This is a genomic window from Syntrophorhabdaceae bacterium (assembly GCA_028698615.1).
Taxonomy (GTDB): Bacteria; Desulfobacterota; Syntrophorhabdia; order Syntrophorhabdales; family Syntrophorhabdaceae; genus Delta-02.
In genome coordinates, this window is record JAQVWF010000019.1 from 1 (window position 1) to 46188 (window position 46188).

Consider the following 46188-nt stretch of genomic DNA (forward strand, 5'->3'; position numbering starts at 1 on the left):
ATTGGCGCGCCCGCCGCGATTCGAACGCGGGGCCTTTGGCTCCGGAGGCCAACGCTCTATCCAACTGAGCTACGGGCGCGTATGAAGGGTTACATTATACCATATAACGGTTTAGAGCAAAGAGTTTTTCGCGGGCGTCCGGCAGGCGGTGCCTTCCTTTTTTGCCTGCCCCGTGATATGCTTCTTTCCACGACCATCCATGAGAGCGAATAGAAAGCATATCACTTACCTCATTGGCATCGGCATAACCATCGTATTCGTCATCCTCGCCGTCGTCCGATTCCTCCCTTTTGAACGTCTCGAAATGCTCCTTTACGACCTGAGGTACCAGCTGCGGGGAAAGGCCGCCGCCCCGGCGCAGATAGTTGTTGTCGGTATCGACGACCAGAGCCTGGATGCCATCGGGAGGTGGCCCTGGAACCGGGACAAGGTGGCCGACCTCGTTGAACGCCTGAGCCTCATGGGCGCGCGGGTGATCATGCTGGACTTCATTTTCAGCGAATCCTCACCCCATGACGACAAGCTGGCTGCGGCCATGAAGCGGGCAAAGAACGTGGTGCTGCCCTTTGTCTTCGATTTCGAGGGACATTCGAAGCAAAAGGTCGACGACGCCTTTCTCGACAGTGCTTTCATGGTCATCAGGAAGGAGAACCTCTACAGGATACACAGGCCCATAACCGCGAAAGGCGTCCTGCTGCCCGTGCCCAAATTCTCAGAGCATTCAGCGGCGATGGGCCACATCAATATGCTCCCGGACCAGGACGGGAAGCTCCGCTGGGAGGCACTGGTGGTCTCCTACATGGACCAGCTTTACCCGTCCATAGACCTCCAGGTTGTGCGGCTCTACAAGGGTCTTTCCCTGGCGGACATGAGCGTGGAAGCAACCAATTCCGTCACACTCGGCAACACGGTCATCTCCACCGATCCTTTCGGAAAGATGCTCATCCCATACTACGGCCCCCACAAAACCTTTCCCATCGTCTCGGCCCTCGATGTGCTGGACGGAAGGGCAAATCCCTCGTCGATCCGCGGCAGGATCGTCCTCGTAGGCCCCACGGCCGTGGGGATCCACGACAAGATCGTGACCCCGGCATCGGCAATCATGTTCGGGGTGGAGAAACATGCAAACATGATCGGCGCAATCCTGGAGAACCAAAACATCCGTTTTGTCGGCCGGGTCAGCAACATCCTCGTCATCATCCTCACGGGATTTGTCTTCACCCTGCTTATCGTACGGATGAGGGCAACAGCGGGCGCCTTTCTTGCCGCCGTCTTCATCGGCATCCTCTTCGCGGCCGGTTATGCGCTTTTCTTCAAGTGGAGACTGTGGATCGATATCAGCTATGCCGGCAACACGATAATCCTCATCTACTTCTTCACCACCGCTTTCCGCTACGCGACAGAGGAACGATACGCAAAACAGATCAGAAGCATGTTCTCAAGCTACGTTACGGAAAAGATCGTCAATGAGCTCATAAAGAACCCTGAACTTGCCCGGCTGGGCGGAGAACGCCGTGAGATCACCGTCCTTTTTTCAGACGTAAGGGGCTTCACCACCTTTTCCGAACACCACTCGCCGGAGCAGGTCGTGGCCATTCTCAACGAATACCTGACGGAGATGACGAACATCATCATCCGTTGGGATGGCACCCTGGACAAGTTCGTGGGCGACATGATCGTCGCCTTCTGGGGCGCCCCTCTCAACCAGCCCAACCACGCGGAACTGGCAATCAAGTGCACCCTCCACATGAAGCAGCGTCTGGCCGAATTGAAGCAGAATTGGCTGAAGGAAGGGAGAATCCCCCTTGAAGCCGGTTTCGGTCTCAATACAGGTGAGGTGATCGTGGGCAACATCGGAGCTGAGGGAAAGAAGATGGACTATACCGTCATCGGCGACAACGTGAACCTGGGCTCTCGCGTCGAGGGACTGACGCGCAAGTACGGCGCCGAGATCATCATCACGGAAGCGACGCTCGACAAGGTACGAAACCTCGTCAGCGCCGGCAAGTTCGGCCACCTGTTGATACGGGGACTCGACATCGTCGCCGTTAAGGGCAAGGCCGAACCGGTCCGCATCTACGAAGTGGCCTCTCTGGACGAGGGCTCGGTATGTCAGGTCGTTGAATGCGAAGAAAAGGAAGCCACCGTCTTCAAGGAAAAATGACCGACGCCGTCAACTTAAGGGGCCGACGCCGTCCTCCATACCCTGGTCTCCCGAAAGATACTCCGGTCTAGTGCACTTTCCCGGACGCAGCTCCATTCAGAGTGGTGCTCGTGTTAGTTCCATTGGCACTTCCCGAAAACGTCACGGCACCGGTGTAGCCGCCAACACCGCCCGGGGCGCTGCCACTGTTCACAGATGCCTTCCAGTTTGACCCGTCAGCGCTGTAAACGGTAAAAACCGCACTATTGGCGCCACTCTGAAGAGGAATGTCCACATTGACAAATGCCGGAAGACCCCCGGGTGAGCTGGTTCCGCTCACAGATCCGGCCTGCCAGATCTGTGGCTTTGCGGTTGCACTGCTGCCATAGAATTTCACATTGTTGAGCTGGACCTCCATCCAGGTAGTGGTCCCGGCAAAACCGGAGAGGGACGCTATGGACCCCACCACGGTGTTCGGTGCCGCAACCGGATCCTGGGTAAGGACACTGGGAGCTTCACCTGAGGCGGTTCCGCTTATCGTCCCCACGTGGGTATCGTTCACAAGCTGTCCGCTCCATGTCCCCGCCGCGGTGCCGCTGAAAGTAAACGCCGTCTTACATGTACCCACGCCTTCGGGAGCTTTGCCGCTCGCAATATTTGCCGTCCAGTTTCCCGCGTCCGAACTGGTTTCGATATCGCTCGTGAGGATGAAGTTGGCGGTCACACCGCCGCCTGACAGGGCCATTCCCTGAAAAGTATTTCCCTCTCCCACCGACGTGTAGGTACCCGTCACGGAATCGGCCTCCCAGGATTGGGGTATGCCCGTCGCGGTGGGACCGTAAAACTTGACCTTGTTGAGCGATATGTTGACCGTCTCCAGGGGATCGTGATATGTGCCGCTCAAGGATTCCACGCTTCCCACAAAAACATTGGGGATAACAGGGGGCGGCGTGAAAGTATAGCCCGTATTGACCACGGATGTCACATTGGCCGCCTCTATGTTGAGACCGCTTCCCGATGTGTTCCCTCCCCCGCCTGAGCCGCCCGTACCGGGGGGTGCCTCACCCGTTCCGCCTACATAGGAGACATTGCCCCGAACAGGACGAGAGGGAGCACCTCCCGTTCCCACGACGAAGGAGACGAACCCTGCGGCGACATTGACAACCCTTCCTGGTGCGCGGGGATTATAGAAATAACCCTTGCCGGTCGAGAAGAAGAGACCCGTCACCATCTGCGCAAATCCCACGGTCATCCCGGAACCGCGGATGCCGGCGACTGCATTCGGGGTCTGGACCTCGAACCTGTTGCCCTCCGCAAACGAAGAAACCTTTTTGACGAACTCCTCGCTCGATACCGCCTGAACCTTGCCGCGCTCGAGCTTCATTATCTGGTTGCTCTTAGTGCCGTCATCAGAATACTGGCTGACCTGCATCCGCGTCGCCGGAGCTATTCTAATGATATTCTTGTTGAAAAAAGTGATTTCGGCCCTGCTGTTGGTCTTGGCACGGTAGATGTCGCCGACATCCACGCTGTCCCCGAGGGACACATTCCTCACGACCCTCTGACCCTCCTTAAGGACGTCAACCCTGCCTTCTATCCGGGTTATCTTGCCGACGGGCGCTGCATAGGCCCCAATAACGGCAATGAATAACACGACAAAAGCGACAAGAAAGCCCGCCAAAGATGTTTTCTTCATGATGTCACCTCGTTCTTCCTGTGACCGCAGATCACTATTTAATGTCTGTTTTTCACCAATGCCTAGAACCTGTATTCCACACCCAGACCGTAGACATCTCTCGTGTAATCGTAGAGTGCGATATTGGATTGGTTCCTGTAGTAATTATACTGGAGGACAATGTCCGTATTCTTTATTATGCCATAGAGCAATGCAACGGACACATTGTATATATCATCTCTTCTGTTCTGTTCGAAGTAGGTATTCTCGTAGGTGTATTTCACAAAGTTTGCTTCAGCGGACACCTGGCCCCTCACTGTCCCCACGATGGGATAGAGCAGGTCGGCCCCGAAACGGTTCTCGGTGTTCACCCAGTTGCGCCCTATTGCGTTGTCCTGCGCGTAGCTATACCGCAGCGTAAAGAACGCCTTGTTCTCCTTGAAGGTGTAGGTCCAACCCAGGCCTCCCGTCATCCTTTCGCCGCTCCTCTCCTCTTCCTGGGGGACTTCGGGATGCAGTTCGGTATCGAAATACTTCTTGCGCATGTAGCTGAAGAAGATCTCGCCGAAACTGCTGGCCGTCGTGAGGAAGCGAAGGGTCGGGGTCACCGCTTTCGTCTCCAGATAGCGTGTCTGGTTCCACCAGTTAAGCTCGTTGAAGAAACTGTTCCCCTTCACACCCTGGAGGCTGACATATGAATAGGTAAGCGGCAGGCTCACGCCGAAACGGCCGAAAGCATAGCCCGGGACCACGCTTACCGTGTTCGTCATATTGTTGTATTCCGTCAGATTCCCCTCGGTACCGTCGGAGCGCGTATAGGTCTTTCCCAAATACCTGTCGCTGTATATCGAATAATACGCGGAAAGGCTGAAGGGTGTTCGAAAAGAAAATGGCGCCGTATAACCGATGCGGGCGCCGAAATTAATCGCGCTGTCCTCCTGCCCCGAGATGGATTCCACCATGGGGCCGTCCCCCTTGGTGACCACGTTGGTGTCATACTTGTAACCCATGCCGAGGCTGAAGCGCCAGGGTCTTTCCCGTTCGGCCTTGTCGGCGACTATCTTTTCATAATCCCTGGCGTAAAGGGCCAGGTCGCTGGCGGGGTCGAGAGTGATCGTCGTCCTCAAGCGTGCCTGGGCGTCCTTGTATTTCCCCTGCTGCGTGTATATGCCCGCGATCTGGAGTTCGGCCTGCTGCGTCACCCTGGGATCGAGCTTCTTTGCGCTCTCAAAGGCCAGGATGGCTTCGTCGAACCTTCCCCTCTTCGACAGGACCATGCCACTGAGAAAATACAGTCGGGCCGTGTTTATCCCCTCTTTCTCCGCAAAGGCGATCCATTTCTCCGCCTCCACGATGTCGTTGGTATGGTAGAGCACATCGACAAGTTCCACGACCCCCTCGTCGACTCTCGGCGTCAAGGTGGCTGCATCCTTGAAGTACGGAATGGCCTCCTTGTATTTTTCCATAACCTTATATGTAAGGCCGATGTAATATGCTATCCGGGCCGATCCCTTGTCCGCCGACCGTGCCTCGAGAAGGAATGGCAGGGCCTCCTCGTAGTTCTCCTGCCCGAACTCCCTTACTCCCTGATCGAACAGCGTCTGGCCCTGAACGGAAGAAACCATCCAAAGCAAGAAACACATGGTCAAAAGGCAAAATGTGCTCAATCGCTCCATTGGCTTAACCCCCGATACGCCATCTCGATAATGCATTGTTAAGACTTATTAACCCATAAATATCATCTTGACAAGTGGAAATTGGCAATAGCAACGTGCGGGTGGAGAAATTACAGGGTCAATATGTCCGATTGTCTGAGAAAACGGATATTCTCCCTCCCCGAACGCTTGAACTCTGCGGCTATCTCACGCGCAAAAATGGGCTTCATGTGGGAAACATAGAACAACCTCTCGCCAAGCCTATGAGTGTCAATGCTCTCCATGAGCATCGACGGGGTCATGTGACCGGACAATGTGGCAATTTCCGCGAGGCGGTCCGGGAACGACACATCGGCTATGATGACGCGGATATCCTTCTCGCCCTCTGCCACCTCCCAAAATCTTTTCGTGGGTCCCGTGTCTGCGGTGAACATGAAACCCCGTCCGTTATCCTCCTTGATCACGAAGCCCACCGTGTAAACCGTGTGGGTCATAAGGACAGGCATAACGCTGATCCCGTCAAGAATGGTCGGCCTTTCAAGGGATATTTCATTGAGTCGGATGACCGCATTCGAGACAGATGGGATCACTGTGAAGTCCGGCCAGACAAGGTTGTTGAGAAGATTCCCGGAGATAATATCGAGCACTTGAGCGGCACTGACCAGTTCTATCTTATAGTCGCCCATCATGACCAGTTCGTCCACCAGGGGGAAGAGGCCCTTTACGTGATCCATATGCGTGTGGGATATCAGGATATGCCTGATCTTCTTAAGACCCCCGTGGTTTATCGCTTCCGTCGTCGTCCCCGCGTCGATAAGGAGTGAGTCGTTGAGCAGAAAGGACGTCGTCCTGTGCCTGCCGATAAGGTTGCCGGAGCAGCCGAGGATCTTTATGTACATTATTTGATTGTAAGTGATGATTCTCCGGCCTGTCAAGGGGTCCTGTCCGATGAGGAAAGAACTGGCCGATGGCGCAGTGGAAATGAGCGCCGCATTCGCAATAATAACTTGACGGGGCAAGCCTAAAGCATTATATTACTGACACTTAGACACATTTTTTGAGCTGGAGGAGCATTATCATGCCTATATACGAATACCAATGTACAGAATGCGGGAAGAGCTTCGAGATATTTCAGAAGATGAGTGACGAGCCGCTCACGCAGTGCAAGGTATGCAAGGGAAGACTCACCAAGCTCATCTCCAATTGCGCATTCCACCTGAAAGGCACCGGGTGGTACGTCACGGATTACAAGAAACCGATCGACTCAGGCGGCAGCGGGAAGAATGGCAGCAGGCACGTCGAAAAGACAGAAAGCGCCCCAGAACCTGTGACCGAAACAAAAACAGAGACGAAATCGGAAACTGCAAGCACGTCATCGACAGGAGGCGCGGTATGACAAAGGGCGACAAGGTAACATTCTCTTTCGCGAAAAAGACCATGGAAGGCACCGTGGAAGCGGTCTTCACAAAGACCGTCTACATAAAGGCCGATTTCCCGAAAGACAAGGGAAAGATCATCAAGAGAAAGATAAACGACCTCAAGTAAACGCAGTTTCAAGTCTCAGGTTTCATATTCCAAGCAAGGAGCGTCTTTCCCCGAAACCTGAGACTTGAAACCTGGAACAGTCTTCTCAGTAGTAATCCTGCAGCGCCCTCACCCGCAGCGTCCCCTTCTTCATTACCTCTATGGCGTTGACCACGGCCTGGGCACCGGATAGTGTCGTCGTGTAGGGGATCTTGTACTGGACGGCGCCGGAGCGGATAGCTATCTCGTCCACCTTGGGGTTTCTTCCGCTGGGGGTGTTTATGATGAGTTGTATGTCCCCGTTCTTTATCATGTCGACAATGTGGGGCCTGCCCTCGGAAACCTTGTTGACGAACCTGACATCGATACCGTTGTTCACGAGCACCTTACCCGTCCCCTTCGTGGCGTATATGCTGAAGCCAAGGTCGGAAAGCTTCTTGGCGACAAAGACGACGTTTCGTTTATCCCTGTTCTTGACACTCACGAAGACACTCCCCCGGTAAGGAAGGTCCTGACCGGCTGAGAGCTGAGATTTCCAGAATGCCGACCCGAAAGTGGAATCGATGCCCATGACCTCTCCCGTGGATTTCATCTCCGGCCCGAGGATGGTATCGACACCGGCAAACTTATTGAAGGGAAAGACAGACTCCTTCACTGCGACATGCTTCGGGACGACCTCCTTCTCGATCCCCAATTCCTTCAACGTCTTGCCTGCCATGAGCCTGGCCGCCACCTTGGCCCACTGCACCCCCGTCGCCTTGCTGACAAAGGGCACCGTTCGGCTCGCCCGCGGGTTGACCTCAAGAACGTATATTATGTCGTCCTTGACGGCATACTGAATGTTCATGAGACCCACCACGTCGAGGCCCCGGGCCAGCCGATAGGTGCAGGTGCGTATCCGTTCTATGACATCGTCATTGAGAGAGTAAGGCGGCAGCGCCGACGCGCTGTCCCCGGAATGGATGCCCGCCTCCTCGATGTGTTCCATGATACCGGCCACCACACACTGCGTTCCGTCGGCAACGGCGTCGACATCGATCTCGATGGCATCCTCGAGGAATTTGTCTATGAGGATCGGCTTTTCAGGAGAGGCCTCGGCCGCCTTGACCATGAAGGATGCCAGGTCCTCATCATTATAGACGATCTCCATGGCCCTCCCCCCGAGCACGTAGGAAGGTCTCACCACAACGGGAAAACCGATCGACGACGCTATCTCCCGGGCCTCCTCAAAAGATGTCGCGATACCATTGTCGGGCTGCGTCAGCCCCAGGTCCTTGAGGAGTCCTTTAAACCTGTCCCTGTCCTCGGCCATATCAATGCTTTCGGGCGTGGTCCCGATGATCCTGACGCCCGCCTTCTTGAGGGCCGCCGCCAGGTTGAGCGGCGTCTGACCCCCGAACTGCACGATAACCCCGTCGGGCCGCTCCTTGTCCGCTATGTCGAGGACGTTCTCGAAGGTAAGAGGTTCAAAGTAGAGCTTGTCCGAGGTATCGTAGTCGGTACTTACCGTTTCGGGGTTCGAGTTGACCATGATCGTCTCATAGCCCATCTCCCCGAGGGCAAAGGCGGCATGGACGCAGCAGTAGTCGAATTCTATCCCCTGCCCGATCCGGTTGGGCCCGCCTCCCAGGATCATGATCTTCTTCCTGTCTGAGATGCGCGACTCGTCCTCCTCTTCGTAGGTGGAGTAGAAGTAGGGCGTATACGCCTCGAATTCGGCGGCACAGGTATCGACGAGCTTAAAAACGCTCTTCAGCCCGTTCTTCTCCCTGAGCGATCTTATCTCATGTTCCTCGACACCGACGATCTCCCCGATCTGCCTGTCCGAGAAACCCAGCCTCTTTGCCCGCTTCAAAAGCTCCGCCGCTATGGCGGCAGGGCCGTCACCGCGACAGGCTTCCAGTTCCTTTTCGAAGAGAACCAACTCCTCGATGTTCTTCAGGAACCAGCGATCGATCCTCGAGATGGCATGGATCTCTTCGATGCCAATGCCGAGGCGAAGGGCGTGCCTTATGTAAAAGACCCTCTCGCAGTTAGGCGTGAAGAGCTTCTGTCTGACGTATTCCAGGTCATCCTTGCCGGCTGACCGCTCGTCAACAAGACCCGACCTGCCCACTTCCAGGGACCTCAGCCCCTTTTGGAACGCTTCCTTGAAGGTCCTGCCGATGGACATGGCCTCGCCGACTGACTTCATCGATACCGTGAGGGTCTCGTCTGCGCCCTTGAACTTTTCAAAGGTGAACCGGGGTATCTTGACGACGCAGTAGTCTATGGTGGGCTCGAAGGACGCCGGGGTCTGTTTGGTGATGTCGTTGGGTATCTCGTCGAGGGTGTACCCGATGGCGAGTTTCGCCGCTATCTTGGCAATGGGAAAACCCGTAGCCTTCGAGGCCAGGGCGGAGCTTCTCGATACCCTGGGATTCATCTCGATGACAACCATCCTGCCGTCATCAGGGTTCAATGCGAACTGGATGTTGGAGCCGCCCGTCTCTACACCGATCTCCCGGATGATCTTGATGGATGCATCCCGCATTAACTGGTATTCCTTGTCAGTCAGGGTCTGTGCGGGAGCCACGGTGATGCTGTCCCCCGTATGGATGCCCATGGGGTCAAGGTTTTCAATGGAGCATATGATGACCACGTTGTCGCTCTTGTCGCGCATCACCTCGAGTTCGAACTCCTTCCAGCCAATAACGGACTCCTCGATGAGTATCTCGGTGGTCAGCGAGCTTTCAAGGCCCCTCATGGCGAGAACCTCGAACTCTTCAACGTTATAGGCGATGGACGCACCCGTGCCGCCAAGCGTGTAACTGGGACGGATGATAAGGGGAAAACCGATCTGCGACGCCACAGCGCGTGCCTCGTCCATAGTGTGGGCGAGACCGCTTTTCGGTACCTCGAGGCCTATCTTCTCTATTGCCGCCTTGAACTCCTCCCTGTCCTCCGCTTTTTTGATGGCACCGTAGTCCGCTCCAATGAGCTCGACGCCATACTTCTCGAGGATGCCGCGCTCCGCGAGGATGGTTGCCAGATTGAGGCCCGTCTGTCCGCCAAGGGTGGGAAGGATAACGTCGGGCTTTTCCGTCCTGATGATCTCTTCGATGACCTCGGGTATCAGGGGCTCAACATAGACCCTGTCTGCCATATCAGGATCCGTCATGATCGTGGCCGGGTTGGAGTTGACGAGGATGACCCTCAATCCCTCTTCCCGGAGGGCTTTGCACGCCTGGCTCCCGGAATAGTCGAATTCACAGGCCTGGCCGATGACGATGGGCCCCGACCCGATGATAAGAACGCTCTTTATGTCCGTCCTCTTAGGCATCGCTTTCCTTCTTGAAGCTCTCCATCATGACCCGAAACTTTTCGAAAAGACCATAGGCATCATGGGGACCGGGCGATGCCTCGGGATGGTACTGGACCGAAAAAATGGGGTAGGTCTCATGTTCGATGCCTTCCGCAGTGCCGTCGTTGAGGTTGACATGGGTCACCCGGACCGCCTCTCCCTTGAGGGATTCCATATCAACGGCAAAACCGTGGTTCTCGGAGGTTATGTAGACCTTGCCCGTCGCTGTCTCCCTGATAGGCTGGTTGGCACCGCGGTGGCCGAATTTCAGCTTGTACGTCCTGCCTCCCAGCGCAAGCCCCAGCAGTTGCTGACCGAGACAGATGCCGAAGATCGGCATCCGGCCGAAAAGCTTTTGTATCTCAGCGATTGCATAGGGAACCGCCTCGGGGTCTCCCGGACCGTTGGACAGGAGGACTCCGTCGGGTCTCATGGCAATAATATCCTCTGCCCTGGTGCTCGAGGGCACAACGGTGACCCGGCAGCCCTTTTGCCTGAGGATCCTCAGGATGTTCCTCTTGACGCCGAAATCCATGACCACGCAGTTCAGTACGGGTTCGCCGGAGTTGCTCTCCGCTTCACCCTGAAACTCATAGGGGGCCCGGCAGGTCACGTCCCGGACGAGGTCGACGCCCACTATCCCCCGGGAGCCCTTTGCCTTTCTTACGAGGCTGTCGCGGTCGTGATCCGTTGTGGAAATGACGCCTCTCATGACCCCGCGCACCCTGAGGTGACGGGTGAGCGCCCGCGTGTCTATCTCTTCCACGGCGATGATGTTATGCGTGCGGAAATAATCCCCGAGGTCACCGGTGGCCCTCCAGTTGCTGGTTATCCTGGAAAACTCCCGTGCGATAAAACCTTCGACCTTGGGTCCGTCGGATTCCACGTCATCGTCGTTCACACCGTAATTTCCAATGAGCGGATAGGTCATGGTGACGATCTGTCCTTTATAAGAGGGATCGGTCATGATCTCCTGGTAGCCGGTCATGCTCGTATTGAAGACGATCTCGCCCTCTTTCTCCCCTTCAAGGCCGAAGGCCCTTCCTTCGAAGACCGTTCCATCCTCGAGCGCCACGAAGGCCTTCATTGTCTTCCCCCGCAAACCTTCACGCAGACACCGCATATGTGATGACCGATGTTGCGCTCTTTTCTGAACCTGCTTAACATCTCGTAACACCCATGGTGGTCGAAATCGGATCTCTCCGTCTTTATGGCGCCCGCAGGGCATGCCGCAACACAGGCTTCGCAATCGGCGCAGTCCCGGTCCAATTCCTTCTCACAGTGGAGGGGCATGTCCGTGAGGACCGTATTGTACCTGACCCGCGATCCGAAAAGGGGATGAACAAGAAGGTTGTTGCGCCCGATCCAGCCCTGGCCCGCCATGACCCCGATCTTCTTGTGATTTATGTGGCCTCTCTGGCGCTGCCAGTCCACCACCTGGGATGCGGCGAACGGAACCGCCCTGAACCCTTCCCTTTCAATCGATCTGCCGAGAAAATATCCAATCATGTCAAGCCTGTAGTTCAGCTGGCGGTAGTGGTGGAGGTACAACTGGGTCGGACCGTCCTTTAAGGTCTCCAGGACTCCTGCCGACAATACAATACCAAAAGACAGGGCAAATGGTAACTCCCTTGCCGTGAGGTCGCCGATACCGGTTATCTCATCACCATAGCGGGACATGTCTGCGATCCCGAAAGTGTCGACGTCGAGATCACGAAGCCATTTTTCGATCCTGTCGTTATGGTGTGCCTTTCCCTCGTCTGTGCTCATAATATTCCCTTCTTCTTGAAATGGACCAGCAATGCTGTGATGGAGGCCGGGGTCACCCCGGGGATGCGCAGCGCCTGACCGAGCGTAGACGGCTTCACCCCGACAAAACGTTCGACAACCTCCCGCGTAAGCCCGGACACCTCGCCGTAATCCAGGTCCCGGGGTATCCTTCTGTCGTCAAGCTTCTTCGTCTTCGCAACGAGATCGAGCTGGCGGTCGGTGTAGCCGCGATACTTCACGTCAACCTCCACCTGGTACGCGACGCCGGCATCGACATCCCGCAATCCTTCGTGTATGCGCCTGAGGTCATCGAAGGCCACGCCCGACCTCCTCAGAAGGTCCTCAAGTGTCACCGGGTTCGTTATGGCATCGATGCCGTTTTCCCCGAGCATCCTTTGTGTCTGCCTTGTGGGCCTCAATCGCACACCCCGAAGAAGAGCGAATGCCTCTTCCATCTTTTGTCGCTTCTCGAGCACTTTTCTGTGGCGCGCCTCGCCTGTAACACCGATCTCGTACCCCTTTTCCGTCAGTCTCAGATCCGCGTTGTCTTCCCTGAGCAAGAGCCGGTGCTCGGCACGGGACGTGAACATCCGGTAGGGTTCGTCAACGCCTTTCGTTACGAGGTCATCTATGAGGACACCGATATACGCCTCATGGCGACCGAGCACAAGATCTTCCGCCCCCCGCAGCCTGAGCGCGGCATTGATGCCCGCCATGAGCCCCTGTGCGGCAGCCTCTTCGTACCCCGTGGTCCCGTTGATCTGGCCCGCGAAGTACAGATTCGTCACGAGTTTCGTCTCCAGGGTCGGGTAAAGCTGGGTCGGATAGACGAAGTCATACTCGATCCCGTAGCCCGGCCGGGTTATCTGCGCCTCCTCCAGGCCCTCGACGGTCCTGAGCATCGCCATCTGGATATCCAGCGGCAGGCTTGTCGAAAGACCGTTGGGATAATACTCCACCGTGTCAAGCCCCTCGGGCTCGATGAAAATGCGGTGTCTGGGTCTGTCGCTGAACCGCACTATCTTGTCCTCTATGGATGGACAATACCGCACCCCCGTCCCCTTGATGACTCCCGTGAACAGGGGGGAACGGTCGAAACCTTTGCGGATAGCATCGTGAGTAAGCTCATTCGTATAGGCAAGGTAGCAGGGCACCAGCCTGTTCTTCACCTCTTCCGTCATGAAAGAGAAGGGAACGGGCGGGTCATCGCTCGGCTGGGGTATCATCTTCGAGAAATCGATGGTCCTGCCGTCGAGCCTCGGGCAGGTACCCGTCTTTAATCTGCCCAGTTGGAAACCAAGCTCGCGAAGGTTGTCCGAAAGACCGACGGAAGACATATCTCCGAGCCTGCCCCCCGCAAAATGCTCAAGACCCACGTGGATGAGTCCCTTGAGAAAAGTCCCCGTGGTCACGATGACCGCCGGCGCCCACAGGCGCTCTCCCAGCATCGTCTCCACCCCGGCGGCCGAGCCTCCTTCAATGAGCACTCTCTGGACCACACCCTGACGTATCGAGAGGTTCTCTGTTTCTTCGAGTCTTCTCTTCATCCTCCTGGCGTAGCGCGCCATGTCCGTCTGTATCCTCGTCGCGCGGACGGCGGGTCCTTTCTTCATGTTCAGGACCTTGAACTGAATGCCCGTCGCGTCGCTATTGACACCCATTTCGCCACCCAAAGCATCGATCTCCCTGACGAGATGGCCCTTGCCCAGGCCGCCGACGGCCGGGTTGCATGACATGAAGGCAATGTGATCGAGATTGATGGTGAGGAGAAGGGTTCTCGCGCCCATGCGGGCTGCGGCAAGAGCCGCCTCGCATCCGGCATGACCCGCCCCTACGATGATAATGTCATAGATATCCATAAGTGATGTCCAAAGCCGTATATTGTAGCAGGAATCGCGCCACTTTTCCACCCGCCTTGAGGACAAGACTTTATCACTATTCAATTATTCCAATACACATGATAGTATTCTAGAGGATGAAGACAATAACCAGACAATCACTGAACGCTTCGCTTCCCCGCTTTGGTTATTGAGATCTGTCATCGGCCATTGTCTTCTTTCCTGGTTATTGAGATTTGGTCATTGGTTATTTTTTCAACTCGAAGGAGGGAATTATGGAAGAAAAAGCCATCGGTGTGGTTGTCACGTATTTTGCGAAGATCGGGGTTGCGGCCATCAGGATCACCGACGGGGAGCTGAAGGTGGGTGACCGCATAAGGATAAAAGGTCATTCCACGAACCTCGAGGAAGACATCGAGTCTATGCAGGTGGAGCACGAGAATGTCCAAAAGGTCGCCTCCGGAACCGATGTGGGCATCAAGGTGAAGGAGCGGGTCCGTGAGCACGACATCATCTATCTCCTGACATAAACGGGCGAAACCAGTCCGAGATCCTGACGAGAGGCACCGGACCCGTTCGTCGGTGGAGGCGTATTTTTTGCTGTTCAGGGCTGACAGACAGGTCCTTCTATGCTATAAAATACGTTAAAGATTCTACGGAAGACGGAGGAGCGATGGAAGATAAAGAATTGATGCAGCGATTCCTGGATGTGTTCGAAACGGCCACCCCTATTCTCGATGACCTTAAGAAAGGATTTTTCGCCCAGCAGGTGGGACTCATACAGGAATGCGAGAAGAACTTCGGCGACCTGCTCATCTCGCGGGTTCCCTACGTCGAAAAGATCATCGGGGAAAAAGAGAAAAGCGAGGCAGACAAGAAATACGTCAGGCTTCTCCCCGCGCTGCAGACAATAGCTCTCGCCATCGAAAACCTCATGTACAAGATGGAATCGAAGGTCGCATCGAATATCCTTTTCAGCGAGAAAGCGCTTTCAGAGATCCGTGACCTGTATAACCTCATGCAGGAACAGTTCCGTGACACGAAGGACTATATCATCACGAGAAACCCCGGCCTTAGAGATGCGATCAGACAGCATATGGAAAAAATGTTCAAGATGATAGAAGAACTGGCCATAGTTCACCAGAACAGGCTCATAACAGGAATATGCATGCCCCAGGCGTCCTATCTCTACCTTGACATCACCGATTCATTGAAGAGGATCACCCGGGGGCTCGTCGATTTTGCCGACAAGGTTTAGTGGTTGGCGATCTCACATCAGGAACTTGCCCGTTTAATCAGCAGCGGTAGCATCGTAAGCACACTGGCTGCGTGTCCCTTCAAAAGAGAGGTTTTTCTCGTGGGAGGGGCGATACGGGAGATCGCCCTCGGCAGGGAACCGCGGGACTACGACTTCGCCCTTTTGGATGCCGCCGATCTGACCCGCATCGAGGAGGCTTTCGGCAAACGCTCCTTCCTTCTCGGCAAGAAACCCATCCAGACGCACCGGATAGTCGCGGGCGAGACGGTCCTCGACATTACCATCCTCGAGGAGACCATCGGGAAAGACCTCGAACGCAGGGATTTCACGATGAACGCTGTCGCCTTCGATATACGACAGGACTCGATCATCGATCCTCTGGGCGGTCTTCACGATATCGAAAGACGGCTCATCCGCTATCCCAGCCGCGATACCATCGCCAGCGACCCGCTGAGAATGCTCAAGGCCGTCAGGCACTTCGCCGCCCTCGAAGACTTCACGCTTGATCCCGAGCTCATTGAGGCAATGACATCTTCGCGGCAGCTCATTGAAAAGACGGCGCCCGAGAGGATCAAGTACGAACTGGACCTTATCATGGTCTCCGATGGCGTCCATCGCGGGATGGACACGCTCACGAAAACGGGTCTCATCTTTCAGGTCTTCCCCGAGCTTGAAGCCCTTCGCATCATGGATGTGGAAAAAGGTTTTTCCCTCGAGACATACGGCCACACCCTTCTGGGTTTTTCCTTCCTCCATTCCCGCGGCGGCCTCTATCTGGCCGATCGGTTGGCCGCAAAAGATGTGGGATACGCCCTCCTATTTCACGATCTGGGGAAGGCCCATACCTATTCCTATGACGACGCCAAGGATCTCGTCCACTTCTTCAACCACGAGCGGATATCGAAGGATATGGCCGCCGCCATAATGGAAAGGCTCCGGTTCAGCACCCATGAGGCGAAAAGGATAACCGCCCTTATCGAAAGCCACATGCGCATCTTTCTCATCAGTTCCTCGGAGGCGACGGAAAAGGCGATACGACGGCTCATCTACAAAATGGGAGACCTGACGCCTCAGCTCATAGCCCTCACGCTCTGCGACATGTACGGAAGCTCCGGGGGGGAAGAGAATGCCTCAACGCGGCAGGTCATTCAGAACTGCGATTCCATCCTGGCGGCATGGCATGAATCAAAAAAGGAACCTTTACCGAGGCTGGTGTCCGGCAACGACCTTCTGGCCGAAGGCTTTGCGGAGGGTCCCCTCCTGGGCAGATGCCTCGACGCCATCCGCGACAAACAGATAGCCGGCGAGATCAGAGACCGCCGCGAGGCCCTCGACATCGCCAAAACGTTCCTTCGCGATCACAACAATGGATAAGTTCGGCACATCGTTTTAAGTGTATCCCTTCCTTGCCCTCCCCCCAATTCCAGGAGGTCCCGTCCGCCGTCCTCACGAAACACATCAAGGGCCGCACGGGCAGACTCGCTCGGTTCCGTCCCGAACATGTCGGGTACGGAGGAAAGATAACCCTCCCAATGCCGCATCTGCCCGTCAAACTTCTCTCTGCCCCCGTCATCGCCCATGACATGTCTCCTCAATACTCCGGCTCCCCCGGCTTCGTTATCCTCCTGTAGTCCTTGAGGTCGAGGGCATGGTCCGTACCGGGCTCTATGGTGGCATCTTTAGAATAGCCGTATTTCGACCAGTATCCCGTACCGCCCTTCTCGATAAATTCGAGCCTGACGATCGTTTTCACACTCTTGTAGCCGTACTTCGAGGGCATGAGGAGGCGAAGCGGCCCTCCATGCTCGGGTGGAAGGGGAGCGTCATTCATTTCGTAGGCGAAAAGCACCCGGGGTTTGAGGAGTTCCTCGAGGGAGATATACTCGTAGTAGTCGTCCGCCGAGTAGAAATAGAGATGTTTGGCCCTGGAGGTGGGTTTCACAAGATCGAAAAAGGTCTTCGGTCGGAACCCCGCCCATTTCGCCTTGCTAGACCATGACTCAACGCATTTCATGCGCGAAACCTGCGTCACTTTCGGCAGTTTCCTGATGACCGCAAGGCTAAGGTTCTGCGGGTTCTCGCAGAGGCCGCCGACAGCGAGGGACCACTTGTTGGGGTCTGGCGGCCTTACCGGTTTAATAAAGCGGATGTAGAAGCCCTCCCGGTCCTCATTGTCAAGGAGCTTTTCTATCTCCTTCGGCTCGGCCGAGTGGGGCATGAGAAAGGACACGCCCAGGACACAGATGAAACGCATCACGTCCCGTCTGTCCATTTCTTTAAATATATCCATACCATGAAGTATAGCCTTGACCCCTGACAAACAAAAGTGAATAATTAAATTCAATAACATTCTAGAGCCTTTAAAAAGGAGTCGGCAATGTTGACAATCGAAGATCTCCAGGTGGAACTGGCAGGCAGGATCCTTCTCAAAGACATCGATCTCGAGATCAGACCGGGGGAAACCCATATTCTTTTCGGTCCCAACGGGTCCGGCAAAACGTCCCTTCTCATGACCATCATGGGCTATCCCCAGTATATCGTCAAGAAGGGGAAGATAACCTTCAAGGGAACGGACATAACACACGCCCCGCTCAACGAGCGGGCAGCCCTGGGGATCGGCATGTCCTACCAGCGGCCGCCCACAATAAACGGTCTCAAGACGAGACAGATGATCGACATCTGTGCGAAAAAAAAGGTCGATGTCGAAGAGATGGCGCGGTCCCTCAATTTTGAGGATTTCCTCGACAGGGATGTCAATGCCGGCTTCTCCGGAGGGGAGATCAAGCGTTCCGAACTCCTCCAGCTCAAGGCCCAGAACCCGGACCTCATGCTCTTCGACGAGCCTGAGTCCGGCGTCGACATCGAGAACATGGCCCTCATCGGGACCACGATAGCCCAGATCCTGGAAAAGGAATCGCCGAAAGCGGGGAACGCAAAGCCTGTTGCCCGGCAATGGAAGGACAGGACCAAGATGGGGCTCATTATCACCCACACGGGATATATCCTCGATTATGTCCCCGCCGACAAGGGCCAGGTGCTCTTCAACGGGGTTCTCGCCTGTGCGGGCAATCCGCGAGAGATATTCCGGTGTATCGGTCAATTGGGTTACGAGGAGTGTGTGAAATGTACAATGTAGAAGAGCTCGCAGAAAAGGCCCGCCGGGCCCTCGACAAAAAAGCGACCTTTGGCGACGATGTCGACCTTGATTCCTTCGACAGGTCCCTTGTTCCCCACAAGTACCTCGCCGAGGAAGAGATCTGCGCCATCCCCCAGGAGGAACAGGACCGTCTCATCATGTCGGGGCTTGATGTGACCGATACAGGGAGGGGCGGAACGTATTTCCAGAAGGACACCACCGTCGTTCATTGCCACAGCAACGAGGAAGGCATCGAGGTGATGCCCGTGACAGAGGCGTTGAAAAAACACGAGTGGGTCAAAGAGTACTTCTGGAAGCTCGTTCCCGTGGACCAGGACAAGTACACCGCGTCGGCGTTCCTCGAACTCCACGACGGGTACGTTATCAGGGCCCTGCCGGGAAGCAAGAGCATCTATCCCATCCAGGCCTGCCTCTATCTCGACAAGGAAAACCTCCAGCAGAACGTCCACAACCTCATCATCGCCGAGGAGGGTTCGGAACTCCACATCATCACCGGCTGCGCAACATCACCCCACATGAGGCGCGGCGTACATGTCGGCATATCGGAGTTCTTCGTCAAGAAGGGTGCCAGGCTGAGCTTCACCATGATCCACAACTGGGCCGAGGAGATGAGCGTTCGCCCCCGCTCCGTCGCCCGCGTCGAGGAAGGCGGCCTCTTCATCAACAACTATATCTGCATGAAGCCCGTGCAGTCGATCCAGATGTATCCCACGACGCATCTCGTCGGTGACGATGCCACGGCGATGTTCTACAGCATCATCGTCGGTACCCCGGGCTCCCACCTCGACATCGGCGGAAGGATATACCTGAGGAACAGGGGCTGCCGTGCGGAGATAGTGCAGAGGTCCATCAGCAATGGCGCGCATATCATCAACCGCGGCCACCTCATCGGAGAGGCCCCCGAGATCAAGGCCCACCTGGAATGCAAAGGACTTCTCCTGAAAGGCGGCATCATCGACTCCATACCTCAACTGGAAGGCCATGTCGAAGGCGTCGACATGTCCCACGAGGCCGCAGTCGGAAAGATCGCCCAGGAAGAGATAAACTACCTCATGTCGCGGGGTATATCTGAAGAGGAGGCAACCTCGACCATCGTTCGCGGCTTCCTCAGCGTAGATATCAAGGGTCTTCCCACACCGCTTAAGGAAGAGATAGACCGCGCCATTGACAGGAGCAACAAGGATGCGATCTAGGGAGAAGCGCCTGTGAAACGCAGAGATCTACTAAAGCTGGGACTCCTGTCGCTTGTGGCGACCCGGATTCCCGGCACCCTCTTTGCACAGACCCCGCCACCGACCGTAGTGGTCGCTGAAGGGACCGACTATGCCGCCATCACCCGGAAGGTTATAGCCGCACTGGGTGGCATGAGGGTCTTCGTTAAGCCGGGGAACACCGTTGTGGTCAAACCGAACATGGGCTGGGACCGGAAGCCCGAATATGCCGCAAACACGCATCCCCTGGTCGTCAGGACCATCGTCGAGGAATGCCTCGCCTCGGGCGCGAGGAAGGTCAAAGTCTTTGACAACACCTGTAACGACGCGCGCCGCTGCTACGAGAACTGCGGCATCCCGGCTGCCCTGAAGAACATGAAAAACGTCGATGTCAGGCTCGTTGAGAACGACCGTTTCAAGAAAACCGCCCTTAACGGACGTTTCCTGAAGGAATGGCCCCTCTACGACGATGCCGTCAAGGCCGATGTGCTCATCAACGTTCCCATCGCAAAAAATCACGGCCTGACGGGACTCACCCTGGGCCTCAAGAATATGATGGGCATAATGGGTGACAACCGGGGATATATTCACCGCAGCATTGAAGACGCCCTCTCTGACGTCAACAGCGTCGTGAAAAGCCATCTCGTGATCATCGACGCCACGCGGATACTCATGAACCACGGCCCTCAGGGGGGAAGCCTGAAGGATGTGAAGGTTCTCAACAGGGTGATCGCGTCGCGGGACATCGTCGCCGCAGACGCTTACGCCACCACCCTATTCGGCATGAAACCCCAGGACATCTCCACAACGGTCACAGCATACAAGCGTGGTCTGGGGGAGATGAACCTGAATAAGATAAAAGTGATTAAAGCGTGAGGACGGTCCCATGGCGCGGAAGGTCCTTTAACTTGAAACATGAAACATGAAACCTGGAACCGTATTTTATGATTGCCCGCATTTCCCAACTTTTCTTTCTCGCCCTTTTCCTCTTCCTTTTCATCGTCACCGACTACCGGGGGAAGGATGAGATCACCGTTGCCGTCAACAGCTTCTTCAGGGCTAACCCCCTGGTCCTGGCCAGCTATGTTTTCGCCGTAAAGGGTTTTACGCTGCTTCTCCTGCCGGCCCTGCTGATGACGATCTTAACACTGGTCCTGGGGAGGTTCTTCTGCGGCTGGATCTGCCCCCTTGGAACCTTGATCGATCTCGTAACAAAGAGGATCCCCAAATCCGCTCCCATCCGGTTTCTGAAAGGGGCCTTCAAGCACTACCTGCTCTTTACGCTCCTCGCAATGGCCGTCTTTTCCGTGAATGTATCGGGAATCCTCGATCCCATCGCTATCCTCATCAGGGCGCTGACCCTCTTCTTCTACCCCCTTCTGGGCCATACCAGTCGGGCAGGCTGGTCGGGGCTGTACAAGATCGCCGGAGAGGGGCGGGACCATGCCGCTTTTCTCTACGATGTCCTCCGGGACTATATCCTGCCTTTTCGCGAAACATTCTATCCCCTGGCTTTTCTCTCCCTCGCCGTCCTCCTATTTATCTTCATCCTTGAAAGGTTCGAAAGAAGAAACTGGTGCCGGAATATCTGCCCCCTCGGTACGCTTCTCGGTCTTCTCGGCCGTTTCTCTCTGTTTCGGAGGGTCCCGGGAAGGATCTGCAAGGACTGCGGCGATTGCCGCAGCCACTGCCCGACCGCATTTGACGAGGAGATACTGCAGCAGGAGAATTGCATCCGCTGTCTGCAGTGCAGGGTAAACTGCCGCTTCGGCCGGGTCGGATTTCCCTTCCGGGGGAAAAGTGTCTTTTCGGCGCAGAGGGAGCGACATGAGCAGCCTGTCATGTCGAAAAGGATATTACTGGGAAGCCTTGTCTCCGGTTTTGCTCTTTCCAGGACCTTCACCTTTCGTCATCCCGAAAAGAATCACCGACTCTTGCGGCCCCCCGGCGTCACGAGCGAGGCTGATTTCCTGAAGAAATGCGTCCGCTGCGGAGAATGCATGAAGGTTTGCCTGCGCAGCGCCCTCTACCCCGACCTGGCACGGGCGGGTGTGACCGGCATCTTCATGCCTGTCATCATCCCCCGATTGGGATACTGTGAGTACAATTGCACGCTCTGCGGCCAGGTCTGCCCCACGGGCGCCATACCCCGGCTCCCTCTCAACGAGAAGCGCAAGAGCGTCATAGGCATCGCCGCCATTGACAAGAACATCTGTCTCCCCTACGCCAAAAAGCTCAACTGCATCGTTTGCGAAGAACACTGCCCCATTCCGGAGAAGGCCATCCGCTTCGAGACCGTCAACGACATCGACTATCAGGGCAAAAGGGTCACCCTGAAACGACCCTACATCGCCGATGACCTCTGCAACGGCTGCGGCATCTGCGAGAACAAATGCCCCCTCGAAGGCCGCTCGGCGATCGAGGTGTTTGCCAGGAAGAAGTTATAGAGGAGAGGCTTGCGCGATAACGGGCGTGAAATGGTCGCTTTAGCCTTCCTGCAGCACCCGTCGTATGACCTCGTCCAGTTCTTCCATGAGGCACGGTTTGGCTATGACGCCCTTGAAACCGTATCTCAGGTGACTTGCCATGACGGGGTCGTTGGAATATCCACTGGAGACTATGGCCTTGACGGCGGGGTCAAAAGCGAGAAGTTCCTTCATTGTGTCCTTTCCCCCCAGCCCGCCTGGGACGGTGATGTCGAGGAGGACCACGTCGAAGGGATTCCCCGCGTCAGAGGCATCACGATACTTCCTGATCGCCTCCTTGCCATCCGCGGCGCATGTCACGTCGTATCCGAAACTCTCCAGCATTTCCTTCGTGGCGCGAAGGATCATCGCCTCATCGTCCATGTGAAGGACCCTTGCCCTGACCACGGTGTTCCTGTCGTCTCGGATATCCCTGACGATGGTGGGTGCATGGTGTTGTGACGCTTTCAGGTAGATATGAAAGGTCGTTCCCGAACCCGGTTTGGACTCAAGGGCAATATGGCCGTCATGGTTCTTTATGATCGAATAGGATGTCGCAAGCCCAAGGCCGCTTCCCTTTTGCTTGGTGGTAAAGTAAGGGTCGAACACCTTGTCCACGTGCTCCGGCGCAATCCCGATGCCTCGGTCCTTCACCGATATCCGGGCATATCTGCCGGGCTGGAGAAAGACACCGTGCTGTACCATTCCATGCGACACGGTGAGGTTCATCGCCTCGATGGTGATCATACCGCCGTCGGGCATGGCCTGCTGGGAATTGATGACAAGATTGTTCACCACCTGGCTCACCTGTCCCTCATCGATGTCCACCGGAAAAAGGTCTGCGGCAAAGATAAAATCACACTTGACCCGCGAACCCGTCAGGGCAAAATTGGCCGTCTCCCTGACCACGTTTTCGATGGAGGTCGTCTTCATGATTGGAGAGCCGCCCCTGGAAAAGGTGAGAAGCTGGTGGGTCAGGTCTTTGGCTCTCAATATCGCCTGTTCGGCATCCACGAGACGTTTCAATACTCTCTCGTCTGCGGGTTTGGCATACATCTTCGCGAGAGAGACGTTCCCCAGGACGGCCGCGAGGATGTTATTGAAATCATGAGCTATTCCTCCGGCCAGGATACCCACCGATTCGAGCTTGCTCATCTTCTGGAGTTCCTCGTCCATTTTTTTCTTTTCCGTTACGTCACGAAAGACGAGCACCACACCCGCAACACTCCCGTCCTTGTCCCATATGGGAGCACCACTGTCGGCGATTACAAGTTCACGGCCATCCTTCGAAATGAGGGCCGTATGGTTCGCGAGACCGACAACAGTCCCCATCCGCAACACCTTCTCGACGGGGCTCTCGCACCTCCGACGGGTCCTTTCGTTGATGATGTAAAAAACCTCGGTGAGATTCCTGCCTGTGGCTTCGTCCTGTTTCCAGCCCGTCAGCTCCTCCGCGACGGCATTGATAAGGACTATCCTTCCCTCCGGATCGGTGGCGATCACACCATCACCGATAGAACGCAACGTGACTGCCAGGCGCTCCTTTTCGTTGGCAAGGGCCTCCTCGGCAAGACGACGCTCCGTTATATCCTCGTACGAAACGATGTAGTCGCCGTTCTCAAGACGTACGGTAATGAAATTGATGAGCTTTGTCGCCCCGTCCTTGCACACTACCGGAAAGGTCCTGGGCATTTTTTCGCCGGCGGCCTTCGTGCTGTCATCGTCATGCCAGGCGTCGACAACCGTCCCGCGTATGGTCTCGTCAGGATAGGCCCGCCCGAACCACGAGGCGCGGTCCGGTATCTCGGCGATGGTATATCCGAAGATGTCGGTAAACTTGGGGTTCAGATAGAGATACCTGCCGTCCCTGTCGAACATGGCCATACCGAAAGGGGCATGCTCGATAAGGACCTCAAACTTCTGCCGCTCTACGTTCAGTTTTTCCTCGGCCGCTTCCCTGTCGGAGATGTCTCGCGCAAAGCAAAAAATAAAATCCTCTCCGTTACATGTAACATGGTTCGCAAGGACCTCCACCGGGAAGACCCGACCGCTCTTGGTCTCGTGATGGGATCTGAAAGTGACGGCGCCGTCCTGTGCCATGCATCTGCCTATGGCGGAGAGTTCCCGCAAGGTGTGGTCAGGGTCCACATCCACGACGGAGAGCGCGACAAGTTCGTCTTTTGTGTATCCAAGCTTCTTGCACGCAGCCTCGTTCACGTACACAAAGCGGCCGTTCGGCCTGATCCAGAACACCGATTCGGAGGCGTGTTCGATGGAGAACCGTGTCAGCCAGAGTTCTTCCTCCCTCATTCGCCGGGCCGTCACATCCCGCATGTACACAAGCGCCACGGGTTCACCCTTATAGGTGGTTCCCGTCGCGGAAACCTCGATGTAGACAATATCGCCGTCGCGTTTTACTCCCTTGAACTCATACCGTTCCGGTATCGCCTCGCCTCGCTGCCTGCGCTGCGTGAAATCGGCCACCCTCTCGTGGTCGTCGGGGTGGACGGTAAGGGACTGGGGTCTCCCGATGATGTCGGAAGGGCTTTCATATCCGAAGATCTCAACGAACTTGCCATTTACATAAAGATGGATGTTGCCCTTCAACATGGCCACGCCGTCGTTGGAATTCTCGATGGCGGTTCGGTAGCGTTCCTCCGATTCCCTGAGGGCCTCCTCGGCGCGGCGAATCTCGGTGATGTCCCGGCTGTACACGGCAATCCTCGCCACGGACCCTCCCCCGTCAAGAACGGGATAATAGCAGTTCTCAAGCCAGACGCCGTCGCGAAAATCGGTGCAGGAGACCGGCCTCCTTCCGGCAATAATGCTCTCCATCAGAACCTTCCTGCTGCGGGCCACCTCGGGTGCGAAATAGTCGAAAATATTGCTCCCCACCATGTCATCCACATCGTGGTTGAAGCGCCGGGCAAGGTTTTCATTGAGGGTAATGATCGTTCCTTCCTTGTCCACGATGAAAGCCGCATCAGGCGGGGTATCGAAAAAGACGTGCATCGCACCTTCACTCTCAAGCGACATTTTCTCTCCTTTCTCCAAATTCGTTCCTGTTCATAGCAACCCCTCAACAAGGGTACCGTGCCCCAACTCCGCGGCGTGCAGGGTGCATCCGGTTTGTTCTTCTCCCCTTAGTTTGTCGTGCAGGTCTCTTTTTTCGAAGAAGCTTAAACCTGGCCAGATCCTGGTCATTATTTTACGAACCTTTTGGGGCAAAAGGCAAGAATTTCGGAGGGACTCCCGGCTTGATAAAAGACATAAAATGTTTATACTGTATAGGATAATTTATCATCGGAGGTTGGATGAACAGATTTAAGACCTTTTTCTTGATGACCATCCTCACCATTATCCTGGTTGGTCTTGGCAGCATTATAGGGGGCAGGTCCGGAGGAATGATCGCCTTCGCCATCGCCCTTATCATGAATTTCGTGAGCTACTGGTTCTGCGACAAGATCGTTCTGAAAATGTATGGCGCAAAAGAGGTCTCCCAGGGGGAGGCGCCGCAGCTCTATGGCTCGGTGGCATCTCTCGCCCAGCGCGCGGGCATCCCGATGCCGAAGGTCTACATCATCGAGAACGACAGCCCGAATGCCTTTGCCACCGGTCGAAATCCCGAGCATGGCGTCGTTGCTGTCACAACGGGCATCATGCGCATCCTGACGAGAGAAGAACTCGACGGCGTTCTTGCCCACGAACTCTCCCACATCAAACACCGTGATATCCTCATACAGAGCGTGGCCGCAACGCTGGCTGGCGCCATAACCATGATTGCCAACTGGGCCCGTTTTGCCGCCTTTTTTGGAGGCAGTTCGAGCGATGACGAAGGGGGCGGCAATATATTCACCGTCATAATCTTTTCCGTAATAGCGGCCTTTGCCGCAATGCTGATCCAGCTCGCCATCTCCCGTTCCCGGGAATACCTGGCCGATGACGGCGGAGCAGGCCTGTCGGGAAATCCCCTTTATCTCGCCGGGGCGCTGCGCAAGCTCAACGCCGGCGTGGCACGTAACCCCATGAATGACGCGAACCCGTCAACTGCACCCCTGTTCATAGTTAATCCCTTCAACGCCGGCGGCATTCGATCCCTTTTCAGCACCCATCCCCCCATTGAAGAGAGGATCAGGAGACTGGAGGATATGGCCTATCGGCGATAACTTCGGACATCTCCTCAGGGCCATTTCAATCCGCATCATTCGCGATGTTGAAACAGGCAGGTTTCTCGATGAGACCATTGACGCGATCTTTTCTCGTTCACGCCTGAACGAGGGTCAACGGGCACTCATATACCAGATAACCTCGGGGGTGGTGCGTCATCGGGGATATCTTGAGTTTGTCCTTTCCCGGTACACCACGAAGCCGATAGACAGGGACGTCCGGTACCTTCTGTGGATAACCATCTACCAGGCGGGCTTCATGAAGAAAGCCCACTATCACGTAATCAACGAGGCCGTCGACTACGCTAAGAACGAAAAGGGGAAATTCGTCGCCGGTTTCGTCAACGCGGTCCTGAGGCGGTTCATCAATGACGGGGAGCTTCAGGGCCTGCCACCCGGCGAGGCCGCGCGCTACGCCTTCCCCCGGTGGCTCATAGACCGCTGGACGGATAGGTACGGTAAGGAAGACACCGAAAAGCTCCTTATAACCCTCAACGATGAGCCCCTGTTCACTCTCAGGGTCAACACGCTGAAAACCACTGTCAATAAGGCCATGCAAGACCTCGCGGCGGGAGGGATCGAGGCGCGTACCGGGAGCGTTTCGCCCTGTGCCCTCATTGTCCGTCGCCTTTCACCGGTCATTGCAAGCACCCTCTTTCAGGACGGGCTTTTGAGCGTTCAGGGAGAGGCGTCCCAACTTGCGGGCATGGCCGTTGCGGCGGCGGGAGGGACGAGCATTCTGGACGCCTGTTCCGGTTCGGGGACCAAAACGAAACAAATCGCCGAACTGTGCCGCGAAAGACGGGTCATTTCCATGGACAACGACATGAAACGCCTCAAGCTGTCATCTCTGACGGGCAGGATCGTATGCGCAGACGCCCTTATGGCGCCTTTCAGGCCCGGAACCTTCGATACGATCCTCGTGGATCCACCCTGCTCGTCGCTTGGCATCATCCGCAAGCACCCCGAGATCAAGTGGCGGAGGAAGGAGGAGGATATTCCCCGGTTCGGGGCATTGCAGCTCTCATTCCTTCGGACACTGTGGGACCTCTTGCGCCAGGGCGGACGGATGGTCTACAGCGTCTGTTCCTTCGAGCCCGAAGAGACCATGGATGTCATTGATAACCTGGCAAAAGACAAGAAGTTTGTACTTGAAAATCCACTCCCGTTCCGGTTTAATAAGGATTGTTTTATCTCGTTACCGCATGAAACGGCTATGGACGGTTTCTTTATAGCACGAATAAGAAAGCTATGAAGCTCATAAAAATAGTATTTTATATTGTGGCACCCATCTTCGTCTTCGGCCTGTCGACATACCTGACGATAAGTCTCGTCCTCAAGTTCCAACAAACCACCATCTGTCCGGATGTACGGGGAAAGACCGTCGAGAATGCCCGGGAACTCCTGAGGAAACAGGGGCTCGCCCTTGTCGTCCTGAGATATGAACGGCGAAATGACGTGCCCTACAACCATATAACGGTCCAGAAACCCGATGCCAACATCTCCACCAAGAAAGGCAGGGTGGTCTACGTTATCGTCTCCGAAGGACCGGAGCTCATGAAAACGCCGGGGTTTCTGGGGCTCACCCTCGAGGAGGCCCAGCCGGTCTTCAGCGAAAAACATCTCGCCCTTGAAAAGACGGTCATGGTCCCCCACCCTAAAACGGGTAAGATCATTGCGCAACTGCCGCCTCAGGGAACGGACATCCTCGAATACGGCAAGGTCACCCTTTTCGTCGGCACTGCCCCGAGGTCCTACTATCTCATGGCCGACACCCGCAACATCAATTACAACGAACTTGCCGACGAATTGGAATCCAAGGGAATCAGATACAGGATCAATTACGCCAGAGCCGACCGGGCATCGTCCCGCAACGGCATAGAGTATTCCATACTTCCCAGAACGATATTCAATTCTACCGAGGAGATAGTCATCAATATCTACTGATCATGGAGGCTTTATGAAAGATATCCTCATCGCGCCGTCCATTCTCTCCTGCGATTTCCTGCGCCTCGGCCAGGAGATCGAGGACGTTGAGCGGGCAGGCGCTGACCTTATCCACGTAGATGTTATGGACGGTCATTTCGTCCCCAATATCACCATCGGCCCAATGTTTGTCGAGGCACTGCGCAGGATCAACAAGAAACCCCTCGATGTCCACCTGATGATAGAGAACCCCGCGCAATACGTGCAGGAGTTCGCGCGGGCCGGATCCGATATTATTACAATACACGCCGAGACGGACAACCATCTATTCAGGACCCTTGATGTCATCAAGGAGTCGGGAGCACGGGCGGGCATATCCTTCAATCCTGCGACGCCGTTAAACCAGCTCGAGCACGTCATCCACATCGTCGACCTCGTCCTTGTCATGACCGTCAATCCCGGCTTCGGGGGTCAGAAATATATCCCCGCGATGGCGGGAAAGATAAGCCAGGCGCGCAGGATGATCGATGAGGCCGGCAGGTACATAGACCTCGAGGTCGACGGCGGCATCAAGGCAAGCAACGCCGCCGAGGTCGTCAAGGCGGGGGGCAACATGCTCGTTATGGGAACGGAGATATTCCACAGCGAAGATTACCGGAAAAAGATTGAAGAGGTCAGAGACAAGATCGGCCGGTGACCATGGAACTCAAACGACAAAAAACATACAAGGGTGTCTTCGACAGCGCTCGCGACGAACTCATGAAAAGCGCCATGGAAGAGAAGTTCTTCCTCGCAGGTTTACGCCATGAGCGAAACGGCGGCGCTCTGCGGGTTCATGTCCCCTTTTTCGACGAAACCATCGTCCTTGGCATTCCCGGATTCACCTTCTCCAGCTCGAGAGACGCCAATGTCACTCTCGTCTCGAAGATCATTATCCTCCACTACATAAACACCGCTTCAGGAATCCCCTTGACGGGCGAAAAGGTCGCCTATGGGGACATTCCGGCATGCATGCATTATGATCCCGTCTTTGAGAAAAGGGTGCTCAGGCCTCTTGTCAGGGCATTCGGCTATGACAGGCATGCTTTTCTTGACGCAGGCCTCGGCCTTGGGGCAAGAGAAGAACAATTCGGCGACGCCTCTCTCACGCTTTTCGCCTTTCCGAAGGTGCCCGTCACCTTTGTTCTCTGGGAAGGGGACGGTGAATTTCCTCCATCCGCCAAGGCGCTTTTCGATCCTTCTATCACGGGTTATCTGCCGCTTGAGGATATAGTCGTCATCTCGAAACTTGCTGCCGGCAGGATTCTGAAGACGGCCATGAAGAACCTGGCCGAGGAGGTGTGACATGATATTCAAGCAGTTCAATTTCGATGGATGTCTCGCATATGTCATCGCCTGCGACAGCGAGAAGAAAGGGGCGATCATCGACCCTTCTCATGAACTGGCTCCTTTCCTGGATTTCGCCGGATCCCATGAGCTCACCATAACCCACGTGATCGATACCCATACGCATGTCGATCATGTCTCCCTCGCACAGGAGCTTGCAGACAGGCTTGGAGCAAAGACGGTCATGAACAGGAACACCCCGGCGCAGAGGGAAATAGGAGCGAAGGTCACTGACCTCTTCGGGATAGAGAAGGTCCTCGCCGACAACGCCCGCAAGAGGATAGATATCCATCTCGGCGACGATGATACGCTATCCATCGGCAACATCACATTGCGGGTGATCGAAACGAAGGGGCACACACAGGACCACATGTGCCTCCTCGCCGGCGACCGGCTCTTTACGGGGGACGTCCTCATGATAGGCCAGTGCGGAAGGACCGACCTTCCAGGCGGGAGCTCCGGCGATATGTATGGAAGCCTCTTCGACAGGATCATGCCGCTTTCCGATGATCTCATCGTTTATCCCGCCCACGACTACAGGGGGAACATCAATTCCTCCCTGGGCTACGAAAAGGTCAACAATGTCTGTCTCAAGACGCACCGCACCGCTCACGAATTCGAGGAATTCCTGAAAGGCCTCTTCCCGCCGCTTGACGCGAAAACGGGAAAACTCCAATGCGGCCTCAGCAACACGGAACCGGCCCAGTCCGGTGAACTGGGCCCGCTTATGAAAAGCTTCTGCGTCTCCATGGAAAGCATCCTTGCAACACCCCATGGGGAAACGGTCATTCAGACAGAAGATCTCCTGCACAGGATCGAGAAGAAGGAGAGGCTCTTCCTCGTCGATGTCCGCGAGCCCAAAGAGCTCAACGAGACCGGCTTCATCGAGGGCGCCGTCAATATCCCCGTCCGGGAAGTCGCCCTGAGAATAGGTGAATTCCCAAAAGACCTCGACAGCCCTATCGTGGTTTACTGCGCAAGCGGCTCCCGCTCCTCCCACGCCGCGGTCTACCTCAGGGCCTACGGATACCGCAACGCCAGAAACCTCGAATATGGCATCCACGGGTGGACGGACCGGAATTATCCTCTCGTAAAGAGCTAGAGACTTATCTCAGCAGAATCTTTCCCTTCGGTTCAGCCAGGAAGGTACCTATGACGTGGCAGTCCACGTCAAGGCGGGTGGCAGTTTCCTCGAATTTCACCCTGTCATGGGGGTCGAGGGCCATGAGGAGACCGCCCGATGTTTGGGGATCGAATATGATGTCATAGAAGAAATCCGAACGCGTGGCGACCACGTGTTCCGTGTAAAAGTCCCTGTTCCGGTAGAGGCCTCCGGGGACCAGACCCGACGCGGCAAATTCAACGGCCTGAGCGAAATAGGGAAGTCTTTCGGCGTAGAGTTCGACGCCGAGGGATTCCCGTATCATCTCCTTGAGGTGTCCCGCAAGGCCGAAACCCGTCACATCCGTGCAGGCGTGGACATCCACGGAGAGCATTGCCTCGGCTGCGGCCCTGTTCAAAGCGGCCATCACCCTCGCCAGACCCATGGCAGTATCATCGTCGAGAAGTTTGCCCTTGATGGCGGTGTTCATGATACCCGTCCCGAGGGGCTTTGTGAGGACAAGAATATCTGACGGCCTCGCTCCCACATTGAGAAGCACCTTGTCGGGATGGACAATTCCCGTCACCGACAGCCCGTATTTGATTTCCTCATCGTCAACGCTGTGGCCGCCGAGAAGACTCGCTCCAGCCTCGCGTATCTTGTCCGCCCCACCGCGAATGATCTCCTTCAGGATCCCTATGTCGAACTTCTTAGGTGAAAAGCAGACGAGATTGAGGGCAGTCTTTGGCGTGGCACCCATAGCATAGATGTCGCTCAAGGCGTTCGCCGCGGCTATCTGGCCAAACCAGTAAGGATCATCTACGACGGGGGTGAAGAAATCCACCGTCTGGACAAGGGCAATCTCGTCCGTCACCTTGTAGACACCCGCGTCCTCAAAGCCTTCAATTCCTACGATAACATGTTCATCCACAGGGATCTCTATCCCGCAAAGGATGTTCGCCAGGTCACCCGGACCTATCTTCGACGCTCACCCGCCGCCGCGGACAAATTTTGTCAGTTCGCTGTCCACTCGTCCTCCGTTCGTTCCAACGCGACCTCTCCCTCAGGGAGGGAGCATCTTCTTGGATTTCTTCCTGCTTCGCGGAGCCTCTTCCAGAGAAACCTGTCTCTCGTGTATCTTTTCAATGCCCGCGTAGTAACAGCAGTTCACGCTTTTATAGTTGTTGTCGAAAACGCGTACCTTTCCATCCTGAAAGTCTATACGGACGTAGCAAAACCCACCGGGCAATTCGGACCGTCGCTCCTCGACAACGATCCCCATGCCCCATCGTGCGTACCGCCTGTGATACACATGATCGCCAACCTGCAGATACAAGGAATAATCGGCTATCATCGGGTAAGCTTATCATAAATGAGGGGGAGGGACAAGGAAAGGGATGCAAGAGGTGATGCGTCGCTGCGGTGCCTGATTACCCGCACAAAAAAACGGGGACCGAAGTCCCCGTTGTTTTGTGCCTAACCTATCTTACTGATGATCGGCCCATTTGCCGTAACGTTCGCGGAGTATCCTGTGGAGGATCTTGCCGGCGCCTGATCTCGGCATCTCTTCATCCTTGATGAAGACGATGTTCTTCGGAACCTTGAAACCGGCTATCTTGCCCTTACACCACGCTGTAACATCTTGCGCTTCCATGCTCTTTCCTTCATGAAGGACAACGATCGCAGTCACCTGTTCGCCCCATTTTTCATGAGGGACGCCTATGACGGCTACGTCCTTGATGTCCGGATGACCGCCTACGCAGTTCTCGACTTCCGACGGGAAGATGTTCTCGCCGCCGGAGATGATCATGTTGGCCTTTCTGTCGACGAGGGTGTAGTAGCCTTCCTCATCCCGCATCGCCATATCACCGGCGCTGAAGTACTCGCCCTTCATGGCCGCCTTGGTCTTTTCGGGGTCCTTCCAGTACTGCTCGAAGATCTGTGGGCTCCTGGAATAAAGCTCCCCGACTACATTCGGCTTGTCAACAAGGTTTCCGTCTTCATCGTAGAGCCTCAGGACATCGCTGCCCATAACCTCCCGTCCGCAGGAACCAAGCTTCGTCATCTGCTCGTGCGGTTTCAGAACAGTAACAATACCCGCCTCCGTGGAACCGTATGCTTCATAAAGCTCGGAGTTGGGGAACATCTTGAGGACGCCCTGTTTCGTGTCGCGCCGGGCGGGAGCTGAAGAAATGAGCAGTTTCTTGATGCAGGTAAGGTCATATTTCGCCCTTACTTCGTCGGGAAGGGCCAGCATCATGATATAGTGTGTCGGCACGAGGGACGTGAATGTAACTCCGAAGTCCGCAAAGCACTTGATGAGCCCTTCGGGGTTGAAGGAGACCATGTTGTAGGCCATGACGGTGCCGCCCACCCAGGTCACGACGAATGAATAGAAAAGGGAGTTGACGTGGCAACAGGGCATGACGAGCAGATTGCAGTCATCGAAGTTGAAATTGTGATCGTAAATCATAATGTAATACTGGGAGAAGAGGTTGGCGTGGCTCTTCATAACGCCCTTGGGAAGGCCCGTAGTCCCGCCGGTGTACATGATGACCCAGATATCGTCAGGATCGACAACGACATCGGGCTCTGCGGGGCTGGCCTTGGCGAGCATCTGCTCGTAGTTGATAAAGCCATCATAGCTGGGGCTGTCAACGGCAAAGTTGATGTAATGCTGAACCGTCGACAGGTTCTTCTTCATGCCGTTAACCTGATCGATCCAGGGAAATTCCTTGCCGTCCGCCTTGTCGATGCCGCTCTGAACGATGAAGACCTTCGCTTCGCAGTGATTGATGATGTATTCCATTTCCGGGGCCGAAAGCCTGAACATGAGGGGCACGCACAGGAATCCGCCCTTGGCCGCAGCCGCGTAGAAATCCATCCACTCGACACAGTTGTATCCGAGAACTGCGAAACGGTCGCCTTTCTTCATCCCCAGGTCGGCGAGAGCGTTTGCAAGCCTGCAGGCCCTTTCATTCCACTGCTTGAATGTAAAGGCCTTGTAAAGATCCTTGATGCCCACCTTATCAGGCCACTTAAAGGCATTCACTCTCAGCACATCCTTAGCTGTCAACCAATGACCGTTCTTCATAACAAAACCCTCCTTAGTGTGATTGATGAAAATCCCGTTATGTCGCCCCGTGAAAGGATCAACAGGGCGTCTTGCTCAGAAACAAGCAATGCTCACGATACCACAATATTATGCTATCCGGAGATGAATGTGAAACAGTGCCGTCAGAATAAAGACCAGCGATTGAAGTAGTGCCCTTACAGCTTCTCACGTAACCCCTTAACCCAAAAAAACGTATATTTGTTTTACCCCACACCGGTTTTTTTTTCAACACTAAAATGCCCTCTCCCGACGCAATGATGCAACAAATGATCTTCCATCATCCTGCGATCATGATAGGGAAACCAAAAAAATGCACGCCCTGCGTCTGTCGCCTTTTCTATGTTCAGCATGCATTCCCGGAAGAGCGCTTCTTGCAGGCTCCACGATTCATGCAAGAGCCATGAGACCATAAAAAAACGGGGACCGAAGTCCCCGTTCCTTGCTTACCTGAAAATTCTACTGCTGGTCTCCCCACTTGCCGTAACGCTCGCGGAGAATCCTGTGGAGGATCTTGCCGGCGCCCGATCTCGGCATCTCTTCATCGGGGATGATGTATATGTTCTTGGGAACCTTGAAACCGGCAATCTTGCCCTTGCACCATTCGGTAATTTCCTTGGGCTCCATCTTCTTGCCTTCGTGGAGGACGACGACTGCCGTTACCTGTTCGCCCCATTTTTCATGAGGCACGCCGATGACGGCAACATCCTTAACATCCGCGTGTCCGCCCACGCAGTTCTCGACTTCTGACGGGAAGATATTCTCGCCGCCGGAGATGATCATGTTCGCCTTTCTATCGACCAGATAGTAGTAGCCTTCCTCATCGCGGTAACCCATGTCACCAGCGCTGAAGTACTGGCCCTTCATTGCGTTCTTCGTTCTTTCCGGGTCTTTCCAGTAGCTCTCGAAGATCATCGGGCTGCGGGAATAGAGTTCGCCGATCTTGTTGGGCTCGGTTATGAGACTGCCGTCTTCGTCGTAGATCTGGATTATGTCCGTTCCGATCGCCTCGCGGCCGATGGAACCAAGCTTTTTCATCTGTTCTTCCGGTTTCAGGACCGTTACGCATCCTGCCTCGGTTGATCCGTATGCCTCATAGAGCCTTGAATTGGGGAACATGGCAAGGATACCCTGTTTCGTGTCGCGCCGTGCGGGAGCGGAAGAGCAGAGAAGCTTCTTGATGGCGTTCAGGTTGTATTTGGCCTTCACTTCGTCCGGGAGTGCCAGCATCATGATGTAGTGTGTCGGAACAAGGGATGTGAAGGTAACCCCGTGATCAGAGAAGGTTTTGATGAGACTTTCGGGGTTGAAGGAGACCATGTTGTAGCACATGACCGTGCCGCCGACCCATGTCACGACAAATGAGTAGAACAGGGAGTTGACGTGGCAGCAAGGCATGACCAACAGAATGGTGTCGTCGAAATTGAACTCATGGTCGTAGATCATGATGAAATACTGGGAGAAGAGGTTTGCATGGCTCTTCATGACGCCCTTGGGCAAGCCTGTCGTTCCGCCGGTGTACATAATGACCCAGGTATCGTCGGGGGTCACTTCGACTGCGGGTTCTTCAAGGCTTGCCTTCGCGAGCATCTGCTCGTAGTTGATATAGCCGTCATAGCTGGGGCTGTCGACGGCAAAGTTGATGTAGTGTTCAACGGTCTTCAGGTTCTTCTTCATACCGTTGATCAGGTCGATCCACGGAAATTCCTTGCCGTCTGCGGGGTCTTTGCCGCTCTGGACAATAAAGGCCTTCGCTTCGCAGTGATTGACGATATATTCCATTTCCGGTCCCGCGAGCCTGAACATAAGCGGTACGCACAGAAATCCGCCCTTCGCGGCTGCGCCGTAGAAATCCATCCACTCAACGCAGTTGTAGGCGAGAACCGCAAAACGGTCGCCTTTCTTGAGGCCGAGATCGGCAAGGGCATTCGCGAGCCGGCAGGTCCTCTCATTCCACTGCTTGAAGGTAAACTGCTTGTAAAGATCTTTAGCGCCGATCTTGTCCGGGTACTTAAATGCTTGAATCCTTAGAACATCCTTCGCTGTCATCCAGTGGCCGTTCTTCATGAGTATACTCCTCCTGTGAGTTTGAGATGTAGATGTACGGTTGTCCTAGGGATATCGATCTGCTACTCTACCAGCTCCAGGAAATGATGCACCTTCTGCGGCATTTTGTTTAGCAAAACGTTATCAATAAGGTTGATCATGCATCCTGGGCAAGCGGTCACGACGATATCCGCACCGGTCGCTTTGATGCCATCCATTTTCTTGCCCGCTATCTTCTTCGTCAGATCGTAATGGTAGACGCTGAATGAGCCACCCATTCCACAACACATATCGGCGTTAGGCATTTCCACATATTTAATACCCTTGAGGGCCTTGAGGATCGCCCTCGGCTGATCTTTGATGTTCTGGTACCTGACAAGATGGCAGGGGTCATGCCATGTGACTACTTTCCCTTCGAACTCCTTTTTCAATTTGAAGTCTTGCGGAGGGATCTTGAGGATATCTATGACAAATTCCGTACTATCCTTGATCTTCTTCTCGAATTCCTCGTAGCGCTGTTTCTGCTCCTCGGTCTCCGGGAGATATTTCTGATAATCCTTGAGCGTGGAACTGCACGTCCCGCAGGCGGTGACGATATAATCCACGTTGAGGTCCTTGAACGCCTTGATGTTAAGGTCTGCCAGCATCCGGCCCGTCTCAAGGTCGCCGCTGAAATAGATGGCGGCGCCGCAGCAATTCTGGTCCTCGGGCACAACCACTTCCACTCCATGCCGGGTCAGAAAGTCGATAAGCTTGAGACCCAGTTCGGGGTAGACAAAGTCGGTCGCGCATCCCATGAAAAAACCGACTCTCATCTTGGGTTTCTCGCCGTTCTGGGGTTTATAGACCGGCTTGACCTGGTCTCTCAGGAATGTCTTTGACAGGCTGGGGAAATTCCTTCTTCCAAGGCCCTTCACGAAATCGGGAAGGTGCTTGATCTTCCCTTCCGTGGTGGGCATCATCCACTGGAACTTCTGCATGAGCCTTGCATACTTCCCGAAGGCCTTTCTGTCCGCCATTACCTTGCGGAATGCGAAATTCTTGATGGCTCCGAGCCCTTTCTCCTTTACCAGCTGGGCGCGGGCCGCCACTACGACGCGGTCTATCTGCGTCTTTGCGGGACAGTTCGCCGCACAACGCTTGCACAGAAGGCACTTTCCTATAATATCCGCCATCTCGTGCGTGAATTCCTGCTTTCCTGCGAGTATCTGTTTCACGAGGTAGTTCTTCCCGCGTGCCACAGATGTCTCCATCTTCTCTTCCTGGTAGACCGGGCAGAAGAAACTGCAAAAGCCGCACTTCATGCACTGGTTGGAGAATTCTTCTATTTTCTTAAGTTCTTTAAGGTCTTTCACTCGCAACCCCCTTTATGGACTACTCCCAGATCTTGCCCGGGTTCATGATGTTGTTCGGGTCGATGAGGGCCTTGATGTTCTTCATCATATCTATTACGGCCGGCTCTGTGACCTTCTTCATGAATTTCTGTTTCTCAAGACCGATCCCGTGTTCGCCGGAGAGTACGCCACCGAACTCCACCGCGCCTTCAATGATAGCGTCCATGGCCTTCAGGGCACGTTCATAATGTTCTTTATTGTTAATGTCGGTAAGGATCGCCGGATGAAGGTTCCCGTCTCCTGCATGACCGAGAACAACGATCTCGAGATTATACTGTTTGGCAAGTTCCTTGCATCTGTTGATGAGTTTGGGAATATTCCCACGGGGCACCGTGACATCCTCGGCGAAAACTGTCTTCGCTTTTCCAAAAACGGCCGCGAAACCTGCACGACGGGCCATCCAGTACTTATTGGCGTCATCGGCATCCTTTGCCACGCGAACCTCTTTGGCGCCATATTTCTTGGTGATCTCGGCGATCTTCTCCGCTTCTTTCTCAACGGCTTCGGGAATACCATCAACCTCGAAGAGCAGACAGGCATCAGCGTCTTTCGGCAAACCGATGGGCATCATTTCTTCGATCCTGTTGATGACCCAGTTGTCAATAAGCTCGATCTTGTCGGGGATCACACCATTCTCGAGAACATGGTAGACGCTTTCGCCGGCGACGGCCACATCGTCATAGACCACGCAGAGTGTTTTCCTTGCAAGAGGCACGGGATTCAGTTTCAGTTCCGCACTGGTGATAACTCCGAGAGTCCCTTCAGCGCTGATGAAAATATGAAGAAGATCATAACCAACAACATTCTTCAGTGTCCTGCCGCCGAGATGCACAACCTCGCCTGTGGGGAGGACAACTTCGATACCCAGAATATACTGCTTTGTCACACCATACTTTACACAGGCAGGACCCCCGGCGTTCTCGGATATGATGCCACCCATGGTCGCGCCTAAAAAGCTCTGGGGATCGGGCGGGAAAAAGAGGCCGTCTTTCATGAGCCGAAGAGTCAGATCCTGGAGCACAACACCAGGTTCGACGGTGGCGGTGAGATTTTCTTTATCGATCTTGATGATCTTGTTCATTCTGGTCATAGCCAGGACAACGCCGCCATGCCAGGGAACCGACCCGCCGCTGACGTTTGTGCCGCCGCCCCTCGGGGTGACGGGTACTTTCTCGGCATTGGCGAGTTTCATTATCCGCGATACTTCGTCCGTAGTGGTGGGAAAAACAACGAGATCCGGTTCTTTCACCCAACTTGTGGTTCCGTCGTACGAATAGGCTTTGAGCGCTTCAGGTGCGGTGAGTACATTGTCTTTACCGACAATCTTTTGAAATTCGCTTATCAACGACTCTTTTAACATCCCTGTACCCCCTGATTTTGATATTGTTACTAATTTCACTTTCTTATATCTTTTTCTCCTTTCCTTTGTCAATAAAAATCACAAAGGCAAAACCCCCCTGATATCAAGTAATTGGCCACAGTTAAGGCCTTGCAGGGGAATGACAAATAATGGTATGGAATCGCATGTTTTCCATAGTGAACAAATGTGCCGGGAACGGCCCCTGGATTGTGACTTTCGGGGACTATCGATAGACATCCTCAAGACCATGATCTCATCGAGCCTGAGATTGTGAAGGCTTTTCCTGACCAGTGCAATTCACAGGAACAAGGTGGTGCTTGAGATCTTGGGTCCCTGACGGGCGACAGCTTGTCAGAGTGCTATTTCTCTCAGTTTTTCCATAACCGGGGCAAAACCAAAACGCTCTATGTCCAGCGTTTCGATGACCACTTTATCTCTGTAACCGAGTCCCTTCAGACCCCGCAGGACCCTTCCCATGTCTATTGAACCCTTCACAAAGCCGTGGTCGTCGCGGCTGCCGTCGTTGTTGTGCAGATGGACGTGGAAGAGGTTCTCTATGCCCATGCGGCGGACATCATCGATGATCCCGCCTTCAGGATCGGGATGCTTTGCCGCGCATTTTGAAATGTAGGCGTGGCCGATGTCGAGGGTGACCCCTATTCCGGGCACTGCGGCATTGATCGCGCCGAACTCGCCCAGTTCCTGGAAATAGAAGTAAGACATGAAGACGTTCTCCAGTGCGATCCTTACGCCGCAGGACCGTGCCTCTTCCGCAACGGTTGCCAGATCCTCGATGAACCGGGCCTGAAGCCCGCTGTCGAATTCCTTCAGCTTCCGAAAAAAGGAGTATCCCGGATGGACGACAACGGGATCAGCGCCTATTTCGGCCGAGAGCCGCACGGCGGCCAGCAGCCGCTCCCGTGAGACGTTGCGTATCTCATCGAGGTAGCTCCCCGGGTTGATCTCCAGAAAGGGGCCGTGCATGGAAAAACCGACGCCCTCCCCTGCAAGCCGCCGCACCTTTCCTATCATCTCACCATCCAGCGAAAAGAGGTGGGGAGGCTCATAGGAAAGCTCGACGACCCTGATCCCCGCTGTGAGGATACTATCGATCACACCGCTGAGACTATTGTTGGTGAGAAAGTATGCGGAGATCCCGAAGAGCATGATAGACGCAGGTTATAGGTTATTATTTACTTCTTCACCGCCGTCTTGACTTCTTCCACGATCTCCTGGCTGCTCAACGAGCTGATGACCTTCAAGAGGCCTTCCTTCTTGTAAAAATCGATGAGAGGAGCGGTCTTTTCGTTATATGTGGCCAGTCTCTGCTTGATGGCTTCCTCCGTTTCGTCGGCGCGCTGAACTGCGGGGGAACCGCACTTGAAACAGGTCCCGTCGGCTTTTGGCGGCTTGCTCTTTATGTTGTAGATCTCCTGGCAATCGGGGTTGGAGCATGTCCGTCTCGTGGTCAGTCTGTCGAGGATGACATCCGTCGGGACATCGAGATTGATGGCGGCGTCGAGCTTTATCCCGATCTTCTCGAGAAGCTTCCTCAATGCTTCCGCCTGGGGGATTGTCCTTGGAAAACCGTCGAGGAGAAAACCTTTCTGGCAATCGGGTTCCTTCATCCGAACTTCCATGATGTCCATGATGAGGTCGTCGGGCACGAGCTCGCCCCGTTCCATATAACCCTTCGCCTTCTTGCCCAGTTCGGATCCCGCCTTTACGGCGTTGCGCAAAATGTCCCCGGTGGAGATCTGCACCGATCCGTCAAATTCCGTCAACGATTTCGCAACTGTACCCTTGCCGGCTCCCGGCGCTCCCAATAATACGATACGCATGATAAATCCTCCTTTGCGTGATTAATGATCGGACACGAAGTTTCCCTGAGTCTACCAAAAAAAACCAAAAAAATCACCGAGAAAAACTCTTCTGTCCCCTGACATCGCCCCGCCTCGGCGGCTTGACATGCCCCATTCGGCAGGGGCATAATGTAACCCTATGAAAAAATATACCATCCACCGCGATGTCTCCCCCGTCAAAACGGTCATCGACTATTCCCGTGAACTTAACGAGGAACAGCAGGGCGTGGTCCTCAGCGCTGATGGACCTATCCTGGTCATCGCCGGTGCAGGAAGCGGGAAGACCAGAGTCGTCACCTACCGGGTGGCGCATCTTCTGGAGAGGGGCATCCCGCCGGGGGGCATATTGCTTTTGACCTTTACGAACAAGGCCGCCCGGGAAATGCTCCATCGCGTCGAACATCTCGTGAAGATGGACACCCGCTATATCTGGGGCGGCACCTTCCACCACATCGGCAACCTCGTCCTGCGCCAGCACGCCGAGCGCGTTGGCTACCGCAGGAGCTTCAGCATTCTCGACAACGAGGACGCCAAGGATGTCGTGGAACTCGCCGTCAAGGAATCGGGGATCGATACGAAGAGCAGGATGTTCCCCAGGGGCGGGGTTGTGAAGGAGCTCTTCAGCTACGCCGCCAACACTATGCAGACCGTCGACCGTGCCATCCGGGAACGAAACCCCTTCTTCTATGACCTTGCCGATGAAATGATGGCGATACACAAGATCTATACCGACAAGAAGAGGGAAACGAACGCCATGGACTTCGACGACCTCCTGCTATTCTGGCACAGGATACTGGCCGAGGACGAGGAATTGCGCAGGCTCTATGCGATGACCTTTCGCCACATCCTTGTCGACGAATACCAGGACACCAACCGCATCCAGTCGGAGATCATAGATTTCATGGGGCTGATCAACCGCAACGTCATGGTCGTCGGCGACGACGCCCAGAGCATATATTCCTTCCGGGGGGCCAATTTCCAGAACATCCTCGATTTCCCGAAACGCTACGCGGAAGCGAAGGTGCACAAACTGGTAACAAACTACCGCAGCACGCCGGAGATCCTCGACCTCGCAAACAACTCCATCTCCTTCAACATGAACCAGTTCGAGAAGACGCTGTGCAGCGTCAAGGAGAGCGGTGTGGTCCCTGTCGTGGCGCCGTCGAGGGACGTTATACAACAGGCCGAATTCGTGGCCCAGCGGATACTGGAACTCTCCGACGAGGGTGTCCCTCTCGACCGCATATCGGTCCTGTACCGCGCCCACTATCATTCGATGGAAGTGCAGATGGAACTGACCCGCCGCGGCATCCCCTTCGAGATCCGAAGCGGGCTCAGGTTCTTTGAACAGGCCCATATCAAGGACGTCGTCTCATTCCTGCGCGTCATGTCGAACCCCGATGACGAGATATCGTGGAAGCGGATGTTCAGGATCTTTCCCCGCATCGGCAAAAAGACCGCCGACCATATATATGCATACATCAAGGAACAGGGCGACCCCTTTGATCCCCTTATCTCAGGCAGGATCGCCGACAAGTTCAAGGGCATCAAAAAGGAGAACATCGAGGCATGGTCGGAGCTTTTCAGTGAATTGAAGAATCTGATGGGCGACGAGGCCCCGGGGGACATGATCTCCGCCGTCCTCAAGCACGGCTACATCGAGTACCTCAAGTTCACCTATCCCAACTACGAGGCCCGCCTCGAGGACCTGGGACAGCTTATCAACTTCTCGACAAGGTATCACTCGCTGGAAACGTTTCTGGCCGAGCTTTCCCTCATGAGCGGCCTGGCCGGCGAAGAGGTCGTGGCAGCGGGCGAATCCGACGATGATCGGGTCATACTGAGCACCATACACCAGGCCAAGGGCCTTGAATGGCGGATTGTCTTCATCATCTGGTGTGCGGAAGGAAGGTTCCCCAATCCCAGGGCGGTGGAAGAAGGGGCCATCGAGGAGGAGAGACGCCTCTTTTACGTGGCATCGACGCGGGCCATGGATGAACTCTATCTGTGCTACCCCATCCTCGCCTTCGACCGCCAGGCCGGCCACATCATCATGCGCCCCTCCCGCTTCCTCGCCGAACTCGACGGGGCACGGTACGAGGAGTGGGCAATCTCGGAATACTAAAAACAGTTTCAGGTTTCAGGTTAGTTTATAAAGACCTTCTTGTACTTCGGTAAATCTTCCAGGGCCTTGCCGCAGCCCATGGTCACCGATACGAGCGGGTCCTCGGCAACTATCACGTTTATCCCGGTCTCATTCTCGATCCGCTGGCCAAGTCCTTTCAGAAGCGCTCCTCCTCCCGTCAGCACAATGCCCGTCTCATTGAGGTCGGATACAAATTCGGCGGGAAGTTTTTCGAGAGCCCTTCTGACGGAATCGAGGATGGCCGAAACGGGTTCTTCGATGGCCTCGCGGACCTCTTCCTTGGATATCTTTATGCTCCGGGGTATACTCGTGAGCAGGTCCTTTCCGACAACGTTTATCGAGTCGCTCAGGGAATCTACGGGAAAGGCTGAGGCGCCTTCTATCTTGATCTTTTCGGCAGCGATGACCCCTATTGCAAGCTGGTGTTTCTTCTGGAGATAGCGGACTATGGCCTCGTCGAGTTCGTCGCCCGCAACCCTGAGGGATTCACTGTATGCGACAGCGGAAAGGCTGATGATGGCCACCTCTGTCGTGCCGCCGCCGATGTCGATTATCATGTTGCCCCTGGGCAGTTCTATGGGCATGCCCGCGCCGATGGATGCCGCCATGGGTTCCTCGATGAGATGGACGTCACGGATGCCCACCTGGAAACAGGCATCGATAACAGCCTTCTTCTCCACCTGGGTGATACCCGAAGGAACGCCGACGACCATCCTGGGTTTCGACACTTTTCGCTCATTGCTCACGACCTTGAGAAAATACTTGATCATCGCCTTCGCCACATCGAAATCCGCGATGACCCCGTCCTTGAGGGGTCGTATGGCGCTGATATTGGGGGGCGTCCTGCCGATGTATTCCTTTGCCTCCCTGCCGACGGCGATAACCTTCCCCGAATTATTGTCAATGGCAACGACGGAAGGCTGATTGAGAACGATGCCTTCTCCCTTCATGTATATCAGGGTGTTGGCGGTGCCGAGGTCCATGGCAAGCTGCGTGGAAAACATCCCGAACAATTTTCTAAAGAAACCCATCCCCCTTCCTCCTTTTTATTCTATGAATTTTCGTATCTTCTTCTCTTCTATCCTGTCGAAAAGCTCCCAGATGTCCGGCGAATCGTCGGGAAAGCTGACCGTGCCAAGCTCGATCATACCCGCTCCCGCCGAGAGCCCTTGCTCTGCAAGGCTTTTACCTACCGCATGGTAAAGGAGCTTCATCATGTTCCTCGTCTCAAAGGTCTCTCCGCCCTTGAGAAGAACGAAGAAACGGCCGCCGTTCTTGCGGGCCACAAACGCCTTGCCCCCGGCGCAATAGCGGATGACCTGACAGATCCTCCTCAACAGGTCGTTCGTACCCTCGGCGCCCATTTTCCTGTTGTAAAGGACCATATTCCCGAGCTTGACGCAAAGAATGGAGAACCGCTCGTTCTTCAGTGCCATCTTCTCGACGGCGTTCAGGAAGACGGGAAACTGCACCGCGCCCGTGACGGGATCGAAATCGCGTATCCTGTCCAGGTGCTCGCGCATCCACTGGGCTGTGAAATAGAGCGAGAGGAGACAGGAAAGATTTCTCAACGCGCCGATGGCCCTTTCATTCAACTCCGTTTCATTGAGGGAGACAAAGCCTATGACCCCAAAGGTCGTGTCCTCGGTAATAAGGGGAAAGCCGAAGAATTGTCGCGCTTTCAGCGGTTCGTTGGGAAAGAAGAGCGGCTTTTCCCGCAGGTAAGCGCTGCCATGGGGAAGAAGGAGTTCCCTGCCGCCCTCGAGGACCACGGAAGCAATGCTTTCCCCTCTGTGACATTCTTTTTTGATGGCGTCGCCATCGGCGATGCCGGCAACATCCTGGATGACGAGGCGTCCCTTCTTCTCCGTGCCGATGAAGCAGAAGGTCCCTCCCGAAAGGCCCAGGATCTCCTCGAGCACGTCGACCGTCGAGACCTTCGCCGTATTGAGAGCCGAGAGAAGGTTCAGGATCCGTCTCTCCGCATAAAGCTCTTCAATTGCTTCTTCGGTATGAAGGGCCTTCTTTTCCTGCTCGATCTCCTGGTGGATGAGAGAAGCGAAGGCGCCAAGTATCTTCTTCTCCTTGTCGGTAAAGACATATTTCTTCTTGCTGTCGACGATGATGACACCCTTCGTGTCAACGGGATATCCCATGAAGGACTTGATCCCCTCGCTGGCTCCGTAATAGCCCAGCGCCTCTTCGTCCCTGTCAAAATTGGGTATGATAAGCGGAGCGCCATGCTTCATCACCCAGCCGGGAAGAGTCCCCTCAACGGAGATGCTCTTCCTCTCGTCAAAGCTCCTGGCAAAGGTGACGGAAGACAGGCAATTGAGGGAATCCTTTTCCCTCACATACAGGGCGACGGTAAAAGCCTCGTAGATATTGAAGATAAGCTGCGACAATCTGTCTATCATTTTTATACCCGAATTATGTCACCGGCACCCGCTACTGTCAATTGATATCAGCCGTACTCCTCGAACCGGGCCGAGTAGGGAAGCTCAAACTTCTGAAGGGTCCGGCAAAAACCGCATTCACCGCCGCCGGAAGGATATCCGCAGACGGGACAGAATTGGGCTTCAAAGCCCGCGGCGGCCTCGCCGTCGTCTTGCCGCATCTCCTTCATTTCCCGAAGCTCCTTCAGGTATCCCTTCACGAACATGAGCTTGGTTCCCGGAGAAACCTCCTCAAGGCTGCCCAGGATGCCCTTGTACGTGATCGTCTTGGCCCCTTTCGAGAACGGGCATTCCTCATATATATAATCGATGCCGGAGATAACGGCGTAAGCGGCCACCTCGCGCTCCGAGCATAAGAAGAACGGCTTGGCCTTCCTTGACAGGTGCCCGTCCTTCGCGTCGAGAACAATGTCCTTTCGCCAGAGGTACTCCTTCTTCCAGTAGAGAACGTTCCCGAAGAGAGCTGCAGCCTCATCATCAAGATTGTGTCCTGTCAGCAGAAGGTTGTAGCCCTTGTCCATGCATACTTTGTTCATCACATACCGCTTTATCATTCCACACGCCGAGCACGGAACCCGCCGCAACCCTTTCGCCACCTCGCTGATACCCCTGCCGAAGACGTCGGGAACGTGAAAGATATGGACCTTCCTGCCGATCCTGTCGGCGACGGCCTTGATCTTTTCCAGCGACACGCGGGAATAGTCGCCTATGCCGAGGTCAACATAGACGCCGTCAGCCGTGATACCCATCCTCGTCAGAAAAACCCAGAGGGACAGGGAATCCTTGCCTCCGGATACGGCCACCACGGGACGGTCACCATCTCCGATGAGTCTGTAGCGCCGGATGGTTGTGTTTACTCTTTTTTCAAAAAAAGTGAGGAAATGTGTGTCACAAAAGGCGGTCTTGTGGGACCGCAGGCTGATGCTCGCCGTCTGTCCGCACACCCTGCATTTCATCCGCCCGATACAACCCGTATAACCTTCACGCTGTCATCGGCGTCGAGCCGGTGGTCCTCGGTGACAAGCCGGTTGTTTGCGACAACGAGGTGGCCTTCCGCGCTGACCTTGAGTTCCTGCAAAAGCCGGGAGACGAGCATCGGTTTCTCGAAGACGTAATCTTTCCCTTCCCAGTTGACGTACATGGGTAATTTCTTAGCACAACGACGGGGTGATGTCAAAAAGCCCGGGATGGTC

Annotated in this window: 38 protein-coding genes and 1 tRNA gene; 17 read left to right on the forward strand and 22 right to left on the reverse strand. The window is 55.0% G+C overall.

The genetic code is table 11. From position 1 onward, the window contains the following. Positions 1–2: 2 nt before the first annotated feature. Positions 3–79 (reverse strand) — tRNA-Arg (locus PHC90_08325). A gap of 120 nt (positions 80–199) precedes the next feature. Here PHC90_08325 and PHC90_08330 point away from each other — a divergent pair. Continuing rightward, complete coding sequence (locus tag PHC90_08330) at positions 200–2164, forward strand: CHASE2 domain-containing protein (GenBank protein ID MDD3846353.1); 1965 nt, start codon at positions 200–202, stop codon at positions 2162–2164. 67 nt (positions 2165–2231) lie between these two features. Here the strand turns inward: PHC90_08330 and PHC90_08335 are convergent, their stop codons facing one another. The 3 genes from PHC90_08335 to PHC90_08345 all read right to left on the reverse strand — a co-directional run bounded on the left by PHC90_08335 (position 2232) and on the right by PHC90_08345 (position 6372). Next, on the reverse strand, positions 2232–3839 hold the full coding sequence (locus tag PHC90_08335) for a FecR domain-containing protein (protein MDD3846354.1): 1608 nt from the start codon (positions 3837–3839) through the stop codon (positions 2232–2234). A 62-nt stretch (positions 3840–3901) separates the two neighbouring features. After that, complete coding sequence (locus PHC90_08340) at positions 3902–5494, reverse strand: outer membrane beta-barrel protein (protein MDD3846355.1); 1593 nt, start codon at positions 5492–5494, stop codon at positions 3902–3904. 110 nt (positions 5495–5604) lie between these two features. After that, complete coding sequence (locus PHC90_08345; protein MDD3846356.1) at positions 5605–6372, reverse strand: 3',5'-cyclic-nucleotide phosphodiesterase; 768 nt, start codon at positions 6370–6372, stop codon at positions 5605–5607. A gap of 179 nt (positions 6373–6551) precedes the next feature. Between PHC90_08345 and PHC90_08350 the strand changes: the two genes are divergently transcribed. Continuing rightward, complete coding sequence (locus PHC90_08350) at positions 6552–6869, forward strand: zinc ribbon domain-containing protein (GenBank protein ID MDD3846357.1); 318 nt, start codon at positions 6552–6554, stop codon at positions 6867–6869. Beyond that, on the forward strand, positions 6866–7018 hold the full coding sequence (locus tag PHC90_08355) for a hypothetical protein (GenBank protein MDD3846358.1): 153 nt from the start codon (positions 6866–6868) through the stop codon (positions 7016–7018). The genes PHC90_08350 and PHC90_08355 overlap by 4 nt, the downstream gene beginning before the upstream one ends. Positions 7019–7103: 85 nt before the next feature. Here PHC90_08355 and carB read toward each other — a convergent pair whose 3' ends face one another. Genes carB through mnmG form a run of 4 tightly spaced genes read right to left on the reverse strand, consistent with a single transcriptional unit; the run spans position 7104 to position 13969 of the window. Beyond that, positions 7104–10319 carry a carbamoyl-phosphate synthase large subunit gene (gene carB / locus PHC90_08360; GenBank protein MDD3846359.1) on the reverse strand — a complete coding sequence of 1072 codons (3216 nt, stop codon included), beginning with the start codon at positions 10317–10319 and terminating at the stop codon, positions 7104–7106. After that, positions 10312–11427 (reverse strand): glutamine-hydrolyzing carbamoyl-phosphate synthase small subunit, encoded by a 1116-nt coding sequence (gene carA / locus PHC90_08365; GenBank protein ID MDD3846360.1) that lies wholly within the window; start codon positions 11425–11427, stop codon positions 10312–10314. Before carA ends, carB begins: the two co-directional genes overlap by 8 nt. After that, on the reverse strand, positions 11424–12110 hold the full coding sequence (locus PHC90_08370) for a hypothetical protein (GenBank protein ID MDD3846361.1): 687 nt from the start codon (positions 12108–12110) through the stop codon (positions 11424–11426). The genes carA and PHC90_08370 overlap by 4 nt, the downstream gene beginning before the upstream one ends. Then, positions 12107–13969, reverse strand: a complete 1863-nt coding sequence (mnmG, locus tag PHC90_08375; protein MDD3846362.1) for a tRNA uridine-5-carboxymethylaminomethyl(34) synthesis enzyme MnmG — start codon at positions 13967–13969, stop codon at positions 12107–12109. The genes PHC90_08370 and mnmG overlap by 4 nt, the downstream gene beginning before the upstream one ends. 254 nt (positions 13970–14223) lie before the next feature. Here mnmG and PHC90_08380 point away from each other — a divergent pair, with 254 nt between their 5' ends. From PHC90_08380 to PHC90_08390, 3 genes are all read left to right on the forward strand, one after another. Continuing rightward, positions 14224–14478: an EF-Tu/IF-2/RF-3 family GTPase gene (locus PHC90_08380; GenBank protein ID MDD3846363.1), complete on the forward strand. Its 255-nt coding sequence runs from the start codon at positions 14224–14226 to the stop codon at positions 14476–14478. A gap of 143 nt (positions 14479–14621) precedes the next feature. Then, positions 14622–15206 (forward strand): hypothetical protein, encoded by a 585-nt coding sequence (locus tag PHC90_08385; protein ID MDD3846364.1) that lies wholly within the window; start codon positions 14622–14624, stop codon positions 15204–15206. A 3-nt stretch (positions 15207–15209) separates the two neighbouring features. Next, positions 15210–16580: an HD domain-containing protein gene (locus tag PHC90_08390; protein MDD3846365.1), complete on the forward strand. Its 1371-nt coding sequence runs from the start codon at positions 15210–15212 to the stop codon at positions 16578–16580. 217 nt (positions 16581–16797) lie between these two features. Here PHC90_08390 and PHC90_08395 read toward each other — a convergent pair whose 3' ends face one another. Next, complete coding sequence (locus tag PHC90_08395) at positions 16798–17496, reverse strand: molybdopterin-dependent oxidoreductase (GenBank protein ID MDD3846366.1); 699 nt, start codon at positions 17494–17496, stop codon at positions 16798–16800. Between the two features lie 87 nt (positions 17497–17583). On the opposite strand from PHC90_08395, the gene PHC90_08400 reads away from it, so the two are divergent. From PHC90_08400 to PHC90_08415, 4 genes are all read left to right on the forward strand, one after another. After that, a complete protein-coding gene (locus PHC90_08400) occupies positions 17584–18342 on the forward strand; it encodes an ABC transporter ATP-binding protein (protein MDD3846367.1) in 759 nt (252 codons plus the stop codon). Then, positions 18330–19556 carry a SufD family Fe-S cluster assembly protein gene (locus PHC90_08405; protein MDD3846368.1) on the forward strand — a complete coding sequence of 409 codons (1227 nt, stop codon included), beginning with the start codon at positions 18330–18332 and terminating at the stop codon, positions 19554–19556. Before PHC90_08400 ends, PHC90_08405 begins: the two co-directional genes overlap by 13 nt. A gap of 12 nt (positions 19557–19568) precedes the next feature. Further along, entirely contained in the window at positions 19569–20450 is an 882-nt protein-coding gene (locus tag PHC90_08410; GenBank protein MDD3846369.1) for a DUF362 domain-containing protein, read from the forward strand. Positions 20451–20518: 68 nt separating this feature from the next. Further along, positions 20519–22021, forward strand: a complete 1503-nt coding sequence (locus PHC90_08415; protein ID MDD3846370.1) for a 4Fe-4S binding protein — start codon at positions 20519–20521, stop codon at positions 22019–22021. Between the two features lie 39 nt (positions 22022–22060). On the opposite strand, the gene PHC90_08420 is transcribed toward PHC90_08415, so the two are convergent. Continuing rightward, complete coding sequence (locus PHC90_08420; GenBank protein MDD3846371.1) at positions 22061–25075, reverse strand: PAS domain S-box protein; 3015 nt, start codon at positions 25073–25075, stop codon at positions 22061–22063. A 278-nt stretch (positions 25076–25353) separates the two neighbouring features. Between PHC90_08420 and htpX the strand changes: the two genes are divergently transcribed. From htpX to PHC90_08450, 6 genes are read left to right on the forward strand one after another with little or no spacing between them, the layout of a single operon-like run. Then, positions 25354–26205, forward strand: a complete 852-nt coding sequence (gene htpX / locus PHC90_08425; GenBank protein ID MDD3846372.1) for a zinc metalloprotease HtpX — start codon at positions 25354–25356, stop codon at positions 26203–26205. Beyond that, entirely contained in the window at positions 26159–27460 is a 1302-nt protein-coding gene (locus PHC90_08430; GenBank protein MDD3846373.1) for a transcription antitermination factor NusB, read from the forward strand. The genes htpX and PHC90_08430 overlap by 47 nt, the downstream gene beginning before the upstream one ends. After that, positions 27457–28152, forward strand: coding sequence for a PASTA domain-containing protein (locus PHC90_08435; GenBank protein MDD3846374.1), 696 nt, complete (start codon positions 27457–27459; stop codon positions 28150–28152). Before PHC90_08430 ends, PHC90_08435 begins: the two co-directional genes overlap by 4 nt. A 13-nt stretch (positions 28153–28165) precedes the next feature. Then, positions 28166–28828: a ribulose-phosphate 3-epimerase gene (gene rpe, locus PHC90_08440; protein MDD3846375.1), complete on the forward strand. Its 663-nt coding sequence runs from the start codon at positions 28166–28168 to the stop codon at positions 28826–28828. A 2-nt stretch (positions 28829–28830) separates the two neighbouring features. Further along, on the forward strand, positions 28831–29475 hold the full coding sequence (locus tag PHC90_08445) for a DUF3786 domain-containing protein (protein MDD3846376.1): 645 nt from the start codon (positions 28831–28833) through the stop codon (positions 29473–29475). 1 nt (position 29476) lies between these two features. After that, positions 29477–30619, forward strand: a complete 1143-nt coding sequence (locus PHC90_08450) for an MBL fold metallo-hydrolase (GenBank protein ID MDD3846377.1) — start codon at positions 29477–29479, stop codon at positions 30617–30619. Between the two features lie 4 nt (positions 30620–30623). On the opposite strand, the gene selD is transcribed toward PHC90_08450, so the two are convergent. The 8 genes from selD to PHC90_08490 form a co-directional block, all read right to left on the reverse strand. Next, positions 30624–31649, reverse strand: coding sequence for a selenide, water dikinase SelD (gene selD / locus PHC90_08455; protein MDD3846378.1), 1026 nt, complete (start codon positions 31647–31649; stop codon positions 30624–30626). A gap of 33 nt (positions 31650–31682) precedes the next feature. After that, complete coding sequence (locus PHC90_08460; protein ID MDD3846379.1) at positions 31683–31973, reverse strand: hypothetical protein; 291 nt, start codon at positions 31971–31973, stop codon at positions 31683–31685. A gap of 132 nt (positions 31974–32105) precedes the next feature. Next, positions 32106–33713, reverse strand: coding sequence for an AMP-binding protein (locus PHC90_08465; protein ID MDD3846380.1), 1608 nt, complete (start codon positions 33711–33713; stop codon positions 32106–32108). A gap of 477 nt (positions 33714–34190) precedes the next feature. Further along, positions 34191–35798, reverse strand: coding sequence for an AMP-binding protein (locus tag PHC90_08470; protein ID MDD3846381.1), 1608 nt, complete (start codon positions 35796–35798; stop codon positions 34191–34193). A 62-nt stretch (positions 35799–35860) separates the two neighbouring features. After that, the gene (locus PHC90_08475) at positions 35861–37132 is read right to left on the reverse strand and encodes a (Fe-S)-binding protein (protein MDD3846382.1); all 1272 of its coding nucleotides are present in this window, start codon (positions 37130–37132) and stop codon (positions 35861–35863) included. Positions 37133–37151: 19 nt separating this feature from the next. Next, positions 37152–38531: an FAD-linked oxidase C-terminal domain-containing protein gene (locus PHC90_08480; protein MDD3846383.1), complete on the reverse strand. Its 1380-nt coding sequence runs from the start codon at positions 38529–38531 to the stop codon at positions 37152–37154. Between the two features lie 351 nt (positions 38532–38882). Continuing rightward, entirely contained in the window at positions 38883–39698 is an 816-nt protein-coding gene (locus PHC90_08485; protein ID MDD3846384.1) for a sugar phosphate isomerase/epimerase, read from the reverse strand. Between the two features lie 26 nt (positions 39699–39724). Then, positions 39725–40372: an adenylate kinase gene (locus PHC90_08490; protein MDD3846385.1), complete on the reverse strand. Its 648-nt coding sequence runs from the start codon at positions 40370–40372 to the stop codon at positions 39725–39727. Positions 40373–40532: 160 nt separating this feature from the next. On the opposite strand from PHC90_08490, the gene PHC90_08495 reads away from it, so the two are divergent. After that, positions 40533–42518 carry an ATP-dependent helicase gene (locus PHC90_08495; GenBank protein ID MDD3846386.1) on the forward strand — a complete coding sequence of 662 codons (1986 nt, stop codon included), beginning with the start codon at positions 40533–40535 and terminating at the stop codon, positions 42516–42518. 20 nt (positions 42519–42538) lie between these two features. Here PHC90_08495 and PHC90_08500 read toward each other — a convergent pair whose 3' ends face one another. The 4 genes from PHC90_08500 to PHC90_08515 form a co-directional block, all read right to left on the reverse strand. Beyond that, positions 42539–43570 carry a rod shape-determining protein gene (locus tag PHC90_08500; protein MDD3846387.1) on the reverse strand — a complete coding sequence of 344 codons (1032 nt, stop codon included), beginning with the start codon at positions 43568–43570 and terminating at the stop codon, positions 42539–42541. A 15-nt stretch (positions 43571–43585) separates the two neighbouring features. Continuing rightward, positions 43586–44956 carry a GAF domain-containing protein gene (locus PHC90_08505; GenBank protein MDD3846388.1) on the reverse strand — a complete coding sequence of 457 codons (1371 nt, stop codon included), beginning with the start codon at positions 44954–44956 and terminating at the stop codon, positions 43586–43588. Between the two features lie 47 nt (positions 44957–45003). Next, the gene (locus tag PHC90_08510) at positions 45004–45951 is read right to left on the reverse strand and encodes an ATP-binding protein (GenBank protein ID MDD3846389.1); all 948 of its coding nucleotides are present in this window, start codon (positions 45949–45951) and stop codon (positions 45004–45006) included. After that, on the reverse strand, positions 45948–46188 hold a 241-nt coding region (locus PHC90_08515; protein MDD3846390.1), incomplete at its 5' end, for a MoaD/ThiS family protein. The genes PHC90_08510 and PHC90_08515, both read right to left, overlap by 4 nt.

Excerpts from the sequence above, each read along its gene's own strand:
- PHC90_08330 (MDD3846353.1), top strand. The coding sequence starts at position 200 with ATGAGAGCGAATAGAAAGCATATCACTTACCTCATTGGCATCGGCATA.
- PHC90_08335 (MDD3846354.1), bottom strand. The coding sequence starts at position 3,839 with ATGAAGAAAACATCTTTGGCGGGCTTTCTTGTCGCTTTTGTCGTGTTA.
- PHC90_08340 (MDD3846355.1), bottom strand. The coding sequence starts at position 5,494 with ATGGAGCGATTGAGCACATTTTGCCTTTTGACCATGTGTTTCTTGCTT.
- PHC90_08345 (MDD3846356.1), bottom strand. The coding sequence starts at position 6,372 with ATGTACATAAAGATCCTCGGCTGCTCCGGCAACCTTATCGGCAGGCAC.
- PHC90_08350 (MDD3846357.1), top strand. The coding sequence starts at position 6,552 with ATGCCTATATACGAATACCAATGTACAGAATGCGGGAAGAGCTTCGAG.
- PHC90_08355 (MDD3846358.1), top strand. The coding sequence starts at position 6,866 with ATGACAAAGGGCGACAAGGTAACATTCTCTTTCGCGAAAAAGACCATG.
- carB (MDD3846359.1), bottom strand. The coding sequence starts at position 10,319 with ATGCCTAAGAGGACGGACATAAAGAGCGTTCTTATCATCGGGTCGGGG.
- carA (MDD3846360.1), bottom strand. The coding sequence starts at position 11,427 with ATGAAGGCCTTCGTGGCGCTCGAGGATGGAACGGTCTTCGAAGGAAGG.
- PHC90_08370 (MDD3846361.1), bottom strand. The coding sequence starts at position 12,110 with ATGAGCACAGACGAGGGAAAGGCACACCATAACGACAGGATCGAAAAA.
- mnmG (MDD3846362.1), bottom strand. The coding sequence starts at position 13,969 with ATGGATATCTATGACATTATCATCGTAGGGGCGGGTCATGCCGGATGC.
- PHC90_08380 (MDD3846363.1), top strand. The coding sequence starts at position 14,224 with ATGGAAGAAAAAGCCATCGGTGTGGTTGTCACGTATTTTGCGAAGATC.
- PHC90_08385 (MDD3846364.1), top strand. The coding sequence starts at position 14,622 with ATGGAAGATAAAGAATTGATGCAGCGATTCCTGGATGTGTTCGAAACG.
- PHC90_08395 (MDD3846366.1), bottom strand. The coding sequence starts at position 17,496 with ATGGATATATTTAAAGAAATGGACAGACGGGACGTGATGCGTTTCATC.
- PHC90_08400 (MDD3846367.1), top strand. The coding sequence starts at position 17,584 with ATGTTGACAATCGAAGATCTCCAGGTGGAACTGGCAGGCAGGATCCTT.
- PHC90_08405 (MDD3846368.1), top strand. The coding sequence starts at position 18,330 with ATGTACAATGTAGAAGAGCTCGCAGAAAAGGCCCGCCGGGCCCTCGAC.
- PHC90_08415 (MDD3846370.1), top strand. The coding sequence starts at position 20,519 with ATGATTGCCCGCATTTCCCAACTTTTCTTTCTCGCCCTTTTCCTCTTC.
- PHC90_08420 (MDD3846371.1), bottom strand. The coding sequence starts at position 25,075 with ATGTCGCTTGAGAGTGAAGGTGCGATGCACGTCTTTTTCGATACCCCG.
- htpX (MDD3846372.1), top strand. The coding sequence starts at position 25,354 with ATGAACAGATTTAAGACCTTTTTCTTGATGACCATCCTCACCATTATC.
- PHC90_08435 (MDD3846374.1), top strand. The coding sequence starts at position 27,457 with ATGAAGCTCATAAAAATAGTATTTTATATTGTGGCACCCATCTTCGTC.
- rpe (MDD3846375.1), top strand. The coding sequence starts at position 28,166 with ATGAAAGATATCCTCATCGCGCCGTCCATTCTCTCCTGCGATTTCCTG.
- PHC90_08445 (MDD3846376.1), top strand. The coding sequence starts at position 28,831 with ATGGAACTCAAACGACAAAAAACATACAAGGGTGTCTTCGACAGCGCT.
- PHC90_08450 (MDD3846377.1), top strand. The coding sequence starts at position 29,477 with ATGATATTCAAGCAGTTCAATTTCGATGGATGTCTCGCATATGTCATC.
- PHC90_08460 (MDD3846379.1), bottom strand. The coding sequence starts at position 31,973 with ATGATAGCCGATTATTCCTTGTATCTGCAGGTTGGCGATCATGTGTAT.
- PHC90_08465 (MDD3846380.1), bottom strand. The coding sequence starts at position 33,713 with ATGAAGAACGGTCATTGGTTGACAGCTAAGGATGTGCTGAGAGTGAAT.
- PHC90_08470 (MDD3846381.1), bottom strand. The coding sequence starts at position 35,798 with ATGAAGAACGGCCACTGGATGACAGCGAAGGATGTTCTAAGGATTCAA.
- PHC90_08480 (MDD3846383.1), bottom strand. The coding sequence starts at position 38,531 with ATGTTAAAAGAGTCGTTGATAAGCGAATTTCAAAAGATTGTCGGTAAA.
- PHC90_08485 (MDD3846384.1), bottom strand. The coding sequence starts at position 39,698 with ATGCTCTTCGGGATCTCCGCATACTTTCTCACCAACAATAGTCTCAGC.
- PHC90_08490 (MDD3846385.1), bottom strand. The coding sequence starts at position 40,372 with ATGCGTATCGTATTATTGGGAGCGCCGGGAGCCGGCAAGGGTACAGTT.
- PHC90_08495 (MDD3846386.1), top strand. The coding sequence starts at position 40,533 with ATGAAAAAATATACCATCCACCGCGATGTCTCCCCCGTCAAAACGGTC.
- PHC90_08500 (MDD3846387.1), bottom strand. The coding sequence starts at position 43,570 with ATGGGTTTCTTTAGAAAATTGTTCGGGATGTTTTCCACGCAGCTTGCC.
- PHC90_08505 (MDD3846388.1), bottom strand. The coding sequence starts at position 44,956 with ATGATAGACAGATTGTCGCAGCTTATCTTCAATATCTACGAGGCTTTT.
- PHC90_08510 (MDD3846389.1), bottom strand. The coding sequence starts at position 45,951 with ATGAAATGCAGGGTGTGCGGACAGACGGCGAGCATCAGCCTGCGGTCC.